The sequence below is a fragment of the Methylobacter sp. BBA5.1 genome, assembly GCF_000746145.1.
Taxonomy (GTDB): Bacteria; Pseudomonadota; Gammaproteobacteria; order Methylococcales; family Methylomonadaceae; genus Methylobacter; species Methylobacter marinus.
Genome location: NZ_JQKS01000008.1, coordinates 115,343 through 167,154, shown reverse-complemented (window position 1 = coordinate 167,154; position 51,812 = coordinate 115,343). Strand labels below are relative to the sequence as shown.

At 54.9% G+C, this 51,812-nt stretch carries 39 protein-coding genes and 1 tRNA gene (1 of these 40 cut by a window edge); 25 read left to right on the top strand and 15 right to left on the bottom strand.

Annotated elements, in window-relative coordinates:
• Positions 1-213: 213 nt before the first annotated feature.
• Together EK22_RS07535 and EK22_RS07530 are read right to left on the bottom strand one after the other, a co-directional pair.
• On the bottom strand, positions 214-543 hold the full coding sequence (locus EK22_RS07535; protein ID WP_020160463.1) for a hypothetical protein: 330 nt from the start codon (positions 541-543) through the stop codon (positions 214-216).
• Positions 544-778: 235 nt separating this feature from the next.
• Positions 779-1,588: a L,D-transpeptidase family protein gene (locus EK22_RS07530; RefSeq protein ID WP_235209245.1), complete on the bottom strand. Its 810-nt coding sequence runs from the start codon at positions 1,586-1,588 to the stop codon at positions 779-781.
• A 233-nt stretch (positions 1,589-1,821) separates the two neighbouring features.
• Between EK22_RS07530 and EK22_RS07525 the strand changes: the two genes are divergently transcribed.
• From EK22_RS07525 to EK22_RS07515, 3 genes are all read left to right on the top strand, one after another.
• The gene (locus EK22_RS07525) at positions 1,822-2,265 is read left to right on the top strand and encodes a CopD family protein (protein ID WP_020160465.1); all 444 of its coding nucleotides are present in this window, start codon (positions 1,822-1,824) and stop codon (positions 2,263-2,265) included.
• Positions 2,266-2,328: 63 nt separating this feature from the next.
• Positions 2,329-2,535 carry a DUF3565 domain-containing protein gene (locus EK22_RS07520; protein ID WP_020160466.1) on the top strand — a complete coding sequence of 69 codons (207 nt, stop codon included), beginning with the start codon at positions 2,329-2,331 and terminating at the stop codon, positions 2,533-2,535.
• Between the two features lie 344 nt (positions 2,536-2,879).
• A complete protein-coding gene (locus tag EK22_RS07515) occupies positions 2,880-7,172 on the top strand; it encodes an NACHT domain-containing protein (protein ID WP_036249482.1) in 4,293 nt (1,430 codons plus the stop codon).
• A gap of 277 nt (positions 7,173-7,449) precedes the next feature.
• On the opposite strand, the gene EK22_RS07510 is transcribed toward EK22_RS07515, so the two are convergent.
• Complete coding sequence (locus EK22_RS07510; protein WP_235209244.1) at positions 7,450-7,962, bottom strand: class I SAM-dependent methyltransferase; 513 nt, start codon at positions 7,960-7,962, stop codon at positions 7,450-7,452.
• On the opposite strand from EK22_RS07510, the gene EK22_RS25545 reads away from it, so the two are divergent.
• A complete protein-coding gene (locus tag EK22_RS25545) occupies positions 7,961-8,032 on the top strand; it encodes a DUF6868 family protein (RefSeq protein ID WP_332248889.1) in 72 nt (23 codons plus the stop codon). The two genes, EK22_RS07510 and EK22_RS25545, sit on opposite strands and share 2 nt — an antisense overlap.
• Positions 8,033-8,191: 159 nt before the next feature.
• On the opposite strand, the gene EK22_RS07505 is transcribed toward EK22_RS25545, so the two are convergent.
• Together EK22_RS07505 and EK22_RS07500 are read right to left on the bottom strand one after the other, a co-directional pair.
• The gene (locus EK22_RS07505; protein ID WP_036249477.1) at positions 8,192-9,925 is read right to left on the bottom strand and encodes a bifunctional protein-serine/threonine kinase/phosphatase; all 1,734 of its coding nucleotides are present in this window, start codon (positions 9,923-9,925) and stop codon (positions 8,192-8,194) included.
• 14 nt (positions 9,926-9,939) lie between these two features.
• Positions 9,940-11,418, bottom strand: coding sequence for a NarK family nitrate/nitrite MFS transporter (locus EK22_RS07500; RefSeq protein ID WP_036249474.1), 1,479 nt, complete (start codon positions 11,416-11,418; stop codon positions 9,940-9,942).
• Positions 11,419-11,507: 89 nt separating this feature from the next.
• Here EK22_RS07500 and EK22_RS07495 point away from each other — a divergent pair, with 89 nt between their 5' ends.
• Positions 11,508-11,756 carry a hypothetical protein gene (locus EK22_RS07495; protein ID WP_020160473.1) on the top strand — a complete coding sequence of 83 codons (249 nt, stop codon included), beginning with the start codon at positions 11,508-11,510 and terminating at the stop codon, positions 11,754-11,756.
• A 125-nt stretch (positions 11,757-11,881) separates the two neighbouring features.
• On the opposite strand, the gene EK22_RS07490 is transcribed toward EK22_RS07495, so the two are convergent.
• A complete protein-coding gene (locus EK22_RS07490) occupies positions 11,882-13,237 on the bottom strand; it encodes a L,D-transpeptidase family protein (protein WP_051961757.1) in 1,356 nt (451 codons plus the stop codon).
• A gap of 304 nt (positions 13,238-13,541) precedes the next feature.
• Positions 13,542-14,009: a KGG domain-containing protein gene (locus tag EK22_RS07485; protein ID WP_036249471.1), complete on the bottom strand. Its 468-nt coding sequence runs from the start codon at positions 14,007-14,009 to the stop codon at positions 13,542-13,544.
• Between the two features lie 248 nt (positions 14,010-14,257).
• Between EK22_RS07485 and EK22_RS07480 the strand changes: the two genes are divergently transcribed.
• From EK22_RS07480 to EK22_RS07465, 4 genes are all read left to right on the top strand, one after another.
• Entirely contained in the window at positions 14,258-14,653 is a 396-nt protein-coding gene (locus tag EK22_RS07480; protein WP_200882570.1) for a VOC family protein, read from the top strand.
• A gap of 398 nt (positions 14,654-15,051) precedes the next feature.
• Positions 15,052-16,815 (top strand): ABC-ATPase domain-containing protein, encoded by a 1,764-nt coding sequence (locus EK22_RS07475; RefSeq protein ID WP_036249469.1) that lies wholly within the window; start codon positions 15,052-15,054, stop codon positions 16,813-16,815.
• A 173-nt stretch (positions 16,816-16,988) separates the two neighbouring features.
• Entirely contained in the window at positions 16,989-17,864 is an 876-nt protein-coding gene (mepA, locus tag EK22_RS07470) for a penicillin-insensitive murein endopeptidase (RefSeq protein ID WP_051961755.1), read from the top strand.
• 236 nt (positions 17,865-18,100) lie between these two features.
• Entirely contained in the window at positions 18,101-18,778 is a 678-nt protein-coding gene (locus EK22_RS07465; RefSeq protein WP_051961753.1) for a hypothetical protein, read from the top strand.
• A 460-nt stretch (positions 18,779-19,238) separates the two neighbouring features.
• Here the strand turns inward: EK22_RS07465 and EK22_RS07460 are convergent, their stop codons facing one another.
• The 4 genes from EK22_RS07460 to EK22_RS07445 are packed head-to-tail and all read right to left on the bottom strand — an operon-like array spanning position 19,239 to position 25,610.
• Positions 19,239-20,363 carry an ABC transporter permease gene (locus EK22_RS07460; protein ID WP_036249463.1) on the bottom strand — a complete coding sequence of 375 codons (1,125 nt, stop codon included), beginning with the start codon at positions 20,361-20,363 and terminating at the stop codon, positions 19,239-19,241.
• A gap of 2 nt (positions 20,364-20,365) precedes the next feature.
• A complete protein-coding gene (rbbA, locus tag EK22_RS07455; RefSeq protein WP_036249460.1) occupies positions 20,366-23,125 on the bottom strand; it encodes a ribosome-associated ATPase/putative transporter RbbA in 2,760 nt (919 codons plus the stop codon).
• Positions 23,122-24,192, bottom strand: coding sequence for an HlyD family secretion protein (locus tag EK22_RS07450; protein ID WP_020160483.1), 1,071 nt, complete (start codon positions 24,190-24,192; stop codon positions 23,122-23,124). Before EK22_RS07450 ends, rbbA begins: the two co-directional genes overlap by 4 nt.
• Complete coding sequence (locus EK22_RS07445) at positions 24,189-25,610, bottom strand: efflux transporter outer membrane subunit (protein ID WP_020160484.1); 1,422 nt, start codon at positions 25,608-25,610, stop codon at positions 24,189-24,191. Before EK22_RS07445 ends, EK22_RS07450 begins: the two co-directional genes overlap by 4 nt.
• Before the next feature lie 726 nt (positions 25,611-26,336).
• Between EK22_RS07445 and EK22_RS07440 the strand changes: the two genes are divergently transcribed.
• From EK22_RS07440 to EK22_RS07430, 3 genes are all read left to right on the top strand, one after another.
• Positions 26,337-27,077, top strand: coding sequence for an NAD-dependent epimerase/dehydratase family protein (locus EK22_RS07440; protein WP_036249458.1), 741 nt, complete (start codon positions 26,337-26,339; stop codon positions 27,075-27,077).
• Between the two features lie 122 nt (positions 27,078-27,199).
• Positions 27,200-27,931 (top strand): hypothetical protein, encoded by a 732-nt coding sequence (locus EK22_RS07435; RefSeq protein ID WP_036249456.1) that lies wholly within the window; start codon positions 27,200-27,202, stop codon positions 27,929-27,931.
• Positions 27,932-27,988: 57 nt separating this feature from the next.
• A complete protein-coding gene (locus EK22_RS07430; RefSeq protein ID WP_036249454.1) occupies positions 27,989-29,896 on the top strand; it encodes an MBL fold metallo-hydrolase in 1,908 nt (635 codons plus the stop codon).
• Between the two features lie 335 nt (positions 29,897-30,231).
• On the opposite strand, the gene EK22_RS07425 is transcribed toward EK22_RS07430, so the two are convergent.
• Positions 30,232-30,651: an archease gene (locus tag EK22_RS07425; RefSeq protein WP_036249451.1), complete on the bottom strand. Its 420-nt coding sequence runs from the start codon at positions 30,649-30,651 to the stop codon at positions 30,232-30,234.
• A 566-nt stretch (positions 30,652-31,217) separates the two neighbouring features.
• On the opposite strand from EK22_RS07425, the gene EK22_RS07420 reads away from it, so the two are divergent.
• The 4 genes from EK22_RS07420 to EK22_RS07400 all read left to right on the top strand — a co-directional run bounded on the left by EK22_RS07420 (position 31,218) and on the right by EK22_RS07400 (position 36,285).
• On the top strand, positions 31,218-31,679 hold the full coding sequence (locus tag EK22_RS07420; protein WP_152565025.1) for a hypothetical protein: 462 nt from the start codon (positions 31,218-31,220) through the stop codon (positions 31,677-31,679).
• 424 nt (positions 31,680-32,103) lie between these two features.
• A complete protein-coding gene (locus EK22_RS23060) occupies positions 32,104-32,670 on the top strand; it encodes an ankyrin repeat domain-containing protein (RefSeq protein WP_051961751.1) in 567 nt (188 codons plus the stop codon).
• A gap of 447 nt (positions 32,671-33,117) precedes the next feature.
• Entirely contained in the window at positions 33,118-34,797 is a 1,680-nt protein-coding gene (locus EK22_RS07405; protein WP_036249445.1) for a hypothetical protein, read from the top strand.
• Positions 34,798-34,806: 9 nt separating this feature from the next.
• Positions 34,807-36,285, top strand: coding sequence for a hypothetical protein (locus tag EK22_RS07400; protein ID WP_051961749.1), 1,479 nt, complete (start codon positions 34,807-34,809; stop codon positions 36,283-36,285).
• A gap of 643 nt (positions 36,286-36,928) precedes the next feature.
• On the opposite strand, the gene EK22_RS07395 is transcribed toward EK22_RS07400, so the two are convergent.
• Complete coding sequence (locus EK22_RS07395) at positions 36,929-37,306, bottom strand: hypothetical protein (RefSeq protein WP_235209243.1); 378 nt, start codon at positions 37,304-37,306, stop codon at positions 36,929-36,931.
• Positions 37,307-37,605: 299 nt separating this feature from the next.
• Between EK22_RS07395 and EK22_RS07390 the strand changes: the two genes are divergently transcribed.
• The 9 genes from EK22_RS07390 (at position 37,606) to EK22_RS07350 (ending at position 46,727) form a co-directional block, all read left to right on the top strand.
• Positions 37,606-38,628, top strand: coding sequence for a class I fructose-bisphosphate aldolase (locus EK22_RS07390; RefSeq protein WP_036249439.1), 1,023 nt, complete (start codon positions 37,606-37,608; stop codon positions 38,626-38,628).
• Positions 38,629-38,750: 122 nt separating this feature from the next.
• Positions 38,751-39,920: an acetate/propionate family kinase gene (locus EK22_RS07385; protein ID WP_036249437.1), complete on the top strand. Its 1,170-nt coding sequence runs from the start codon at positions 38,751-38,753 to the stop codon at positions 39,918-39,920.
• On the top strand, positions 39,913-42,297 hold the full coding sequence (locus EK22_RS07380; RefSeq protein WP_036249435.1) for a phosphoketolase family protein: 2,385 nt from the start codon (positions 39,913-39,915) through the stop codon (positions 42,295-42,297). The genes EK22_RS07385 and EK22_RS07380 overlap by 8 nt, the downstream gene beginning before the upstream one ends.
• 315 nt (positions 42,298-42,612) lie before the next feature.
• Entirely contained in the window at positions 42,613-42,972 is a 360-nt protein-coding gene (locus EK22_RS07375) for a hypothetical protein (protein ID WP_036249433.1), read from the top strand.
• Positions 42,973-42,981: 9 nt separating this feature from the next.
• Entirely contained in the window at positions 42,982-43,797 is an 816-nt protein-coding gene (locus EK22_RS07370; RefSeq protein ID WP_036249430.1) for a M90 family metallopeptidase, read from the top strand.
• Positions 43,794-45,260: a TrkH family potassium uptake protein gene (locus EK22_RS07365; protein ID WP_051961747.1), complete on the top strand. Its 1,467-nt coding sequence runs from the start codon at positions 43,794-43,796 to the stop codon at positions 45,258-45,260. The genes EK22_RS07370 and EK22_RS07365 overlap by 4 nt, the downstream gene beginning before the upstream one ends.
• A complete protein-coding gene (locus tag EK22_RS07360; RefSeq protein ID WP_036249427.1) occupies positions 45,257-45,913 on the top strand; it encodes a potassium channel family protein in 657 nt (218 codons plus the stop codon). The genes EK22_RS07365 and EK22_RS07360 overlap by 4 nt, the downstream gene beginning before the upstream one ends.
• 63 nt (positions 45,914-45,976) lie before the next feature.
• Positions 45,977-46,552 (top strand): HdeD family acid-resistance protein, encoded by a 576-nt coding sequence (locus tag EK22_RS07355; RefSeq protein ID WP_036249424.1) that lies wholly within the window; start codon positions 45,977-45,979, stop codon positions 46,550-46,552.
• 99 nt (positions 46,553-46,651) lie between these two features.
• Positions 46,652-46,727: transfer RNA gene (locus EK22_RS07350), tRNA-Lys, on the top strand.
• Between the two features lie 404 nt (positions 46,728-47,131).
• Here EK22_RS07350 and EK22_RS07345 read toward each other — a convergent pair.
• Both EK22_RS07345 and rlmN read right to left on the bottom strand, forming a co-directional pair.
• Entirely contained in the window at positions 47,132-51,211 is a 4,080-nt protein-coding gene (locus tag EK22_RS07345) for an NACHT domain-containing protein (protein WP_036249422.1), read from the bottom strand.
• 416 nt (positions 51,212-51,627) lie between these two features.
• Positions 51,628-51,812: the 3' portion of a dual-specificity RNA methyltransferase RlmN gene (gene rlmN / locus EK22_RS07340; protein ID WP_036249420.1), read on the bottom strand. The gene runs 853 nt beyond the window's last position; 185 of the gene's 1,038 nt are visible here — the last part of the coding sequence; its start codon lies off the right edge, out of view; it ends in the stop codon at positions 51,628-51,630.

Here is a 51,812-nt window from a genome sequence, read left to right as displayed (position 1 = left end):
ACCAAGCCTTCCAAATCATTACGTTCTTCTTTACTTAGCCGGACTATATATTTCTTTGCTGCCAATTTCTCGGTTCCATTAACGGGGAAAGCAACAGATGTGGGGGCAATATCCGACATATCAAGTATGACTAAGTACTAGGCTCATTACTGTCAAGTCGAAGGGCGTCATGAACCTAATGGTTATTTAGCGGATTAGATGATTCGTTAATTCTTATTTTTTGTAAAACTTGGCGGTATAGCAAGACATAAGCGCGCCCCTGACCAATTTGGCATCACTTTGTTGATACAGTTTACTGTCCTTGTCACTCATCGTAGTCATCAGTTTTTGGGTTTCATTGGAAATATCACTGTTGCTGAAAACCGAATCGGCCACGCAATTACAGTAGGATTTAGCCTGTTCCGCCGGGCGCGTGGAACTCTGCTGTTTTGTGCAGCTATCGAGGAAAGCCGACTTGATCTTGTCTTCATCACTTTTCCCGTTACTGCACGCGGTTAGGACGATGCATAAAGACGCTATAACCATCAAAAATGTATTATTCATTTCATTCCTTAATTATCGATTATCAATATGGAAGGGGCATTATATTCGCTTATTAGCTGATATTACGCACGGGCGGTATTTATCCGGATTGCCGCGGCGAGTGAACCGTTCGTCGGGGTGCTTTAGGAGTGGAAGAGACAGACGCTGTAGGGGCGACTCGACAATCAGTTTCAAATCCGGGCGGCACTTGTGGGAGCGATGCCTACATCGCGACTTGCGACGCCAAGCCAGGCGATCATAGCCCCGCGGCAGCCACCGGCTTCGACCCGGGCGACAAGGCCTTTATTTCGCGGGAGATCCGCGAATAAAGCTCCGAGGTCCATGCCGGGAGCCCTTCGATGTCAGCTTTCAGAGGGAAAGTTCTGGGATCGTGCGGGGCAATCACAACTTTCACATTTTCGGCGCCCACGTGTGCGGTCAGGACGAAAAGCTCTTCTATCGTTTCATCGTCCATGGCCAGGCAGCCGAGGGATTTGGCCTTGCCATGGATAAAAATATCCGTCCCCGGATCGGCGCGCCCCTCCCGCCACGCATGGAAGAGATCGAATTCGTTGGGGTAATTTAATTTCATCGACAAGTGGAAATGGCTGTTCGGATTCAGTCCCGCGATCCGGTAAACGCCTTCCGGTACCTGCATGTCGCCTTCACGCAATTTGGGGCCGGACACGCCGCTGGCGGCACGGATGCGATAATCGCGGATGAAGCGGAACTCGCCGCTGTCCCTGGCCCAGAGCTCCAGCTTCATTTCCTGTTTCAAGGCGACGAAGGTGACTTCCCGGGGAGGATAACTCACCTTCGCCTTGTCGAAATAGGATTTGACTTTGCTCGTTGCGTAGGGTCCATACATTTGCAGGACATCCTCCACGGTCCGCTCACCGGGCAGCTTGATAGGCGGGATGCCATGGGTTTTCCGCGCGCCTGCCTGGACCTGCGGTTTGACGGCCATGGCGCTGGCGGGAGGGGCGGAAGGCTTGTGGCCGGAGCAGGCGCCGAGGGCTCCTGCCACGGTCAGGCCGGCGATGATTTTGGCGGTTGATTTCATCATAAGAGCTGGAAATGAAGTGGCGATCGGCATAGTGTAGACAACCCTCAATCTGTCCGCAAGCTCAGGATTTACCCGTCGAAGCGGGAGTAAAACAGCCGGCCTTGCAAGGCATCCTGGCGGCATGTGCAAAGCATCCGTTTAGAAAATTTGGCGGTGAGTTCCGTTCTTGACAGCTAAACTGGAAAAGACGTATGTTGGACCGGTTTAAATAACTGATTTGTTAGGCCGCACACATGTACAGCTACGTATTCTTGGGTCACGTCCTGGCCGCGACCGTATGGACCGGCGGGCATTTAGTGCTGGCTTCTACCGTTCTTCCTCGCGCGCTGGCAGCGCAAGATCCCAGGATATTGATCGAGTTCGAATCAGGGTTCGAACGCATCGGCATGCCAGCCTTGGCCATTCAAGTGGTCTCCGGTCTTTGGATGGCTCACCTGTTGGCGCCCGACTTCTCCACCTGGCTTTCCGCGAACACGCTTCAGGGCAAGCTCATCATGCTTAAGCTCATATTGCTGGCAGTTACCGTCCTCACCGCGCTAGAAGCACGGTTTCGCCTCATTCCGAACCTCAGCGCGTCAACCCTTCCCGCAATGGCGCGCAGAATCGTTCTGGTCACCATTGCCTCAGTGGCGTTCGTCATTGTTGGAGTTTCATTTCGAGGGGGACTCCTCGCATGATTCATGCCCATAGCGCGAGTTTAAACCTCGAGAACAGACTGGCGAAGGGAACATTGGGCGCTTATGAAGCGTAGCATCGTCGGCTTCCACCAGGACGCGGAAAATCACTGGGTGGCTGAGCTTGAGTGCGGGCACTTTCAGCACACACGCCACGATCCGCCCTGGGTTAATCGCCCTTGGGTCATTACGCCGGAAGGCCGTGCGTCAGTCATTGGCGATAAGCTTCAGTGCAAGAAGTGCGATGCCGGAGCGCCGCCGGATCATCAATAGTTCGTCATACTTCGGCTGTCGGTCCTGTCGTTGCAGGGCCCGACAATTCACTACAGGTGCGACGGCTTTGACTGGGCGCGAATTGAACTCATACGTTGAGCGTCCGCAAGTGCCATTAAGTTAAATGTGCCGAAAGATAGCCTCTTTGGCAACGGCGAAAATGGCACTGCTTGATTGTCTTGGTTCGACCCGTTGCTGCCTAACACTTCAGTTGTTTGAGTAGCTGGAACTTGATCAATACCGGACAATTACCAAAATCGGTAATACTATGAAACGTAGTTGTTTGATGGATTTCATCTTCTAACTATATTCCCGTTTATTCCAAGAACACGAAATTGAATTAGATGGTAAAGCACATTTCATTACAGCGACAATTTACCTCAATCCCCAAGACTCAAGATGAGGCGGAAAAGGATGAACTTCTCTCATTTTTGGGTCATGTCAAACCAAAAACCTGGGATGACTTAGACCAGGAATTTCGCTGTGTCATTCTAGCGGCAGCGGGTGCGGGCAAGACTGAAGAATTACGCTATCGGGCAAGCATACTTTCAGATCAGGGTAAACCATCCTTCTTTATCAGAATCGAAGATATTGAAGCCGATTTCTATGAGGCGTTTGAGATAGGAGAGGAAGCGCAATTCCAGACATGGTTGAAATCGACTGAGGAAGCTTGGTTTTTCCTCGACTCAGTCGATGAAGCAAGGTTGGAAAATCTGAGGATTTTTGAAAAAGCATTACGCCGTTTTGCCAAAGACATTAAAAAAGGAGCACACAGAGCGCATATCTACCTTTCCAGTCGGCCCTATGCTTGGCGTCCTTCGGAAGATCGTAGGCTTTTGGATGAAATTCTGTTTATTCCTGCACCGCAGGATAATCATGACGATGGGGATCGACAATCTGAGCCCTTAAGTGCGCTCACTATCTACACCATGCTCCCTTTGGATAGTGAAAGGATCCAGCGCTTTTGCGAGGCTCGTGGAGCGTGCGACATTGATCGTCTTTTGTTGGAAATTGAACGAGGCAATCTTTGGAGCCTGGCGGAACGCCCCTTTGATCTCGAAGGTATCCTGTTTAAATGGGCGGAAGACAAAGCCCTCGGTGGTCGTTTGGAGCTGCTCCTCCATAACATTGACCAGCGGCTATGCGACAACCATAACAGTGATCGGGCGCAACGCCAGCCTCTGAATCTCAGACGGGCTAAGGAAGGTGCGCGTCGATTGGCGGCTGCTGTTGTGCTAAGCGGTCAGGCTGGCCTGAATGTCCCCGATGCAACATCGGTCAAACCTGGTATTGAGGCCGAATCTGTTCTTGCGGATTGGGATCCTTCCGATGTGCGTGCACTGCTGGAGCGAGGGATTTTTAACGACATCATTTATGGAGCCGTGCGATTTCGACACCGAGAAGTACGAGAGCTTCTAGCCGCCGAGTGGTTTGACACGCTGTTGAAGAACGGTAACAGTCGTTATTCGATCGAATCTTTATTTTTTCGTGAGCAATACGGGGAAAAAATCATTGCGCCAAGGCTTAGACCTATTTTGCCCTGGCTGATTCTGCTTGACGATGGGATTCGTCGTAAAGCATTGCAAATACTTCCTGAAATTACGGTAGAAGGCGGCGATCCATCCAAACTGCCTTTGATTGAACGGCAGAAGATTTTGAACGAAATTGTCCGCAGAATTGCTGCTGAGCAAGATGATCGTTCTGCACGAGATAACAGCGCCATCGCTCGCATTGCGAATCCGGACCTTTCCGCAGATGCATTGGGGCTTATTCGCGAATACCAAAACAATGATGAGGCCATTTTCTTTCTCGGCAGACTGGTTTGGCAAGGTGGCATGGAAAACTGCGTAGTCCCGCTGATAGCTATAGTGTTAGATAGTTCGCGTGAAATTTATGCCCGTATAGCGTCAGCACGCGCAATAATGACCTGTGGAGCGGCTGAGCAAAAGCAAAATTTGTGGCAGCTGCTAAACGAAGCTGATGCTCTTATTCCGCATGATTTACTCACTGAGGTTGTTGATGGTGCGGAATCTAACCAACTCAGCGTCAGACAACTTCTGATTTCATTGGAGAAGCTTCAGCCTAGCAAACTGCATAAGGTTACTGGTCTTGAGGATTCACTACACGAATTTGTCTCACGGTTGCCGGTTAATGGAGACCAGCAGGCTATTACCCAGCTTATCGATGGGTTACATCGCTACCTAGTAATGCCTCCTTTTGTCGAGCGTGGAGAATGCCGTGTTTCCGAGAACCACGCATGGCTACTCAGTCTTGCGACTCATGCTGTCGAAAGATTAGTTGAAGTTCGTAGTGTTGTGGCTTTTGGGGCGGCGGGCTTGTCTGTTATGTTGATGGTTCCTGCTCTACGTTTCTGGAGACAAGGTGATGTCCGCGAGCATAAAGGAAACTTGCAAGCGCTCGTTCCTAATTGGCCTGAACTTAACGACGCTCTCTATTGGGCAAGCATTGAGCAGGCACGACTCCATAAGGCTGCTAAATCAAGCGAACCGTTAACCGATGATTGGTCAGTGGCCTGGCTTGGCCATTTTTGGAAGTTCGATACTACGAGCTTACCAAGAATACTGGACTTCATGCGTTCTCGTACACTTCAGGATGATCGGTTAATCGCACTCAGCACAGCATTTCGGGTTTATCTTCAAGCAGTCAAGCCAGCACACATACTGGTAAGTTTGCAAGACGCTGTGGCCGATGAGCCTGTCTTGCAAAATCAGTTGGATATTCTGCTTCACCCGCCGGCGTCAAAACTGGAGAAGCAATTCGAAGAAGAAAATGCAAGGTATCAGCGAGAATGCGAGGCAAGGAGCGCCCAACAAAAACAGAATCGCGACCGGTGGATAGCGGAATTACGTGCAAATCCTGGCCGAATTTGTAATCCTGAAAATCTAAAGCCGGGGGAATTGACTGGGGATCATGTTTGGTTGCTCCGAGAAATACGTGGCGAAGGTTTAATGATTAGCCGTTCCGACGGGGTCGATTGGCAAGCACTGATCCCAGTTTTCGGCGAAGCCGTCGCTGAAGCGTACCGCGAAGCGGCTATCAAACATTGGCGGCACTATGTGCCAACTCTGCGCTCTGAGGTAGAAAGAGATAACTCCATACCGTATGCGTTGATATTCGCTATGGCGGGGCTTGAAATAGAAGCTGCCGAGATAGCTGATTTCCCACGACAGCTAAGCGAGCCAGAGGTGCGTCATGCTTTACGCTACATCACTTGGGAGTTAAACGGATTTCCCAGTTGGTTTGAGCGAATGCACTTGGCTTTTCCGGAATTAGCCGAAGAGGCGGTAAGAAAAGAGTTGCTGTGGGAACTTAAAAATACGGGTTCGGATCAGCCTATGCACTACATTTTGCAAAATCTCGTCTACCACGCGCCGTGGCTTTATCGCTCGCTCGCGCCCGCAATATTGGATTGGACAGCGGCCAACCCGGGACGAATCAATGCAAACCAACACTATTGCCTTCAGATATTAGCTAAAGGTGGAACCTCACCAGACCAATTAGTTGAGTTGGCTAGCCGAGAGTTAGTAAAGGCTAAGGATCTGGGCAGTAAAGCCCGCTGGCATGCTCTTCGCGTCGATTGTGATCCGGACAATAGCTTACCTGAAGTCGAACGATGGTTGGTAGACCTCTCAAAGGACGAAGCGAAGCTGGCAGCCCAGATATTCATAACCGCACTCATGGGCGGTAGCCATGCGAGAGATCGTGGTCCTTACCTTGGTTGCTTCCACACAGCGGAACATCTGAAATCACTATACGTTCTGATGCACCGATACATTCAAACAAAAGAGGATATCGACCGTGCGAACGGAAGTGTGTATTCTCCGGAACTCCGCGATGATGCTCAGGATGCACGCAATAGGCTGTTTAATCTAATAACAGAAGTTCCGGGAAAAGCGAGCTATACCGCCATCAAACAGCTGATCGAAGAACACCCTGATCCAGATTATCGTCCTTGGATGGCAAAACGGGCCTATCAGCGAGCTGAGGAAGATGGCGATTTAGAACCTTGGACAACAGAGCAGATATATGCTTTCGATCAGTCACAAACAATTACGCCCGTAACCCATCGCCAGCTCTTCGATTTGGCTGTGCAACGCCTGCATAACCTAAAGAACTGGCTCGAACGTGGAAACGACAGTGCTTGGAAGACTTGGCAGCGTGCCGCTGAAGAAACAGAAATTCGTACGTTGATTGCCGGTTGGCTTAATCAGCAGTGCCAAAACCAATACGTGACGGCTCAGGAACCTGAGCTGGCAAATAGCCAACGCATGGATATCTGGTTGGATAACACAAATGTACGCTCACCCGTGCCTATAGAACTCAAATTGCTCGACAAGGTATGGAGTGGTCCCAAACTTTGCGAGCGATTGCGTAACCAATTAGTGGGCGATTACTTACGCGAGGAAAGCGCAGGGTGTGGCGTGATGTTATTAGTCTCTCAAAAACTTGGGCTAGAAAAAAACTGGATGGTTAATGGCCGGAGTGTTAATTTGAATGGACTAGCCGATGCCCTTAAAAATTATTGGCAAGGTATTGCGGGGCAATATCCTGGTGTTGAGGCTATAGAGGTAGTTGTTATTGATCTGACTCAAAGAGAGCGGGTCAGTGATTCCTGAGTTGAAACGTATTTTTTCAATTAACTCAGAGGGAAAAGTAAGAGCTGACGTTTTAACATAAAATTTTATTTTGGCTAATCGGTGGAGTTGTGAAGGGAAAAAACTGGTGCATATCGGACATTCATGAATGGATCTTGATGGTCCTAAATTGGCACATAGCTGACCTTCTCCTGAGCAGCGCGAGATATACCCCGCACCAGATGATTCAACTGAACTGGAAGTTCAATCAAACGTTCGAGTCGGGTTGAATAACCCGCCTCGCTGAGGATCAATCCGCTCAACTCCGCGCCAGACCCGCATTTTGATCGATTATATACATGAACCGGACCAGCGTCTCGCACTCGGCATGGTCCTTGAACCAGCCGTTCTCGGCCATGCGGGCCTCGCACAGGAAGGCGTTGCCTTCGGCCTCGAAATCGGATTGCAGCGTTCGCGAGAACTCGTAGTTCTTTACCCAGTGATTGCGGATGTTGGCCGTGAAGTCGTGCTGAACATAACGGAACGACAGGGACTGCAACGCCTCGTTCATGCGCGTATGGCCGGCCAGCAGGATGGTGTCGGAATCGCCCTCTTCCTTGGCCTGGAACGCCGCGATGATCATGCGGCCGCCGGGCCGCAGCTTGGTGTTGAGCTTGGCCAGCGTCTTGTTGTAGCCGCCCATGAAGTAAATCGAATCGATGGCCAGAATGACATCGTAGCCGTCGCCGGGCAGCTCGTCCCGAATCCGATCGGCACACTGGAAATTCAGCCTGGCGGCCTTATCCCGGGTTCTGTCTTGCGCCTGGGGCATGGCGGTTTATAAAATCGCCATCCTGGTTTTCAATCTCGTTCCCTATGTTGCATTGCATATCGTCGGATAAGCCCGCGGCTCAAGCGGGACGGCTTTACAAGCCCGCCCTTTCCATGAATGGCGCCGCCGGCTCGGGCTTAGTGTGTGGATGCGTACAGCTGCTGATTTTTCATGGCGACGCATGATTGAAGGTAATGTTTCCGACTAATGAATAAACGCTCTAATACCGTTAACCCGCCAGTAAATACAACAAAGTCAGATTGGCAAACAGCAACAGCGCCGCCAGACCTTTCCAGAACGAGACCGGATTGCGCTGCATGAGCGGCAGCCGCTCTTCCGGCTTCAGGAATTTCGGGTTGGGCAGGGACAGGTCGAACAGGAATTCCGACAGGTCGTCATAGCGCATTTGCGGGTTGATGGCCGTGGCTTTTTTCAGGGCGCCGTCTATCCAGGCCGGCACCATAATGTTGTGGTAAATGCTGGGCACATAGTCCAGTTTCGCCAGGCTCGGCGGGTCCGGGTGTTCCGGCATGTCCGGGCCGTAGGGCAGGGCGCCGTTCAGCATTTCATAGGCGATGACGCCCAGCGAGTATAAATCGGACTTGACGCTGCCGCGCAGGCCCAGGTGGTATTCGGGCGCGGTGTAATTCAGAGTGCCCAGCACATCGGCAGGATCGGCATGTTCCAGCGGCGTCATTTCCTCGATGCCGGCGATTTTGACGGAGCCGAAGTCGATAATCCTGGCGGTGCCGTTTTTATCGAACATGATGTTTTCGGGTTTCAGGTCCTGGTGCAGCATTTCCATGCGGTGAAAGGCGCGCAGCCCTTTGGCGATCTGTTCTATGATAGTGCGCGTCTCCTTGATGTCGGCTTTCGGATGGGCATCCATCCACTGCCTGAGCGTCGGACCTTCGAGGTATTCGGTCACATAGTAAATGCCGCTTTTTTCGCGGTCGCTGCCGAGGGTTTTCAGGACATGGTCGTTATTGATCCGTTTGCCCGCCCATTCCTCGTGCAGAAAGTGTTCTATGTAGCGGGTGTCGTCGTCATAAAGAATGGACGGGGTTTTGAGCACGACCCGCGTGCCGGTTTTCATATCCAGAGCCCGATAAACCTGCGTGCGCTTGCTGGCATGCAACTCCTCTTCAATCCGGTAGCCGTCCAGTACCATGCCGGGCCGTAGCGGCGGCGGGAAGGGCAGGTTGGTGTGGCGGCGCAAAATTTCATCCTCCCGCGCCGGCGGCAGATCCTCGATCCTGACCAGTTGGCAGGTCAGGTTGTCGGTGCTTTTATTGTCGGCGCTCAGCTGGATGATTTTTTCCGCCGCCAAGGTTAAATCGCTATTTTCCAGCAACAGTTTTTTCAGCGCTTTTTCGTTGATGAAGTCATGCACGCCGTCCGTGGTCATCAGGAACAGGTCGTCTTTTTCCAGCGGCAGCGCCTGATAATCGACCTCCAGCCGGGGCTCTATGCCCATCGCCCGGTTCAGGTAGTTTTTTTCCTTGCCGACCCAGACGCGGTGGTCGCGGGTGAGTTGTTCAAGATTGCCATTGCGCAGGCGATAGATTCTGGAATCGCCGATATGAAAGATATGCGCAGTCGTCGATTTGAAGATGCAGATGCTGAGCGTGCTGACCAGTCCCTTGACGGAGTCGTAGCGGGCCTGCCCCTGACTGTACAGCCAGGAATTGGTGGCGGAGAGGATTTTTTTGCCGGCGTGGATGACGGACCAGGAATCGGGCGTGCTGTAATAATCCTCCAGAAAACTGACGACGCAGCAATGGCTGGCCTGCTTGCCGGCATCGCTGCTGCTCATGCCGTCGGCGATGGCTACGGCGATGCCTTTATAGGTCAGTTGGGGCTCTTCCGGCACCAGGGCGCCGTAGAAGTCTTCATTATCGGCTTTGATGCCTTTGTCGCTGGCATGACCCAGACTGATCCTGAGCTTCGTTGCTGCTAACATAACCGACATCCTGCTTAACTGACTTCGATAATAGCGACGGTGCCGTCTTCCTCAACCTCGACCATATGGCCTTGCGGTTCATCTATGAACTGCACGGCGACCAGGATCAGCAGCGCGCCGCCGGCGATCACCATGAAAAACACGGCGGGCGAGACAAAAGACAGAATGGTCAGGAACAAGACAGCCCCGACATTGCCATAGGCGCCGACCATGCCGGCAATTTGCCCGGTCAGACGGCGCTTGATCAGCGGCACCATGCCGAATACGGCGCCTTCGCCGGCCTGCACGAAGAAGGAACAGGCCATGGTCAGCATGACGGCCACGGTGATGGACCATTCCGAGGTGATTTGCGACATCAAAAGATAACCCACCGACAGGCCGGAAATAAACAGCGTTAAAGACAGTTTGCGGCCAAACTTGTCGCTGATCCAGCCGCCGCCGGGGCGGGCTACCAGGTTCATAAAGGCAAAGCCCGATGCCAGCAGGCCGGCTTGCACCGTCGTTACGCCTTGCGATTCGTGGAAGGTGTTGAAGAAAAACATCGGCAGCATCGATACGACGGCCAGTTCGGAACCGAAGGTAATCAGATAGGCCAGGTCAAGAATGGCGACCTGTTTGAACTTGTATTTATGAATCTCTTCGATCGGCTGCTGCAGGTGCCCTTCATTGACATGGACGATTTGATAGACATTGTAGATAAACAGCAGCCAGATGCCGGCATAAATGCCCAACGTCGCGGACTGCGACAACAGGCCCACGCCGGCCGGCGACAGTTTCCAGGTCAGCAGCGTCAGGGTGGCGTACAGGGGGATGTTCATGACGATATAGAAGAACAAATCCCAAATGCAGGTGACTTCCATGGCGCCGGCCCTTTTAGGCTTGAAATAAGTGGAGCCCTTCGGCGTGTCCGAGGCCGAGAAAAAGTAGATGCCGGCATAAAGCAGCGAGAGCACGCCGGTACTGGCGATCGCGTAGCGCCAGCCCTCGGCGCCGCCGTAAAGCAAGGCGAGCGTCGGCAGCGCCATGGCGGCAGCGGCGGAGCCGAAATTGCCCCAGCCGCCGTATATGCCTTCGGCAATGCCCACCTGCCGGGCCGGAAACCACTCGCCGACCATGCGGATGCCGATGACGAAGCCGGCGCCGATAAAGCCCAGCAGAAAGCGCGCCAGCGCCAATTGTTCAAAGCTGGTGGCAAAGGCGAACAGAAAGCAGGGCGCGCTGCCGATCGCCAGCAGTGCCGAATAAGTCCGCCGGGGACCGAACTTGTCGACCAGAATGCCGATGACGATGCGCGCCGGAATCGTCAACGCCACATTCAAAATCAGGATGGTTTTAATATCCGTCTGGCTCATGTCCAGCGATTCGGCGACAGCCAGCATTAACGGCGCGTGATTAAACCAGACCACGAAGCTGATAAAAAAGGCCAGCCATGACAGATGAAGGATTTTGATCTTGCCCGAGAAAGAAAATAGATTTAGATTTTGTGAAGTCATAATGGGTCTTCCGTTAAGAATTTCTTCACGAAAGAGCACGTTGCGTGCCAAGCGCGCGGAACGGCGCCCGCTCTGGGCTCAGGTATTTTTTGGGGAAAAACGAATGGCGGAAAAGTGGCGGGCAGGCACCAAAAACAGGCGTGCCGCCTGTTTTTGGTGCGTACCAGGCGGTGAATGCCAAGCCGGTTTTTTCACCGGCAAACGCCGTAATAACACAAGGTGCGCAGCGTGTGCCTTTTCAAATCTGTGATGAATCGGCGGATTTTGCAAGATATGCGATGCCGGCTGACAGCCGGGCGGGGCATGCTGCCGCGTTCTGGACGCTTGGTATCGATTGAATAAATTCGCCTGCCCCGGCGGTCATTGCGGAATTGTTGGGGACGGGATTGTAAATCCCGTCCCGTCTGAGCATGAAGAGCCGTATTATCCGCGCAGTGCGAAGGACATGGCCTTCAGATACCGGTCAGTTTAGTGCGCCCGGTTTCAAAGGCTTGGCATCCAGCTCGAAATCCATATGGATGCGCTGGGCTACCGTTTTGACTTCCTTCTTATTCTTGAAAGGGCCGGCGATAACCTGATAAGCCCCGTCTTTCTCGATCTTACGCGCCGGTATCGGAGGTCCCTGGTGCGACAGCATCACGGCCAGCTGCTGGGCATCATTTTCATTATCGAACGTGCCCGCCAACACAGCCCAGTCGCTTTCTTTCAAATCAGCGACCACGGGCTGGCCATACAGCTGATCGGGGTGCTCCAACTGCACGGCCGCCGTCGACAGCTCCGTTATACCGGGGCTGCCCGCCAGTATCGGCGTGGGAACGCCATCCGCGCGTTCAACAATGCGGTCGACTTTCTCCCAGTCGATGGTCACGTTTTGCGCTGTGCTGATTTTCTTCAAATCCTTGAGCAGTTTCTTTTTCAGCTTGGGTTTTTGCCTGGCCCATTTTTTCAGCGGTTCATGCACTTCAAGATAAAGCATGTCCTGGTCCCAGGCCGTCAGATAAGGCTGATGAACAATGCGCACGGGCATTCCTACCTTGCTTTTATTGAATAGCACCTCGATATCCTCGGGATAAAGCTGCACGCAGCCGTGGCTGATCTGCATGCCGATCCCGTAAGGCTTGTTGGTGCCATGAATCAGATAACCGGGAAAGCCCAGTGGCATGGCGTAGCTGCCGAGCGGATTATCGGGCCCCGCGCGCACGACTTTCGGCAGCGGGTCGCCTTTTTGCGCATGTTCGCGCAGTATCGATGCCGGTACGGTCCAGGTCGGATTGGCGCGCTTGGCGACGACGCGGGTCGATCCCATCGGCGTGCTCCAGCCCTGGCGGCCGATGCCGACCGGATAAGTGAACAGGGTGTCCGGTTGGTCGGGCGGATAATAAAACAGCCGCATATTGGCCAGATTCAGCACGATGCCCTTGCGGGGCGCCTCCGGGAGAATAAAGCGTAAAGGCAACAGGACCCGACTGTCCGGCCGGGGCGTCCAGGGATCGATTTGGGTATTGGCTATCGTAATATCGTTGTAGCCCAGGCCATAGTGCCGGGCGATATCGGGCAGGGTGTCATTCTCGCGGGTATCGATGGTCGCCAGCATGCCGACGATGTTCTGGCCATCGGTCAGCTGAAAATCGTGGGAAGCAATATGCTGCTGTTTGGGCGATGACAGGGAAAGTTCTTCCATGGCTCCTGAGAACGGCATGTTCTGACAACCGGCCAGAACACTGCTGAGCAGTACACAGGCGGACAAGGACAAAGGACGTATGGCGGTTTTTCCTGAAGCGGGCGGGCGGATTTGGATTTTTTCTTCTAAGGTCAACATCTATGTAAAAAAATTATTGATTATAGTTGTAGATACCCGAGGCGGCCGAAAATATCGCGCGTAGGCAAGTGAAACGTTAGCCTAACCGCTCTAAATTAAGAAAAGATTAAGTTTTGCTTAATCCGATAACCAGCGGTTTGTAAAAGCCGGAATGAGAAATTGTCTGATGGTTCGGATGGCCATCAAACAAGACGGCCCGAAAATGCCGGGCGGCAAAACAAGTGCCGAATCGGGCGCCGCCGGAAAGTCATATCGGCCCTCTGTCGCATGGTTTGCCGACAAAGGGCCATTGTTCTTATATGATCTAGTGCTTCTGTTTACCGCCGCCGTGGCTGTGTTGACCGCCTTTACGGCCTATCTCGGCCATATGCTCACTGCTTTGGCTGGAAGCACTTTTACCCTTACCGCCTTCTTCCTCGCTGCTGCTGGCGCGGCTGCTTTTACCGCCCTTGCGGCCGGCTTCCCTGGCTTCTTCCGAAGTAAACTCGTGAGCCGTGCCTTTCTGATGAGCGGCTTTGCCGCCTTTACGGCCGGCTTCCCTGGCTTCTTCCGAAGTAAATTCGTGAGCAGTACCTCTCTCGTGTGCGACCTGGCCGCCCTTGCGGCCGGCTTCCCGAGCTTCTTCCGGAGTGAATTCATGGGCCGTGCCTTTCTGATGCGCGGCATGGCCGCCCTTGCTGGCAATCTCGCGTTGCTTCTCCGCATCCATGGAGGCGAAGCCACGGCCCGACTTGGAGCCTTGCCCCGAACTGGTACCTCTTTGCTGAGTCATGATTGTGTCTCCTCAAACATAAGATTTTGATTATTGGTTACGTCCTCTTGGGAACTAACCAGATGCCCTTCTTTTTCTATAAAAAAAGAGTGGTTAAAATATACCAGCCGTCGTTAAAAGTTCTGTACGCTAGCGTACATCAGCTACGTGCACCGAAAGGCAGAATAGAAAATGGCAGGCGGATACTTCCGGATAAGCGTTTTGGCCCATATCGCCGCCATAAAAAAAACTAATGTGCAGAGGAGGGGATGACATTGTCTGATCGCATTCAATTGAAAATTCACCACGTCAGTATTATCGTGGCCGATACAACAAGAGCGCTGGGGTTTTATAGCGGCCTGTTGGGACTGAAAACCTGTGAACGCCCCAATCTGCCGTTTCCGGGCGCCTGGCTGCAACTCGGCGAGCAACAGGTCCATCTGCTCGAATTGCCTAATCCCGACAGTCATGAAAACCGCCCCGAACACGGCGGACGGGATCGACATACGGCTTTTCTGGTCAATGATCTGGATGCCGTCCAGCAGCTGCTGGAAGCGCGGGATATTACCTATACGCTAAGCAAATCGGGGCGCAGGGCTTTATTCTGCCGTGATCCTGATGGTAATGCCGTAGAGTTGATTCAGGACCTGAGCGTTATCAGTTAACGCGAGGCCGGGGAAAATTGCTTCTCCAGCTTGCCAACTGAAGCAGCGTAATACCACTTAGGATTTGTCCGTAAATTATTTCCCGGTTTGCGCGCGAGTGGATGTAGGGGCGAATTTATTCGCCCAGGGCGACTGAAGTCGCCCCCACAAAAGGTATTTATTCATCAAAATTCAGAGAAGTTATTAATTGCCGCATCCTTAGTAACGGGCATGGAATAAATCAGGGAATTGCAGGTGCGAATTCATTTATGCCCTATGGGTACTGGTGCCCTTCAGGGTATTCGCACTGTGCGGATACCCTGAAGGGCACCAGTAAATCCGCACCGACACCGGAAATGCATCAGCGCACTGGAGTAAGTTATTTCATCCGCGTTCCTTAATGGCGCAAGGGCGGGCTTATGAACCGGTTAAATCAGTTAATTTCAGCGCTTGCCGATCGGCCTTATCATCAGGTACAGGCATTGCAAGGCGCTTATGATTATCCCGGCTTCAAGCTCGGACTGATCAGGATGCAGCGCAGTCCCGGCGCTCATCCCGCCTCGATCGCTTCGGTTACCGTTCGCCGGCGTGACAGCGCCATCCCCGCAAATTACCTTCAGGCCGGGGACGGCAAGCTGGCGGTCGCCGATTTTCTGATCCGCCGCTTTCGCCAACACATCGACCGGTTTGCGCTGCAAAATCGCGGCAAGGAAGGCAGCGGTTCGTTCGATACCATCGAGTTAAGCCAGAAAATGCTGGCAAGGGACAGCGTGTTGATCGATCAGGCCGCCATCGAATTGCGCTTCATGATCAGTTTGCCCGCCAAGGGGCCGGGCGGCGGCGTTTTCGACGCCGAACAGGCGCGGATCATGTTTGATCGGGAATTGCCGGCCATCGTCGATGCCACGTTTTTTTACGCCAGGTACGACCAGCCCGCCAGAATCCTGCTAGACCGGTTTGTCGATGTGGCGACAATGCGCACCGTGATCAGCCGGTTTATGCGCAAGCATCGGCTGGTCGCTTTTATCGCCGACGGCGCCCGGCTGCCGCGCCGCAGCGGCATCGACGACAGGCCGGCCGCGGACGAGACCGTCATCGCCTTTCAGGTACCTGATGCCCTGCGGGTTGAAATCCCGCTGCCGGACGGCCGCCAGCTGAGCGGCATGGGCATCCGGGAAGGCGTCACCTGCATTACCGGCGGCGGCTATCACGGCAAATCGACCCTGATGCAGGCGCTTTTGGCCGGCGTCTACGCGCATGTGCCGGACGACGGCCGCGAATGGGTCGTGACGCGCGAGGATGCCTTCTTCATCCGGGCCGAGGATGGGCGCAGCATCAAGGACGTGGACATCAGCCCGTTTATCGGCGACTTGCCGAACGGTCTGAAGACCGATCATTTTTCCTCGGACAATGCCAGCGGCAGCACGTCGCAGGCGGCCGCCATCGTCGAGGCCGTCGAAACCGGGTCGAGACTGCTGCTGTTCGATGAGGATACCTGTGCGACTAATTTTCTGGTGCGCGATGCGCTGATCGAGCAGGTGCTTGATCCTTCGCTGGAGCCGATCCGGCCGCTTTATGCCACGGTACGGACGTTGTGGAAAAAACAGCGGGTATCGATGATTTTCGTGATCGGCGGCCTGGGGCATTTTCTGCTGAAAGCCGACACCTGCCTGCTGATGGCGCATTACCGTTGCCATGACATCACCGCTAATGTCCGCGCCAGGCTCGGCGCGATCGTCGATGACGATGCGCCGGTTGAAGGTGGGCCGCCAGCGCGCCGGCTGGCCGCCGGCAATTTTGATCCGGCGTATGAAAACAAGCGCCTGAAAAAGACCCTGGCCAAACGCATCAAGCCTTTGCGCCATGCCCCGAGACAACTGGAATACGGCATGGACCTGGTTAATCTGGAGGCCGTCGCGCAGATCGCGGAAGCGCCGCAGGTATTGGCCCTGGGCTATTGCCTGCTGGCGCTGCGCCATAAAATCACGCAGTCCGCCGGCCGGCCCGAAACCATCCGCTTCTGGATAGACCGGCTTTACGATGACATCGCCGAGCACGGCCTGTCGGTGCTGGCGCCCGATTATCCCGGAACCCTGTCCATGCCGCGCAAACACGAACTGGCCGCCGCCATCAACCGAATCAGGTCGTTGCGGATTGTCGATCCCTGCGATGGCATGATCTGAACACGGTTTGCTTTAACCTGAATATTTCACCACGAAGCGGGCAGGCTGGGTTGGCGCTTTGCGGAAACCCGGCAAAAAGGAGCTTACCCTACGATGGGGAAAACGGGATAAAAGGCTGACTATGTGTTGCATCGGGTTATAATTTTCAATTTGATCTGATAAGGGGTAAGGGCGTGTTCAGGAGTCGGTTTTCACTGAAGCAATATGGTTTTTTTTTCTTGGCGTTGAGTATTTTTTCCGGTAGCGCCTTCTCGCAATCGGCCGCCAAGGCCTGGTCCCGGATCTCCACGCCCGCAGTCACGGACGGCGCGGCGCAGAGTATCGGCACCTATACCGCCGGGTGCCTGAGGGGAGGCGTGGCGCTGCCTCAGGACGGTACCGGCTACCAGACCATGCGTCTGTCGCGCAAACGTGTCTACGGTCATCCCGACCTGATTCATTTCCTCGAAAAACTCGGGCGGACATCCGTCGCCGAGGGGTGGGGCGTTCTACTGGTCGGCGATCTCGGGCAGCCGCGCGGCGGGCCGACGCTGTCCGGACATCGTAGCCATCAGACCGGGCTCGACGTGGATATCTGGTACTTGCTGTCCCAGGAAGCGGCGGCAAGAAGTCTGACTTTCGATGAGCGCGAAACCTGGGGCGCGCCTTCCGTGCTGGCCGTCAAATCGGATGCCGTGGACGCCAGCCACTGGTCGCCGGCCAATGAAAAAATTCTCGAAGCCGCCGCGCGCATGCCGGAGGTCGAGCGCATTTTCGTCAATGCCGGCGTCAAGCGCCAGCTGTGCGCCAGCAGCGCAACGCGCGACTGGCTCAGGAAAATCCGGCCGTGGTGGGGCCATGACGATCACTTCCATGTACGCCTGAAATGCCCGGTCGGCGACAGCCAATGCCAAAGTCAGGAACCGGTTCCCGCAGGCGACGGCTGCGATGCCTCGCTGGAGTGGTGGTTCTCGGCCGAAGCCCGCGAACAGCTTCGCTCGGGCAAGGCCCGCAAGCCGGCTAAGGCGCCCGCGCTTCCCGAACAGTGTCAGGCGGTGTTAAAAGAATAAAGCGGCGGGAAGACGCCGCCGATCGCGGCCAGGGCTATGGACCACGGTTCGATCGAACAAGCGTTTTTAGGGTGGCGGCAGGCAGAAACGGGGGCTGATTTTTTGGCACTCGCCTGGCGCTCAGCCTCTGGTTGTCTATAATTAAAGCCATATTATTTTACCTTTGGCCTATAGTCAGGCCGCCAACTGTAGGTCAGTCGAACTGAGCGGCGGATCATTTTTAAAAGAAGAATAATATGGCAAATGTAGTAGTAGCAGAGAATCATCTTACATTCGGAGGCGTGGGTTATTTCAGAGGACACGCCGAGGAAGTGGAACTAGGCAGCATTGGCGAGAAGCGGACGCCTCTCACCAAGCAGAATTACCTGGAAGTCAAGGACCGGATTCCCGTTCCCAAGATTGATGTCGCCAAAGCCACGGCGGTTGACATCGATTTCAGCAAAACCTCAAAGAGCGCCTTCAACACCGTGGTTTCCGCCATTATCAAGGGCGTTCCGGTAAAATTATCCGGCGATGCGACGTTCGACAAACTGAGGTCGGGCTCTCTCAAGCTCGTGAAGTTCAGCGTTTTGAATAACGATATGAAAAAAGCGGCGAACAATTCACCGCAGAAGCTTCAAAGCCTGATCGAATGGGGCAATGATGCGCGAATTGCCCATCAGGTGTTTGTAGTGATGGAAGCGTCGCTGGCAAATCAGTTCGACAATAACATTAATGCGGATCTTTCGGTCGGCGCCAAAGGACTCGAGGCGACGGTAGGCGGCGGTAGCTCGACTTCCGGTACAACGTCAGTGCGTATTTCCAAGGGCACCTGCTTTGCCTACCTGCTGGCCAAGATCGATTGGGACGCGAAGCTGAAAAAAAACAGGACGAAAATCGTTGATCTGGATGACGATCAATGGAGCTTCGGTTAATTCACAATGCTTGTATCCTCGTCAGTGACTCTCGTCGCTTGAACCCGGGCTGTCAAAAGCCGCATCGTTTCCATGCGGCTTTTGACAGCTTGTTCCGCAATCTCAATCCATGCCCACTTTTTGCAACCGGAGTGCTATGGGTATTGGTGATCTCTGCGGTTTTAAGAAATTTCCGTGCTAGCACTTAGTCGGCCTTGTTCTGACGAGTAAAATTTGCAGAGTATTCATTTAGTGCGAATGAATTCGCACCTACAATTTTCCCTGGTTCCCACGGTCCTCCGTGGGAACCCATACCGGGTTTTGGGAGCGGCACGATCTATGGCTCGGTATGCGTTTCCATTTATGTCCTTCAGGGTGCGCGAGAGCGTGGGAACGAGGAAAATTTGCAGAGTATTCATTAGTGCGAATGAATTCGCACCTACAGTTTAACCGTCATAATTAAATTGGGTGACCGCTAAACTCAGGTCATCGAACCGATGGTTTTGCGGAAGCGCCCCAGCGCCAGCACGAAGAAGACGCCGCCGATCGCGAACAGGGCCAGAAACTGCGGCCAGACGATGCCGAAGCCGGCACCGCGGTAGAGAATGGCCTGGGCGAGCGAGACGAAATGCGTGGTCGGCGCGGCCAGCATGAGATTCTGCACCAGTTCGGGCATGCTCTCGCGCGGGGTCGTGCTGCCGGACAGCATCTGCAGCGGTAGCAGCACAATGATCATCAGCAGCCCCATCTGCGGCATCGAGCGCGCCACCGTGCCCATAAAAATACCCATCGATGTGGTGGCGAACAGGTGCAGCGACATGCCGGCGACAAACAGCCCGATCGAACCTTCGATCGGCACTTCGAGCAGGCCCTGCACGACGAAAATGATCGATCCCGTCGCCACGACCACCACGACCAGTCCCATGGCCCATACTTTGGCCATCATGATCTCGAACGGTGTCAGCGGCATCACCAGCAGATGCTCGATGGTGCCGTGCTCGCGCTCGCGGATCAGCGCCGCGCCGGTCAGTATGATGGACAGCATGGTGATGCTGTTGATGACCTCCATGATCGCGCCGAACCACATCGGGTCTAGATTGGGATTGAAGCGCGCCCGCACTTCGAGTTCGGCGGGCAGGGTGGTAACGGTGCGGTGGCCCTGCATGAAAGCCGTCACTTCGCCGTTGACGATGTTATGGATGTAGCTGTTGCCGATGAAAGCCTGCGACATGCGCGTGGCGTCGACATTGAGCTGCAGTGCCGGCTGGCGTCCGGCCAGCACGTCGCGCTGGAAATCGGGCGGAATATTGAGCACGAAAGTATAAAGGCCCAGGTCCATGACCGGATCGGTCATAGTCGGCTCGATGAGATCCGGCGGTAAAAAATAAGGCGGATAAAAGGCGTTGATGATGCGCGACGATAGCGGCGAGTGGTCTTCATCGACGACCGCGATGGGGGCCTTGTGCAGCGATTCGGGCATGCGCTTGGCGCTCAGGTAAACCTGGCCGGTGAAGGCGAACAGGATCAGCGCCAGCATCAGGGTGTCGCGCCCGAGACTGCGCAGTTCCTTGACGCCGAGATGAACGATGTTGAGCAGGGCGCGCATCGCTAGCGTTCCTGTTTCTTGAGCAGCGCGACGCTTGCGGCCAGAATCACCGGAATGGCGATGGCCAGCGGCAGCAGCGACGGCGCGAGATCGGCAAAGCCCAGCGCCTTCGAAAAGGTGCCCCGGCTGATGGTCAGAAAATGCGTGGTCGGGAAAATCTCGCCGACCAGGCGCGCGCCGCCTTCCAGGGACGAGACGGGATCGAGCATGCCGGATAACTGCGTGGATGGAATAAGCGTGGCGATCGAGGTAGCGAAAATCGCGGCGATCTGGCTGCGGGTAAAGGCCGAAATCAACAGGCCGAGGCCGGTGGCGGCGGTTACGTAGAGCAGCGCGGCAATGGTCAGCAGCAGAAAGTCACCTTTGTGCGGTACGTCGAAAACGGTCACGGCCAGCGCGCACAGCAAAAAGAAGTTGACCATTCCCATGGCGATGTAAGGCAGTTGTTTGCCGAGCAGGAATTCCAGCTTGGTGACCGGCGTGACGTACAGATTGAGGATGGAGCCGAGCTCTTTTTCACGTACCACGCTGAGGGCGCTGAGCATGGCCGGAATCAGCATCAGCAGCATCGGAATCACGGCGGGTATGATGGCGGGCAGACTTTTAACGTCGGGATTGTAGCGAAAGCGCGTCTCGATGGTCATCAATCCGGGCGGCAGACGCCCCGTATAACGGCGGCGCGCCTGCTCCATCAGCCAGCCCTGATGCATGGCCTGCACGTAGCCGAGCACGTTCTCCGCGCGGCTGGGCATCGCGCCGTCGATCCAGGCGCCTATTTTTACATTATTGCCGCGCTGCAGGTCGCGGGCGAAGTTGGGCGGAATCTCCAGTGCCAGGCTCAGCTCGCCGCTGCGCATGCGGCGGTCGAGCTCGTCGTAATCGGCGATCGGCGGCCGTTCGATAAAGTAGCGTGAACCGCTGAGGTCGAGTGCGTAATTCTGGCTGAGCAGAGTCCGGTCGCGGTCGAGTACGGCAAAATTCAGGTCCTCGACGTCCATGCTGATGCCGTAGCCCATGATGAACATCAGCAGCAATGTGCCGAACAGCGCAGTCAAGCCGCGCAGGGGATCGCGGCGCAGTTCCAGCGCTTCGCGAAAGGTGTAGCTGAACAGGCGCAGGAGGCTGAAGCGGGCGATAGGGCCCGGCGCCGGCGCGGCGGTTCGGGCAAGCGTACCGGCCGCCCGGGGCGGATGGTCTGCCGCGGGTTCGTCATCGAGACCGCTCGCTGCTTTCAGGTAGTCGATGAAGGCCGCTTCCAGCGTGTCATGTCCGCTACGTTCGGCCAGCGCGGCGGGGATGTCGCTGGCGAGTACCTTGCCCGCGTGCATCAGCGATATGCGGTCGCAGCGTTCGGCCTCGTTCATGAAGTGCGTGGAAATGAAGATCGTGACCCGGTCGCGGCGCGCGAGATCGATCATCAGCTCCCAGAAGCCGTCGCGCGCCACCGGGTCGACGCCGGAGGTCGGTTCGTCGAGAATCAGCAGGTCCGGCCGATGGATCACGGCCACGGCCAGCGACAGGCGCTGGCGCAGCCCTAAAGGAAGATCATCGGGCAAGGCATCCATGACCTGGCCGAGCAGAAAACGTTCGGCCATTTCGGCGACGCGGCCGGGAATTTCGGCTTCCGGCAGGTGGAACAGCCGCGCGTGCAGCTCCAGGTTTTGCCGCACGGTCAGCTCGGAATACAGCGAGAACGCCTGCGACATGTAACCGACGCGCTTGCGCGTGTCCAGATTGCCGGCGTCGACGACGCGGCCGAACAACCGCGCCTCGCCCTCGCTCGGCTGCAGCAGGCCGGTGAGCATTTTCATCGTGGTGGTCTTGCCGCAGCCGTTGGAGCCCAGAAAACCGAAGATCTCGCCGCGCTCGATGTGCAGGCTGACATGGTCGACGGCGACGAAATCGCCGAAGCGCATGGTCAGGTCATGCGCCTCGATGGCGATTTCCTGCGCGCCGCCGGTCGCGCGCGGCGGAATGACGATGTCCTTGTGGCTGCGGCGCTTAGCTTCCGGCAGCAGCCGGATGAAGGCCGCCTCCAGCGTCCCGGAGCCGGTGCGTGCGCGCAGGTCGGGCGCCGTGCCGGTGGCGAGGACTTTGCCCGCATCCATCGCCACCAGCCAGTCGAAGCGTTCCGCCTCGTCCATGTAGGCGGTCGAAACCAGCACGCTCATGCCGGCGCGGCGTGCGCGCAGGCGCTCGATCAGTTCCCAGAACTGGGCGCGCGACAGCGGGTCGACGCCCGTGGTCGGCTCGTCCAGCACCAGCAGGTCGGGGTCGTGGATCAGGGCGCAGCAAAGTCCCAGCTTTTGCTTCATGCCGCCCGAGAGCTTGCCGACAGGGCGGTCGCGGAACGGCGACAGGCCCGTGCTTGCCAGCAGTTCATCGATGCGCGCATGGCGCTCGGCCTGTTCATGCCCGAACAGGCGGCCGAAAAAATCGACGTTCTCGAATACCGACAGCGTAGAGTAAAGGTTCTTGCCCAGCCCCTGCGGCATATAGGCGATGCGCGGGCAGACGGCGCGGCGGTGCGCGGCGTCGGCGATGTCGCCGCCCAGCACGTCGATGCGGCCTTCCTGCATGGCCCGGGCGCCGGTCAGCAGCGACATCAGGCTGGACTTGCCGACGCCGTCGGGACCGATCAGGCCGACCATGCAATTGGCGGGAATGTCCAGGCTGAGGTCGTCGAGTGCGAGGTTGTCGCCGTAGCGCAGACTGACGCCCTGCACGCGGACGACGGGCGAGGCAAGGGCGTCGGTATTCATTGCGGCAGGCTGATCGCCAGTTCGGGAGGCCATTCGGCGTCTGGATCGATCTTGACATAGGCCATGCCGGGCAGGCCGGTCTTGACCTGCTCGAGGCGTCTTTTCAGCAGTTCGGGAGCGATCGCCGCGCGCACGCGGAACATCAGCTTCAGGCGCTCGACCTCGGTTTCCACCGTCTTCGGCGTGAACTGGGCGACGCTGGAGACGAAGCTGGCCCGGGCCGGGATCACAAAATTGGGCGCGGCGTCGAGCACGAGGCGGATCTCGCTGCCCAGCGCGACCCGGCCGGCGGCTTCGGTGGGCAGGAAGAAGGTCATGTAGACGTCGGACAGATCCACCATGTTCAGCACGCGGCCGCCGGCGCTCAGCACTTCGCCCGGTTCGGCGACGCGGTACTGTACGCGGCCGTCGCGCGGCGACTTCAGTTCGCTGTCGTCGATATCGGCCTGCAGGCGCGCGACCGTCGCCTTGGCCGCCTCGATCAGCGAATGCGATTCCACCACCTTCGATTTCGCTGCCTCGATGCCCGCTTTCGCTGCCGCGACCTGGGCCTGCGCGGCGCTGATGGCGGCCTGCACACCCAGTACCTGGGCGCGGTCGTCATCGAGTTGCTGCATCGGCGCGGCACCCTCGATGGCGAGATTCTCCGAGCGTCTCAGGCGCTTGCGCGCGGCATCGAGTTCGGCGCGGCGCTGGGCGACGACCGCCTGAGCGGCATGGTGTTCGCTTTCACGCTGGGCGACCACGGATTGCGCCGCCAGATAGGCGTTCTCGGCCTGGCGAACCTGGGCCTGCGCTTCGGCCTTCTGGGCGAGCAGCACTTGCGTGTCCATGCGCGCTAGCACTTGGCCTGCCTGCACGAAATCGCCTTCGCGCGCCATGATGTCGACGATGCGCCCCGGCGTTTTGGTGGCGATGTCGATCTCGGTGGCTTCGATGCGGCCATTGCTGGCGACGATGCCCTTGGGCAGGCTGGGCGGCCGCAGGAGCCACCACGCCAGTACCGCGGCGGCGACGGCGATGCCGACCAGGATGAAAGTGAGCGTTGATTTTTTCGGTTTGTTCATGGGTTCCTCAGGGATACTGGCGCTGCGGCATCCGCGCCGCCGCCCAATGCCTTATATACGGCAATCAAATTGGTGGACGCCTGCGCTTCGGAGCGGGCCAGTTCGATTTCGGCGACAAACAGGGCGCGCTGGGAATCGAGTACGTCCAGAAACGATATGACGCCTTCGTGATAGCGGAGTTGGGACAATCTGACGGATTCGCGCTGGTCCGCCACGGAACGGGTCAGCGTCTGCCGGCGGATTTCTTCATTGAGGTAGCGGGTCAGGGCGGTTTCCGTTTCGCGAAGGGCTTCGAGCACCGCCTTTTCATAGGCCAGGTAGGCTTCCCGCTGCTGCGCCTTGGCCAGATCGATGCCGGCCTGGATGCGGCCGAAATTGAGCAGTGGCTGCAACAGGTTGGCAGCGGTGCTGTAGGAAAAGGCCGCCGATTTGAACAAGCCTTCGATGTCCGTATTGCGCAGGCCCAGAAACGCCGACAGCGAGATTTTCGGAAACAGTTCCGCGATCGCGGCGCCCTGCAGGGCGGTCGCGGCGGCGAGCTGGCGTTCGGCGATGCGAAGGTCGGGGCGGTGGCGGATCGTCTCCGCCGGCGATGCCAGGAGTTCCTGGCCGGGCGCTATCGGAACCCCGTCCGGTTCGCCCAGGTCGGCCGCCAGCGTGCCGGGCTGCCGGCCTATCAGCACTTCCAGCTGCCTGAGCTCGGCAATGATGCCTGATTTCAGGGCCGGAATCTGGGCTCTCGTGTTCTCGGTCTGGGCGCGCGCCCGCACTGAGTCATGCCGCGTGCCGGCGCCCTCCCGGTATTGCATTTCGGTCAGGCGCTGGGTGTTTTGCTGCGCGTCCAGGTTGGCGCGGGTGATGCGCAATTGGTTTTGCAGACTGCGGTATTCGACATAGCTGCGCGCCAGTTCGGACGTCAGTATCACCAGCGCCTGGCCATAATCCGCCCTGGCGGCGTCCAGATCGGCGGAAGACGCTTCCAGCCGGCGTTGCAGGCGGCCGAACAGGTCGGCTTCCCACAGGGCGTCGAACCCCAGTTCAAACAGGTTGTAGCGGATGCCGGGCGCCAGTCCGGGCAACGGATTGTCATTGCGCTGGCCACCTACTTTCGCATCCACTCTGGGAAACAGTTCCGCGCGCGCGGCGCGGCGCTGAGCCCGGGCCTGCTCGATGCGGGTCATGGCTATCTTGAGATCCAGATTGTCCGACAAAGCCCGCTCCATGAGGCGGTCGAGCCGGGCATCGCCGAAGCTTTTCCACCAGTTTTTCAGCGTTTCCGGATCGATGGGTTTTAAACCTTGCGCCTTGTCTGCCAGCCAGTCGTTAGGCGCGGCGGGCACAGCCTCGCGGTAATCGGGGCCTACAGTGCAGCCGCACAGGCCAGCCAGCAAGCATAACCAGCCGAACCTAGGCATCATGGCTGTGAGCCTTGATGAGCAAGGGAACAGGAATAGTCTGTTGTTTTTTGTGGGGGATTGCGTCAGGCATCGTTCAAAACAACTTCCTTCATGTTGAATGTGGCGTCAAAGTTTAGACTAAACCCCGGCAATGGGTTAAGAAAATTATAAGGCTATCGGCTTTCCGGTAGCCAGGCGCATCTGAAGTCGTACTCGTGGCGGCTTGCCTGATAAGTTAGACAGTAATGGCACGAATAGCAATTCAATGCAAAACATGAACAATATACAGCGGTTAACCGTTCTTTCTTGCTTGCCGTTATGATATCGGTTTCAAGTGTTAAGGATTCGGCTAAAAATAACATCCCGATGTCGTTTTTATGACCCCCGTGGGAGCGATGCCCTCATCGCGACTAAAGATACCGCAAGTCGCGATGAGGGCATCGCTCCCACAGACTCCGTTTAAAATAAGACAGTTATTGGTTACCGAATCCTAAGTAACTGATGTTACGCAGGTGTAGGAGGCAAATTCACTGGTGTCCTTTAGGGTATTCGACCCGAGGGGCTGATGTTATCTGTAGGGTCGAATTCATTCGACCCGGGACACCCTCGCTATACAGGCAGTGCGAATACCCATAGGGCACTAGTGAATTCGCACCTACAGCGCATATAACAGCCGTGCCTTTAGCTATTTAAAAAAGTCATCGGGCAGATGCAATGCGCCGGAATCTCTTCAGGAGATAACATTAAATGGCAGACCCCAAATTATTAATCACGGGCCACAGCGGCCTGATCGGCCAGATCCTGTGGCGCGGTCTGGCGGACTCATTCGAGCTTTACGGCGTCGATATCTGTTTGAAGGAAAAAAACGGAAACGCATTCCGGGCTGATATTTCAAACGCCGAACAGGTCACTGCCGTATTCAAAAAAATCCCCGATCTTGCTTACGTGGTTCATCTGGCTGGCGATCCGCGTGCTGATGCCGACTGGCAGTCAGTGTTGATGAATAATATTGCCGGGACAAAGAATGTCTATGAGGCGGCAAGGGCCCATGGGGTCAAGCGGGTCGTATTCGCCAGTTCAAATCACGTCACCGGCGCTTACGAAGGTTTCCCTCCGAGCTTGCATACCCGGCAGAGCCCGGTCTTGATCACGACGCGGCATCCCATGCGTCCGGATGGCTACTATGGGATCGGCAAGGCCGCCGGGGAAGCGATCGCCAGGCTGTATTACGACTTGCACGGCCTTGAGTCAGTGTGCCTGCGCATTGGTTCGGTGCTGAGGGATGATGATCCGGCCGGGGACGCCCGCACCCAGAGCCTGTGGCTCAGCCATAGGGATCTTTTGCAACTGGTGAGGAAGAGTCTTTTAACTGAAGTCCGGTTTGCGATTTATTACGGGGTTTCGAACAACAGAAACCGCTTCCTGGATATTGCCGATGCCATGGCGGAGATCGGCTATCAGCCTGAAGATGACGCTTCAACCCGTTGATAAACGGAAAAAATTTCGGTCCAGATAGGGTGGGCCGGAACTGTTGCAAACGAGAGACAGTCCATGATTTTGCAAGATCCGGCCATGACGCGGATACGCGCTATCGTAATAAGGCAGGCTTTATGACGAAACTCTCCTTCATCGAAAGTGAAGCACGAAGAAATCTGGGGCGAATGCCGGCGCAGAAGCTTGAGGCTCTGCAACGGAACCTGATCGCGTTGTGCGAGAAGCATTGGTCGGCTATCCGCGGTTCCGAACCGGCCTCCGGCCTGGCCCGCGCCCTGTGGGCGGTCAATCCGCACTGTGCCGATCTGATTGTGGACCTGTACGGGGATTTTGATCCAGGATTTTCCGATACGGTCGGCCACCTTCAGCCGACCAAGGTATTGGCCGCCCTGGTGCTCGCCGAGATCGAGCGCGGCGACGCCGAAGGCGCCCGTCTGGCTCATGAAGCCATGATGCTGTTCGAGTCGCCGCAGGCGAGGGAGATCCATGTCGAATCCGTACGGTCCCGGTTGCGCGGAGCCCGGTCTGAACGCGAAAGCCGGCACAAGCACGAACACCATGACGCTTTCTTCAAAATCTTGTCGTTGCTTGCAAGGCAGACGGGCCGCTGTGACCTCCAGGCGATGGTCGTGGCGGTCGAATATCTGGCCGCGATTCAGGCGCACCCCGAGGCAATTGCGGGCGACCCGGAAGTGATGCGAATCCTCGAGTTTTTGCAGGACATGGGGCTGGATTTCCAGGGAATCGAAGAAGGGCGCATTCACTACACGGTGCGGGGCGTGCCGAAGAAACCCGTTTCCGGCAAACGACTGGAAGACATGCTGGCGCAGATCAGAGGCAGTCCGTGACTGTGCAAGTCAGGCAAGCCCTGACAGTCAGCCACCCTGATAATATTGGAGGAAAACATGCGGGAAAGAACGAATTGGAGAGGTTTTTTTCTTATACTGGTCAGCCTGCTTGCAAGCGGATGTGCGACTACCGCCACCGCGCCGTCTCAAACCTATCATCCCGAACTGGAATATCTGAAAGCGCTGCACCAGGCCGGGACTGTCACGGATCCCCAGCTCACCGCCTTCCTGATGCAGCAATTCATGAATGCCAATCAGTTTCAGGCCGGCATCGGATTTTTTGAAGACCTGCTGCAACAGCAAAGCGCGCGGCTAACCCCTGAGAAAAAGGCTTTGTACCTGAGTGCCCTGGGCGTTCTGCGCGCCTCCCGCGCCGATCGGGAGCCGCTGTTGAGCCGGGTGGCCTGGGTGAACGATACCATCGACAAGCTGGAAACCGCGCGCACGCTGACCCATAACGACAGCTTTTTGGTGCGCTGGATGACGGGCGTCGTCTATGCCCAGCTCCCGGACCGGTTCGACAAGACCGGTGCGGCTTTTGCCGATCTGCAATGGTGTGCGGACAACATCGACAAAGCGCCCCATTCCGGCTGGCTGAGGGAGATTTTCTACCAGTTGGCCGTTCTGTACGAGAAAACCGATGATCACGAACGCGCCCGGGAGTATCTGCAGGCCAGCGGTTATGACGGTTTCGATAAAGCCATCACGCTGACCACGCCCTATGCGGTCAATGCCGCCAAAGGCCATACTTTCTATCCCAGGCGATTGAGGGAGGTTGTGCCGGGAAAGGTCTATAACCTCTCGGGTTTCGAATTCACCGAGTATAACTTCATCGTCTCGAAGGACGGCAGGGAGCTGATCGCCATCGATGCCGGAACCCGGCCCGATTCGGCGCAGGCGGCTTATGAATTCCTGCGCAGCCGCGTTACCGGTCTCCCGCCGCTGACAACGGTCTTTGTGACCCACGCTCACTGGGATCATGTCGGCGGACACCGCTATTTCCGGCAGTTGGGGACGCCGGTCAGATTCTATGCCCGGGACAATTTCCGCAAAGAGCTGGACATCATCAGCAAAGGCAGCCAGGCATTTCCGTATGCTTACTTTTTCGGCACCGAGTTCAAGGCGGAATTCATCACCGATTTCCGGCCCGACGTCGTGGTGGACCGGCGCACCGAAGCGATCGTGGGCGGGACGCGTTTTGAACTCATTCCCGTTCCGGGCGGAGAGACGGTCGACGGTATGTTTATTCACGTGCCCGAGCATGACGTGCTTTTCGTGGGCGATTTCATCATGCCGTACATCGGCGCGCCGTTTTTTGAGGAAGGCAACCTGCCCGGGCTTTTCGATGCGGTCGATACCGTAGTATCTCTCAATCCCAGGCATTTGCTGCACGGACATGAACCGTTGACCCGCATTTTTAACTCCCCAACCTTGCTCGCCAGGCTCAAAACCAGCCTGCAATGGCTGCACCGGGAAACCATGCGGGATATCTGGAAATGGTCGGACCGCGCGGCGATTCATCACCGGAACCTGGTGCCGCCCTCCGTCTATCAGAATCCCGAGGTGCAACTGCCTTTTCTGATCATGCGCGAAAACGTGATCAACCGGCTCTACGATCAGAATATCGGTTACTGGCAGCCTGATCAGCAAGGCATGGATGCGCTGAGCCAGAAGGAATTCGGATCGTTATTGACGGATTATCTGGATCTGTCGGAACAGGATCTGGCTGACGCCATTGAAAAGATGCTGGAGAGCGGCGACCACGAACTTGCGGCGCGCACGACGGCCTGGGCATTGGCCCGGTATCCGTCCGACACGAAATTGCAGGCGCTTGAGGAAAACGTCTTCCTGAAACTGATGGAAAAATACCAGGAGTTCAATCCCTTCAAATTCATTATCTATTCCGAATCCATTCGCCGTGAAACGCCGCAATTGCGGCGGTTTCAGCCTGACGAAGGCCGGTAAGAACGCTTTCGGCGACGCGTTTTTTCATGCGCCAGGCATTCTGTCCTGAAGCAATTTCCGCAATTCAAGCGCATTGCGGATCGCGGCGCCTTGGGCGGTAGTGTCGAAACAGATATGTGCCTGCATGGGATGTGCCGACCAGAAGCAGACGCTCCAGGCGCTGCGGTGAAGCGCATCGCTCGCGAACGATGCGTCTTCCTTCGACTGCGCTCAGGACAGGCCTGGCGCCGGTACATCCTATGTTTAAACGGGAAGCGATTTACGACCAAAGCCTTAGCCGGAATTTCCGAGCGGATTTCATCGACTTTTATCGGCTGAGAAGTATCCATGAGTATCTAAACGTCGACGACGCATTGGGCAATCCATTGGCCGTCCGGTTGTTGATAAACATGCAGCTCGGTCAGCGTGGCGCCCTTGATTTCCACGGCGGGCTGGTGTCTTTGCCGGTCCACGGCTTCGCCGAAGGCCGTGGCCGCCAATTCCCCGTCATTGATGGACACCTGAAACCGGTTGAACAACAGGCCGCGAACAGCCATGGCGTAGACCAGTTCATTGATCCAGTCCATAAACAGGAAGTCGTTGTCTGTCCCTGTGCAGTGTATGGGGACCGCTTCGGAAGGCATTACCCCGACGGGGTCAGTGATCACGGCCGTCATAGCCAGGGCGGCCTGTTCAAATGCCTGTTCGAGCGTCGGCGCGATTCCGCGTATGCCCATATCGGCTTCGTGTGCAAAATGTTCCCAATGAGGCGCCATGGCTTCGCTTTCTTCAGTTTTCCGGGATAATCGCAAATATTACGATGAAAATAAACATCAGTATATACAGGAGCTTACCTAAGTAGTGATGCTGATTACCCTGACGGTTATTTAATCGTATATACATAACAAGCACTACAGTTCGGTGCATTAGAGCATGCGGATGCTTTAAACCCTGCAACCTTTTTATTTCCCGTAAAGCTTTATGCCACTGAACCCGTGCCGGTCAATGACCATGACTTTGAAGCCATGGTACTGTTCGAATCGCCGCTGGCGCGGCAGACCGGCAGGCGGCTTGTGATTGCGTAGGTCGGAACCGGCGTTGTGAAAACCGGTAGGCACGGCGTCGACAATCAGCCGGTTTCTGAAATGCAGCGCTTAAGTCTTATTTGTTGTCAGTGACTTGCATGAAGTTGTGCGTGCGCATGAATTCGCACCTACATAACAATCATTCTTACACTTGGGATGTTGGTTCCGTACATTCCTTAAGTAAACGTTGCGGTCGGACTGAATAGCCCGGGTTCTGACTGTCGTTTTTGATTCATGGCAATTACAGGAGATTACCGATGAAACATTCTCGCAATATGTACGTCTTGACGCTGACCCTCTTCCTGCTGGGTTCCTTCCCGGCAGCGGCTGCCGAACGCCCTTTCAGTTTGCACGGGGAGGGCAACGTGACCTTTACGGGGGGGAATCCTCCGACGGGCGGCGACATTACCGTCACGGGCACGGGAACCCATCTTGGCAACTGGGCCGGGGCCGGGACGATGATGTTCAGTCCGGGTCCTGAACCTCATCTCATACTGGCCAGTTCGCAACAGACTTTCATGGCCGCCAACGGTGATGAACTCTATGTCGAATTTGAAGACGCGGAACTGGATACCAGCACGGGTATCGCCACCGGCGTCTTCCTTTTTGTCGGCGGGACGGGCCGGTTCAAGACAGCCAGCGGCAGCGCCGATTTCGTCGTGATTCAGGACCCGTCCGGACCCTTTGAGTTGACCGCCACCGGCGTTATCGATTTCTAGCGACGGCAGCCGGGGTTTAAAGCGCGGTTGCTGGCCGGGGACAAGATCAAGGACAAATTCAAGTTGCCATCGGCTTCCCTGGCCGTGCCCGACAAAGCCTTCAACGGCAGTCAAACCGGTGCTGTCCGGCCCCAGCGTCAGCCGCCTTTAACCCCGGACCACAATTTTCCAGCGGTGACTATACTTAATCCCCGGAACTTTAAATCATTCGTCAGGCACCCAGCGGCATCCCGCTTTGGCGTTATCGAAGGGGGTTATTCCGGTTCCGCTCCCGAACACCGGTATCGCGTCCGCGGAGCTTCCAGTATCGGCGCCTCAGCGGAGGCGTTACCGGCTCTGTGAATGCCGGCAAAGAGCCGTTCCGAAACCAAAAGCCCATGCTCGCATATATTTATTTTGTTAAAAAAGGAAAAGGAAAAAAAACATGCAGTCAGTCAGTCCAAAATATATCGTTGCCCTTGCCGTCGCGGTCGCATTGTTTGCCGCCTTAAAACTGCTTAACCCTTATAGGGAATACAGCACGCGCCAGTATTGGGAGACCGCGACGCTGGCATCCGTGGACGAAATACCTGCAGAGGCTTTGAAAGAAGGCAATAAAAATGGCAGCGTATTGATGTGGGCGGCAATGAGCAACCCGGATACAGCCGTTATCAGGGCGTTAGTCGAGCGTGGCGCGGATGTGAACGAGGCCGATCCGCTGTTTTCAGGCACGCCTCTTACCGGGGCGGCCGGTTACAGCAAATACCCGGAAATAATAAAAGAACTGGTCGCGTTAGGCGCCGACATCAACAAAAGAGTGAACAATAAAGAAACCGCCCTGATGGTCACGGCGCAATACAATACCAATCCGGGCATCGTCGAGGAATTAGTATCGTTGGGCGCCGATATCAATAGCAAAAACGCCCAGGGCAAAACCGCCTTGGACCTGGCAAGGACCCATAAAAACCAGGTCGTTGAAGACGCACTGATCGCCCTGATGCGCGAAAACTGATTCCGGGACCTGCAAGTAATCGTGCCGGTTCGGGCAAAATCAAAATAGCCGATGCGCCTGAACCAATGCGGGCGTCAAGCTCACGGCCTGCTTGTCCGCCGCTGGCATATCGTTTTTGAGTATCGTTCTATTGATATTAAAGAGTTGGCTGTGATAGATACTTAAACTGGTTGTGAAAGATGAATTTAAGTTTCAATTAAGGGTTGGGCTAATTTGCGTCCCGGAATTGAAATCTTGCATGGGATGTGCCGCCCAAACGCAGGCGCTATCGGCGACGCAGCCAGCGCATCAAACGCAAACGAGGCACATCGTTCGCCGACACATCCAGTGTAATCAGGCAAATGACTTACGCTCAGAACCTGAACACTTCGCAAATCAGGAAAGGATATCTCATCGATAACAAGCGGGGCCTGCAAAGGCCAAGCTTCACTAAAGAGAGAGATCACCATGAACACACCCTTTCAGTTCTGGACGCCGGCAAAACAAATAGATTTTCCCAATCACTCGGGCATGCAGGCGGCCCTCGAAGCGCAGTGGAATATCAACCTGAACGGATTCACGCAACAGGGCATCACCGGCAACCCGTGGAACTCGACCAATGCAACGGGCATCAGCAATTACTTCAACCCGCTGGATACGGCCATCCCGCAGGGCGCAACGGTGGCGAATATCACCTGGAGCGCCTTTCCCGGCCGCATCGGTTTCTATTTCCCGCAACTTTCGGATCAGGAGCAGCTGGCCCTCGCCGATACCGGCTACCAGACCAATAAACAGAGCTTTCCGCCGATTACCAAAGATCCCTGCACCGGGCAGAGCGAAAATTTGCCCTATGGGCCTTACGGACCGCGCGGCTGGCAGGATGAATACTGCGAGTGGAGCGTTACCCGCAACGCCCAGGGCAAGATCATTCGCGTCGATTTCGTCTGCGAGAATCCGGAATACTGGAATTCCTTATGGATGATCGATCCGAACAGAGTGCTAGAGCTGTATCAAAGCACTCTCGGTAAGCCGCAAATCCGGATTGAGGACCTTTATCTCTATGACAAGGACAACAAAGTGGTCATCGATCCCTCGACCGGCCGGCCGGGCTACAATCCGCTCAACAAATGGAATTCGGGCACCGATTCGAGCGATGCGGCCGGCGGCGCGATGCACCTGACCAGCACCCCCAACACTTTGCAAACGGAGATCGGCCTGGCCTCCGCCGCGACGCTCCAGCGCAAAATCGGCAACAATGACCCTAACGCTCTGATTTGCTGCGCCCAGTACGGCCAGCCCCACAGAAACAGCGATCCCCACATCGGGCAGACGACGAACAAATTGGTGTCGTTCGGTAACGCCGTGACGCTGACCAATCCGCCGGGGCTTTATATTCAGATGCCGGACTTCAGCAGTTATCGAACGCCGGACGGTACCGACCCGGCCGCTTTCTGGACCATTATGCGCGGGACGAAAACCCTGAATGGGGAGAACGGCCAGTTGCCCGGCAATTTCATCCTGCACGCGACCTATGCGGTGCCGCCGGACAAAGGCTACACTGTGTCGGACATCACGATCAACAATCAGCCAATCCAGTGGGGCGGCCAGATCGCCCGCACGTTTCTGATGCAGATAGTGGCGACCGCCATCGATAAAGCCGCGCCGCCGGCGCTGGACTGCGTGGGCCCGACTTCCGGCAGCGATACGCTGGCGCAACCGCTGCAACTGTTCCATGCCGATATCTTCAAGGCCATGGCGTATCGCCCGGTCGCCAATCCCGTTAACCAGGCCATGACGCTCATCAGCAACAGCACCCTGATTGCGCCGTTGGTCAGGCAAGGCGCCTTAAAAGTGCCGATGGTGTTGACCGGCGCCACGGTACAGCCAGGTAACCGACTGCCGGCCGTCAGTATTACGGGCGACGGCGTGACAGCGACGGCCATCGGCAGTACTTCCTCGATCAACTACGCGGTGCCGGGCAACTCCTATCCGTCAGAGGCAACTGCCATGCTGCTCGAGGTCAGTGTGGCAAGCAATGCCACGCCCGGACTGCGCGGTCTGCATCTCACCAATTACGGCCAGCCCCAGGGCGCGGCCATGCCGGCGCTTATCAATGTCGTGGCGGCCGGCGCGATTCAGACACAATGAGGGCAAGCTATGATGTTTAGCGGAAAGAGAGTGTTATGCCGTAACGCGGGGAGGGCGGCTGCTGCCGGTCTGATTGCCGGTTTGACGGTGTGCCTGGAGGCCACTGCCTTGCCGGAGCAGCCAGGCGCCCGTTCCCCGGCGCTGGCGACTTTTAACTGCGGCCTGCTGAAGGTGCCGTTTGTTTCGTCCGTGCCGGGCGACGCGCCGATCCTGAGCAATCAGTTGGATGCCGACTGTTTCGCCTGGTGGCAATTGATTACCCTGAACTGGCCGACTGTGCAGGGGGCCGGGTTCGGCGATCCCGGCGACCTGAACCCGGTGCAATGGGAAACCTATATGCCCAGGGAACTGCTCTTTCAGCCGGGCGGCGCCAAGCCCCCGGCCTGGGGCACGCAGCCTGTGATTCCCCCGGATTGCCAAACACAGGCGGGGATCACGGCGGAGCAGGCCGGCTCGATGCGCCTGTTCCGTGCCACGTCGAAGTTCACCAGCAAGTTCGCCACCGAGTTCGATTTTCCGGACAGCATCGACGAAGCCTTTCCGACCCAGGCTCCCAGCTGGCTGGGCGCGCAAAACGGCACCAATGTCTGGTACGAAGTGCGCATCAATCAGGACGAATACAATTATGTGTACAGCAACCAGTTCTATAACGCTGACCGGCAGGCCGCCTGGGTGAACGACGGCAACGGGCAGCCTATTGTTCTGCCGAAAGGGTCCTTGCAGTCGGGCGGGCCGACCGGGGCTATCGAGCTCAAGGCGGCCTGGATGGAGGTGACTGATCCGTCCAATAGCAAATGGCAACGCTATAAGCTGACTCCCGCCGTGGTCGTCGATACGGCCAGCAATACCTGCCGCTCGACCACGGTGGCGCTGGTCGGTTTTCATATCCTTCACAAGACACAGAGTCAGCCGACCTGGATCTGGTCCACTTTCGAGCATGTCGATAATGTGCCGGGGTCCTCAAACTCGAGCGGGGCGTATAATTTCTATAACGCTAACTGCCAGACGCGGCAACTGTCGGTGTCGCCGAGCTGTTTGCCCAGCGGCAAAACCTCGCCGGTAACGGTAAGTTGCCAACCCAATCAGCCGCCGCCCTATTATCTGGGCCAGGGCTGCCCCGGTCCCGTGCCTGTCCAGGTGACGCGGGTCGTGCCGATCGATAGCGATGCCCGGAATGCCAATGCCATCGCTCAAAAAGCCATTGCCGGGGCCTTCCCGCAATCGGTCTGGCGCAATTATCAATTGGTCAACGTAATCTGGTCGACCTCGCCGATCCAGGACCCCGCAAAACCCGAGAAAGTGCCCCATCAGCTCGCCAGCATGTTGCCCACGGTGAAAGTCGCCAATGTGACGCTCGAGACCTATGCGCAGAACCTGACCTGCACGGATTGCCACCGCTTTGCCACCATCGCGCCGACGGCAGGAAATCCCAATCCGCCCTGGGACGCCGACTTCAGTTTTGAAATCGGTTCGGCAAGCCATCCGTGACGGCAGTCCGGAGGATGGCGCGTATCCTCCGGACATTTCGGTCAAGCCTCCGGCGTGAACGCCGTATCACGCTGCGCGCTTCTGTGAAATGTTCACTGATGTTACGCACGGACGGTTTCATCCCGTTTGCCGCGCCGAGCACCGGAGCTTTCGCCGAGAAGAGCCCGAAGGGGCGCGGCAGGGAAGCCGCGCGTTGCCAAAGGGACAGGAGTCCCTTTTGGCAACCCTCGGCGAATACCCACAAGGGGCACAAGAGCGAGGAGCACAGGAAGCGAGCGGCAACCGGGCGGCCTGCTGACTCGTGCCATCCAGGCACTCGCGCTGCGCGTGCTTCGCATCCAAATCTGTTCCAGACAGATTTGTCTTTGGTTACTTTCTTTTCGACTGCATGGATGCAGGAGGTAGAGCAATGCAGGAGCAATTGCCGAGGCCGCGCAAAAGAAAGTAACTCGCCTTCGGGTGCGATAAACCCGATTAAATTAAACCGTCGCGCTAGCGACACTTTATTAAATCAATTTAACTTCAACTGACCGCGTAACATTAGATGTTCAGATGGCAGGCACTGCCGGGATTAAGCCATTCTCGATGATGCCTTCGGCAAGCTCAGGCGAGTCTTGCCGAGGGTGTTTTACTCACTGGAAAGTCAGTCCTTTACGGGCGTTCCATATCCGGGATGAATCGACGATTCGTAGCTGAATATGGCCGGATTGTATGCCTTGTTCACATACTCGACATTCCACTCGGCCGTCTGTTCAGTGCCCGAATGCCGGTAACTGTGTATGGCCGGACCATAAGCGCGGCTGACATAGATCAGTTTCGGTTTGATAGAAAGTTCCCCGGCCAGCCTGCTCAGGTAGCTGTAGATATTGTGATTGATTGAACGGGATTGATAGATCAGCCGCGGACCGCTTTGGGTGTGGGAATCGACATTCGCGCCGGCCTTCATCGGCATAAGGCACGCCATGAAACCGGCGGCCGTAAACAAGAGCCCATGTACTGCTTTTAGTTTTAGTGTTTTCATTTCTACTCTCCTCACAGTGGAGATAATTAAGATCATTTGTCTGGGCGTTAGTTCGTGAATTCCGCCAGAAAAGCCAGGCGTGACGCGGCCTGTGGCGCATCCGTGAATGCTTCGTGAACGACCCTGAACCGCTTTCCCGCGCGTCGTGCCGCTTAGGCGCCCGCAGGCTGGTTAACGTCGGCTTTTCGCCCGGCAATGCCGCAAGACATTTTTTGAGCAATTGCCCGCTCCCTCGGGTCGTATATCAAAAGTATTCTGTTAGACTCTATGACTGCCGCATAAGCTACCGGAGATTGCACATGAGTATTCAAAGCGAATTACAAGCCACTATTGCCGATATGGTGGCCGAAGGAAAAGGCATACTGGCCGCCGATGAGAGCTTGCCGACCATCGCCAAGCGCTTCAAGGCGGTCAATGTGGAATCGACCGAGGAGAACCGCCGAGCCTACCGCGCGCTGTTGCTGACCACGCAGGGACTGGGTGAATTCATCAGCGGCGTGATCCTGTTTGAAGAAACGTTGGGCCAGAAAACCGCCGATGGAAAGCCGCTGCCGCAGGCGGCGGCCGAGCAGGGCATCGTGCCCGGCATCAAGGTCGACAAAGGCACGATTGCGTTGGCCAATGCGCCGGGCGATCTGATCACGCAAGGCCTGGACGGCCTGGCCGACCGGCTGACAGGCTACAAGGAGCAGGGCGCGCGCTTCGCCAAGTGGCGCGAGGTTTACAACGTCGCCGGCCACAATCCGACGGCGCTGGGCATCAAGGCCAATGCCGAGGTGCTGGCCCGTTACGCGGCCATCTGCCAGTCGCTGGGCATCGTGCCCATCGTGGAGCCGGAAGTGCTGCTGGACGGCGACCACACCATCGAACGCTGCTTTGAAGTCACCGAAGCCGTTCAGCACGCGGTTTTCCACGCCCTGTACCGGCATCGCGTGGCGCTGGAATACATCGTGCTGAAACCGAGCATGGTGCTGCCGGGCAAGGACGCGCCGAACAAGGCCGGTCCCGAGGAAATCGCCGAGCAAACGCTGAAGCAGCTGCGCCGGACCGTGCCGGCGGCCGTGCCCGGGATTAATTTTCTGTCCGGCGGCCAGACGCCCGAACAAGCGACAGCCAATCTGAACGCAATCAATACGCTGGCCGGCAATGCGCCCTGGCAGTTGAGCTTTTCCTACGCACGGGCCTTGCAGGAACCAGTATTGAAGACCTGGCAGGGCAAGGATGAAAATATACAGGCGGCGCAACAGGCGCTTTACAGGCGCGCGAAGCTGAACGGCGCGGCTCGTACCGGCAGCTACACGCCCGAAATGGAAAAGAATTAGCGGCTAACTGTAGGGGCGAATTTATTCGCCCTGGGCGGCTACCAAAAGTAGGCGCTCTAGGCGAAGCCGCTCACACAGCAGACAGCGCTTGTCCTCAAACTCAACAATAAAATGAGCACTTTATGCAGGAAGCCATAATAGTCATCAATGCCGGCTCATCGAGCATCAAGTTCGCGATTTTTGCCGCCGACGGCAGCCGGCATCCCGAGGCGCTATATCGAGGGCAGATTTCCGGCATCGGCAGCGAGGCGCAATTCAAGGTCCAGGGTACCAGCCGCGCGCTGCCGATACAGGATCATCAGGAGGCCTTGCGTGTGCTGCTGGACTGGCTGGACGAGCATGACAACGATTTGCAGGTGCTGGCGGTCGGGCATCGCATCGTGCATGGCGGCAGCGATTATATCCGCCCGGTGTTGATCGATGAGGCCGTGCTGGCCGATCTCGAAGCGCTGGTTCCGCTGGCGCCGCTGCATCAGCCGCATAACCTGAGCGCCGTCCGCGGCTTGCGGAGGCTGTATCCCGAGATGAGGCAGGTGGCCTGTTTCGACACGGCCTTCCACCATACCATTCCCGAAGTCGCCCACACCTTCGCGCTGCCGAAATCGCTGTACCGGGAAGGCGTGCGCCGTTACGGTTTTCATGGCTTGTCTTACGAATACATCATCGATGCCCTGCCGACGTATTTGGATGCCGAGGCCGACGGGCGCGTGGTGATCGCGCATTTGGGGCAGGGCGCCAGTCTGTGCGCGGTCAGGCAGCGGCAAAGCATCGCCACGACCATGACCTTCACGCCGCTGGACGGCCTGCCGATGGGCACGCGCTGCGGCTCCATCGATCCGGCGGTGGTGCTGTACCTGCTGCGGGAAAAACACATGACGGTCGATGCCGTTTCGGACCTGCTGCATTATCAGTCCGGCCTGGCCGGCCTGTCCGGCATCAGCGGCGACATGAAAACCCTGCTCGGCAGCGACCAGGCCGATGCCCGCAAGGCCATCGAGGTCTTCGTCTACCATATCCGCCGCGAACTGGGTTCCCTGGCCGCCGCGCTGGGGGGGCTGGATACGCTGGTTTTCACCGCCGGCATCGGCGAACGGGCGGCCGTGATCCGCGAAAAAATCTGCAGCGCCGCCGCCTGGCTCGGCATCGATATCGATCCGGAAGCCAATCGCGACAACGCGGCGCAAATCAGCAGCGCGAAAAGCCGTGTTTCGGTCTGGGTGATTCCAACTAACGAAGAACAGATCATCGCTTACCACACCTATACATTAACCATTGGAGATCATAATGACTAGCCATCAGGAACCATCGGCATTGCCTCTTTCCGAGCAAGAACTCGAGCGCATCAATGCTTATTGGCGCGCGTCAAACTATCTATCGGTAGGACAGATTTATCTGCTCGACAATCCGCTGCTCAAGGAGCCATTGCAGCTGAAACATGTGAAGCCAAGGTTGTTGGGGCACTGGGGCACCACGCCCGGCCTGAATTTCATTTATGTGCACTTCAATCGCGTGATCAAGGCGCGCGACCTCAACGTCATTTATATCGCGGGCCCCGGCCACGGCGGTCCGGGCCTAGTCGCCAACACCTATCTGGAAGGGACCTACAGCGAGTTCTATCCCAACGTCTCCAAAGACGCCGAAGGCATGCAGAACCTGTTCAAGCAGTTCTCGTTTCCGGGCGGCATTCCGAGCCATGTCGCACCGGAAACGCCGGGCTCCATCCATGAGGGCGGTGAACTCGGCTATGCGTTGTCCCACGCCTACGGGGCGGCGTTTGATAATCCCGACCTGCTGGTATGCTGCGTAATCGGCGACGGCGAGGCGGAAACCGGGCCGCTGGCGACCAGTTGGCACTCCAACAAGTTTTTGAATCCCGAGCGCGATGGCGCGGTATTGCCGATTCTGCATCTGAACGGTTACAAAATCGCCAATCCCAGCTTTCTGGCGCGCATCGATAATGACGAACTATGCGCCCTGTTCACCGGCTACGGCTACAAGCCCCATTTCGTCGAGGGCGACGAGCCGGAAATCATGCATCAGATGATGGCGGCCACGCTCGATGTCATGCTTGAGGAAATCGCCGCCATCCAGCGAGACGCGCGCACCAACGGCTACTCCGAGCGCCCGCGCTGGCCGATGCTGATTCTGAGAACCCCGAAAGGCTGGACCGGTCCGGAAGTGGTCGACGGCCTGCCGGTCGAGAATACGTGGCGTTCGCACCAGGTCCCGCTTTCCAAGCTCGGCGATAACCCCGAGCACTTGAAAATGCTGGAACAGTGGATGCTCAGCTATAAGCCGGAAGAGCTGTTCGATGAAAACGGCGCCCTGATTCAGGAACTGGCGGATCTGGCCCCGGCAGGCGAGCGGCGCATGGGCGCCAATCCGCATGCCAACGGCGGCCTGTTGCTGCGGGATTTGAGAATGCCGGATTTTCGCGACTATGCCGTGGAGGTGAAGAATCCTGGCACCGAATCGGCCGAATCGGTGCGCGTGATGGGCCGGTTTCTCAGGGACATCCTGGAGGACAACAAGGACCAGCGTAATTTCCGCATCATGGGCCCCGATGAGACCGCGTCAAACCGGCTCGGCGCGGTGTACGAGGCGACCGACAAAGCGTTCACTGGCGAGATTTACGATACTGACGAACATCTGTCGAAGGACGGCAGGATTATGGAAGTGCTCAGCGAGCATCAGTGCCAGGGCTGGCTGGAAGGCTATCTGCTGACCGGGCGTCATGGCCTGTTTTCCTGCTACGAGGCGTTCATCCATATCATCGATTCGATGTTCAACCAGCACGCCAAATGGCTCAAGGTCACCAAGGACATTCCATGGCGCCGCTCCATCGCCTCGCTGAACTATCTGCTGACCTCGCATGTCTGGCGCCAGGACCACAACGGCTTCAGCCATCAGGACCCCGGTTTTATCGACCATGTCGTCAACAAAAAGGCCGAGGTGATCCGCGTCTACCTGCCGCCCGACGCCAATACCCTGCTGTGGGTGACCGATCATTGCCTGCGCAGCCGCAACCGGGTCAACGTCATCGTGGCCGGCAAGCAGCCGCAACTGCAGTATCTGGATATGAGCGCGGCCATCAAGCATTGCACGGCCGGCATCGGCATCTGGGAATGGGCCAGCAACGACCGCAACGACGAGGCCGATGTCGTGATGGCCTGCGCCGGCGATATCCCGACGCTGGAAACGCTGGCCGCCGTCACGCTGCTGCGCGAGTTTTTCCCTGAACTGAAAATCCGCGTCGTCAATGTCGTCAACCTGATGCGACTGCAGCCGACCACGGAACATCCGCACGGCCTGTCGGACAAGGATTTCGATTCGTTGTTTACCGATAATAAGCCGATCATCTTCGCCTATCATGGCTATCCCTGGCTGATCCATCGCCTGACGTATCGCCGGACCAACCATGAAAACCTGCATGTGCGCGGCTACAAGGAAGAGGGCACGACCACGACGCCGTTCGATATGGTCGTGCTCAATGACCTGGACCGCTTCCATCTGGTCATCGACGTCATCGACCGGGTGCCGAAACTGCGCTATGTCGGCGCTCACGTCAAGCAGATCATGCGCGACAAGCTGATCGAACATAAGGAATACATCATCGAGCATGGCGAGGACATGCCGGAGATACGTGATTGGGCCTGGCCTGCCGGATGAATATGGGTATCGATAATGTGTAGGTCGGGTTAGCGTAGCGTAACCCGACGCACCGGAGTTGCAAATGTCGGGTTACGCTACGCTAACCCGACCTACTGATCATCAAGCTGTTGACCATCGGCGTGCTGATCGAACATAAGGAATACATCATCGAGCATGGCGAGGATATGCCGGAGATACGTGATTGGGCCTGGCCGGCCGGATGAATATGGGTACCGATAATGTGTAGGTCGGGTTAGCGTAGCGTAACCCGACGCACCGGAGTTGCAAATGTCGGGTTACGCTGCGCTAACCCGACCTACTAAACACCAACTTATGAACCGGAAAAAAAACACTCATCTGATTATCAAGCTGTTGGCCATCGGCGCGTTGATCGCCGTTTTAAGCTATATTCTGCATCCGGGTCTGGGCCAGTTCAGCCTGACGATCAACGGCGAGCCGGTGGCCGATCCCCTGGCCCGTCTGGCCGCGATTCCGACCCTGCTACTCATGCTGTTTTTTACCGTCCTGCTCGTGCTGCTGGTGCTTGTGGGCACCGGCATGATGCTGTTTCTGGGCATGTTGCTGTTTGTCGTGGCGGGTGTTTTCATCATGGCGCCTTATCTGTGGCCGGTACTGGTCATTATCTTCCTGGTTATCGCGCTCATGTCCCTGGGCCGTGATAAACAGGTCTGAGTTGTGCCGATGAATATTTTCAGGCGCGCATGGGTCCGGTATGTTCTGCGGCGCTATCCAATCGGTCATGATCTGTGGGAAAACGCAACCGACAGGCTACCTGTGCTGCGAGGACTGAGTTCCGTCGAAAAAGCGCATCTGCGCGAGTTGAGCACGTTATTTCGGTACGAAAAAAACATCATCGGTGCCCAGGGCTTCGAGGTGACCGAGACCATGCGCGTGCAGGTGGCCGCAACGGCCTGCTTGCCGGTCCTGTATCTGGGAGCAAGGCTGTTCTCGCCATGGCGCGAGGTGGTGATTTATGCCGGCGCTTTCCGGGTCAGTCGCGATGAAATCGATGGTATGGGCATCGTCCATCATCAGGACCGGGTGCTAAGCGGCGAGTCATGGGAACGCGGGCCGGTGATTCTGTCCTGGCAGGATATCGAGCAGGACAACCGGGCAGGGTATCAGGGCCACAACGTCATTATCCATGAAATCGCGCACAAACTGGATATGCTGGACGGCAGCGCCAACGGCATGCCGCCGCTGCACGCGGCCATGCCCGTGCCGCCCTGGACCGATGCGTTCAGCAGGGCCTATGACGAGTTGAATCGTCGTCTTGAGCATGATCACCCGGTTTGTGTCGATCCTTATGCGGCGACCAGCCCCGCCGAGTTTTTCGCTGTGTTCAGCGAATATTTCTTCTGCGCGCCCGACATTGTGCAGACGCATTTTTCCGATGTCTTCCGGCAGCTTCGGCTTTACTACCGGCAGGACCCGCTGAGCCGGTTGCGCGCCGATGAAACGGCCGCGCAACCGATGCAAGAGGCTGCGGTTCGATGAATGAACGCGCCTCGTTATTGATGTATGCCATCCGCGGCCCGGTCATTCTCAAATACGCGGCGCAACTGATACTAGTGCAGGCCGGTCTGGTGGCGGTGCCGGCCCTGGTGGCGCTGCTTTATCAGGAATACGGACTGTCATTGCGTTTCGCTATGGTCGCCGTTGCATTGGCCGCCCTGTCGCGGCCTTTCGTTCGTTGGCCGGCGCCGGCGCATATTCAGGTCAATGAAGCCCTGACGGTGACCGTGATTGCGTTTCTGGTGGGCGCCGTATCGCTGGTTTATCCGTTCATGGGCGCGGGTTTGCCGTTTCTGGATGCCTTGTTTGAAGCGGTCTCCGGCATTACGACGACCGGCTTGACCACCTTGTCCGAGGTTGAAGACAAGCCGAAAGGCTTTCTGTTTGCCCGCTCCTGGATGCAATGGTATGGCGGCCTCGGCTTCGTCGTGCTGGTCATTGCTCTGCTGATGGGGGTGCAGCCGGCCAATCGCCGCCTGCTCGGGCAAGAGCTTGAACGGGAAAATGCCATCATGGATATACACAGCCATGCCCGGCAGGTCACGCAGGTTTATCTGATTCTGACTTTGATACCGATGGCGCTGCTTTATTTGATGGGCGTGGATGGCCTGACAGCGGTTGTTCATGTCCTGAGCGCCGTTTCAACCGGCGGTTTCTCCAATTTTAACGACAGCCTGGCCGGATTGAACTCATTGCCGGCCGAGTTTGTTGTATCTCTGGTTGTTGTATCAGGCGCTATATCGCTACCCTTGTATTACCGTTTTTATCGGCACGGTTTGAGCCGGTCAATGGAACTCGATGAAACCTTGGGGCTGATGGCGTGCCTGTTCTTTGCCGGAGTGATGCTGATACTGAGCATGCACATCAAGGAAGGCATGGATTGGGATATCGCCGCCTTGCAAGGGGCGATGCTTGCGATGTCGGCGCAGACGACGACGGGCTTTAGCAGCTTGGACATCACCCGGCTGGATGCCGTCGCCAAAGTCGTGATGATCGTTGCCATGGCTACCGGCGGGGCCGTGGGCTCGACCGCGGGCGGGCTTAAAATTCTACGCGTCCTGATCCTGTTGAAACTGATGCATTACGCGGTGCAAAAGCCGGCGATGCCGGACCATAGCGTGCTCAAGCCGCGTCTGGCCGGGAAAACCATTGCCGCGGAGGAAATAAACGGCGTGCTGACCTTGCTGGGATGGGGGCTGGCGCTGATGGTCGGTTCCTGGCTGCCTTTTGTGGCGATGGGGTATCATCCATTAGATTCATTGTTTGAAGTGGTCTCGGCGCTTGCCACCACGGGGCTGTCGTCCGGCATCACGCGCGCCGATCTGCAGCCGGCGTTGAAACTGATACTGTGCTTTGATATGTTGGCGGGACGTCTTGAAATTGTCGCCTTGCTGGTGTTTTTATATCCGAAAACCTGGTTCGGAAGGAGAGTGAGGGAATTATGAGAGCCGTATTTCTGGGTGCCGGTTCTCTGGCGACCATGACTGCCAGAGTTTTAATGAACAGAGGGCACGAAGTCATCATTATCGAGCAGGACAAAGACCGGATCGATGCGCTGACGGACGAATTCGCCTGCGGCTTTATTCATGGCGACGGCAGCAAGCCCGCGATTTTAAGGGAAACAGATCCCAGGGACGTCAATTTCCTTTTCTGCCTGACAGGCAACGATCAGATCAACATCATCGCCAGCCTGGTGGGACGCTCCCTGGGCTTCAAGCGCGTCATCACCAAAATCGAAGATCCCGAATTCGTGCATATTTGCGTGGAACTGGGTTTGACAGATACCATCGTTCCCGACCAGACCATCGGCCGTTACCTGGCCGACATGATCGAAGGGCAGGATTTGCTGGAGTTGAGCGCGATGATCAAGGATGAGGCGCGGGTGTTCTCTTTCATCGTCCATCCGGCGATCGAGGACGCCATCGGCTCGCTGGAACTGCCCGACCAGTGCCGGATCATCTGCCTGTACCGGAATGGCAAATTCAAAATTCCCGAGGCGGACTTTGATTTCAAGGCCAACGACGAAGTCGTGGTGCTTACCCACAGCCGAAACCTGGGCTGGTTAAACGACCGGTTCGCCGCTCAGACGGAAGGATAGGGCATCCGCCGGCATGCAAAAGCCGCGGCGGCCGTGGAATTCAATAATATGAGGAGATGAACAATGACCGAAAAAATTGAAATCGAAATACGGGAGATGCAGCAGAGAATGCGGGAATTTCTCAGGCTGCATTGGAAATTCTTCCTGGCGGAGGGGGCATTTTTCGTCATTCTCGGCATCGCGGCCATCATCGTACCGCAGATTTTTACCATCGCGATCGCTTTATTCATCGGCTGGCTACTGCTGCTGGGCGGTATTGTTCAGATCGCCAGAGCCGTGCGTTTCATATCGATGCCGGGCTTTAACCTGTGGATTTTTATCGGCATTCTCCAGGTGATCATCGGTTATTTTCTGGTCGCGCAACCGGCGAAAGGGGTACTGACCCTGACCATGCTGATGACGCTGTTTTTTGCCATGGAAGGCATCGCAAAGATTTCCCTGGCCTTCATGATGCGCCCGCTGGAACATTGGGGCTGGGTATTGTTCAGCGGCTTTACCGCCCTGATGCTGGCCATCGTCGTCTGGGCCGGCTGGCCCGGAACGGCAGCATGGGTGCTCGGCCTGCTATTGGGCATCAACATGATCTTCCTCGGCGGCTCATTGGTCAAACTCAGCCTGCATCATGGCAGAAACGCTTGAGGCCTCGGCTTTATTAACAAATAAAAACACTTGCCGTGCATAGTTTATGTTGGATTTTAGCGGAAAATACTATAGAATGGCCGACCAAGTTTCCTACATGGGGTGTTAGCTCAGTTGGTAGAGCAGTGGACTCTTAATCCATGGGTCCAGGGTTCGAGTCCCTGACGCCCCACCATTAAATCAAAGGCCTTACGCGCAAGCGAAGGCCTTTTTTATTGCCTGAGGGACACTGGTGGGACATTTCAGAAAAAACACTGTAATAAAGCACAACACAAAAATAATTTCTAATCGAATTGGTTTTAACCATACGTGCATTGTTAATCTGTAAAAGCCTAGACTAAACTTGACAACTGCTAAAATGAGTCTCAATTGAGTCTGACATTGAATGACTCTCATCGACCCGTTGCGGTCATCCAGCATGGTCAAAAGCAGTTGCTAATGAATGACTGTTTTTATAGTAGGGCAAATTGTCTGTGTCTATATTTGAACTATTGTAACTTACTATTTAATATTCGGTGGTTAATTTCTAACAACCAGAAATCAGATTAATTATATTAGGGAGATTCAAATTAACTCTTTCTATACTGCATATGTTGGTATATTAAAGTTATATCCTAACCAACTTTCTAATACTCGCTTGCTATTGACTGGTGCAGTTGAGCGTTCTCGCCAATTTTCAATAAGCTCTATAATTGCATCATGCGCTCCTCCTCCATCAATACAACGGTTCATTAGGTATGTAACAAACGCAAGTGCATCTGGGTCAGTTTCAGACTTGCGGATTAATACTCCTCCAATAAGTGCATGTGCAAGCCATTCTTCATTTACTTCATTAGCTAGCTTTTCATAAAGTTTTTGTTCTTCATATAAATCTAGCTTTATTTCAGGCTCTCCAATTACAGATATATCTGTCTCTGAGAGAGACAACCAGTAGAGTGCCAATGCACCTGCTCTGACATCTTGTTTATAATTATTTTCTTCAGCAATATTCCTAAGAATGTCCAAGGATAAACAATATCCTTTCAATGTTTTATGGAGAGACTGCTCTCTTGAGGCGCTGGGTTGCCATCGAAATTTGAATTGTCGACTGACACAAAACCATTTGACCAATGCAGGCGCAATATCTGATAGTAAGTGTACATCTTCTGGAATATTTAGCTCAAAAGGCGATATTTTTTCATCATAATCAATCCAGAACGTATCCTGTTTTAAAGATGTACTTGACACCCTGTTTTTGAGCATTTTTAATAGTTCCGATTGTCTACCTTGAAGATTACCCCAATATAATATGTGTTGTCTTGTGTCGAGATGATTATTTTCAATTAAAGCCGAAAACACTGATATATCCAGCTCTGATATATAATTTGGCACATGTACAAACTGTTGGAATCTTTCTGGATTTATTGCGAAGTCTAAGGCAATTCTAGGAAGGTGGGCCGATAATAATCCCCATTGGTCAGTGGGAGATTTATTTTTATCTAAATCCTTCACATCTCTAATCCGCCGATATTGATGTCGATTTACTTGTTCAGCAGAGAGCGTATCAAGCCATTTGCTAGTAGTTGTGTCTATATTTCGCAAGTGTTCAATTGAGAATGGCGTTTCGGAGTATCGCCCTGGAATCGGGAGCAAGGCCAATAACGAATCCGGCAGGACTCCAAGTTTTTCACTGCCAATAGAATCAACAATTTTAACGAATTCATTTAAGGCCGAAGAACTTCTTTCTTTGGCAAGCCGAAGGCACGTAAAAATTAATTTGAATAATCCATCCGAGTGTTTTATGCAATTATTAAAATCAAGATTATTAAAATAATCTGGTAGCTTTCCATTTACCCAGTTTTCAGGGAACAGATAACCAGTTAAGAAACCACAATCAACTGTCTCAACTTCTTTTTCATCGATTTCTATTTCATCAATGTTTAAACATTTGAATAATGCTTTTGCACAGTCGCCGTTAACCCCGCTTGACTCACAGCTCGCGATAAATCTTTTATGATCATCACACAAAAATCTTAGAATAGTTCTAATACTTACCGTGCTGTAGTTTTTCCAGTTATTTGAATTAACAATATGTATTATAGAGCATAAAACCCATTGGCTCGTATTTTTAAAGGGAAAGGAACGATGGATTCTTGTTTTGCGCCGATATACCAAGAATCTATCTCTTTGTGATGCCCATAATGAATAAAGATATTCTTGTTGTGAAATGGATGTGCGTTGGAAAGCGATACCTAATGTTTTTGACTCTTCCGAATCATCAGGAAGCAGCCAACCCAACAGAAATAAAGCTCCTAAAGTTTCGCGTGGCATTGCAGTATTTATTGTGTCCAATAATGATTGAATTAGCCATTTTTTGGATTTTGTCAGATTAATATATCCGAGTTCAAATAGAGAGCTTAAATCTAAAACTCCACCTAGCGGATCAAATAATGGTTTGAGTTGTTGACGATCACGCTGATCTTGTTCCAAAACACCTTCAATCAGTACACGACTGGCAAGTAAAGTCGCTTTTGCCGTGCGGCGATAGTAGATTCTATTTAGGCTTCCTTCTTCGCCTTCATTAAGTCGACGAAGAGCTTGCACAGCAACAGCTACTTCGGCGGTACGACGATTCTCGATCAAAGCACTCAATAGAAAATGCATAACTTCTCGCCAATGAGCATCTCCGCTAATCGTCTCTATTCGGGTTTCAAGTTGATTTGTATCCACGCCGTCATAAAGAAATTCTGCTGCGAAAAATTCCTGTAGTTGCCGAATATCAAATCGAACTTGTTCGCCATTCTCTGGTGTATTTACCAATACTAGCCGTTCCGTTGTTGCCTCCATAACATCAGCGACTGTTTGCTCGATATCATGGTCATCCAATACTGTCACAACATCGTGTACTAAATTTCGAAACTCTGTCTTGCTCAGAGTGGTTTGGGCACCTTCACTACGTTCGGCCCTTGCATGTAACACAAATCCAAGCCGCATATGGACGGATTTCAATAAACGATCTTCTTCTCTCAATAACTTGGCAATGCGCGGATTTTGAAAGTTTTTCAGACTCTCTCGTTTCTTCATCACAAGATAAAAACTATTAAACAGTTGCCATCGCCTTTCTGGCGGGCGCCCTCCGTCACGCACGACTACTGCCATAATATGTGACTGTAACGGAGTGGTCATCAATTCCTTGACGTTCGGTGATTTGATTGCGGTTTCTAAAATTTCAATTGATTTTTCAGACTCCTCTTTAGAACGCCCAAACTTAAGCACTGGAGTTGCGCAACGCATAGCACTATCGGTATCAAGATGACTTAATTCCACAACTGGGCCATCTATACCGGAAAATTGACCCGAGTAACCTTGGGGACGTGAAGAACAAATAGCTAAAACATCGGCATTAATTTCTACTAAAATGTCATTTAGAAAATATAAAACCTCGTTGGCTACTTTATCTTTAAAATCGTTAGGAACCTCATCCAAGCCATCAAATACGACTATCCAAGATTGATTGGCTAGGGCATTTTTTAAAGTTTTTACTAGAACCTGCGCACCTATTTTCTTAGTAATTATCTCGGTAATGTAAACCAAAATATTATTTGGCTGCTCCGGTTTGCACTGCGAATACCAATGAGCGTACTCTTTTAGCTCTACTTGAATAGGGATACGAGGTGATGTTGGCCAGAAGCCATTTTGAGTTGCCGCATTATTGATCTCTTTTGCAACGTTTTTTATGTTCTCCAATACATGAGGAGCATCATTACCTAGGATCAATTTTGCCCTATGGATTTGACATAAATATTGCCCAACTGTCGATTTTCCTTGGCCTGGCCCTCCTTTAATTAGACTTACTCTGGCTCGCCTTAAATTTTTATTCCATTCGCAGTACGTTTCCGGAAACTCCGTAAGTAAGCTATATCTATGGCATTGCGCAGCTGCATAACATAATTCTGATAATAATCCGCTGCCCTGAGCTCCTGTTTGGGAGCTGAAAGGTAAATCAATAAATAAATCGTGTACGCCTGGTCTAACATCTGAAGACGACCCAGCCTGATCCAACTTAGTAAAGATATTGTCACTAAATTGATTCACAACAAAGTAACGAATTATTTCTTCGAGCGAAGCTCGACTTTCTGTTAATTGATCGTACAGGGCAGAAATAACATGGCCTGGAGTTAAAAAGTGGCCATAGTACTTGGCCACATCACCATGCAAGGCCAAAAGATCAAGAATCTTTCGCCCTCCCCAAACATGTACATTTACTTTTTTCCCGTTCGGGCTTTTTTTAAGCAGTTTTTTTATAGCATCAAAACTGCCAGTCTCCGGTTTCCCACTTGGATCGATATTTGTGGCGATAATCCAGTTGTCAGGCCAGATACGATCTGATTCGTCTTCATCAAATGCTTCAATCTCATTTTTTACCTGATCAATAATCCACTTTTGTGGGTTTGTACTTAGATGAGGCTTGTGAAACTTCGACTGGATATACCACACACCTTTCCAACGGTCAGTCTCGCTTGGATAGGGTGCCTCACCTTCAAAATAGCCATCTCGCCCCCCGTCGGCTCCGGGTCCAAAGCCTGTATTACCTAGTCCAAGCGTTTTGAGTGCTAAGAAATTAACGATATTTTCGAATGCCTCGGGGCCGAGTTTTGAAAGGTCGTAGGAATCAGTCATGATTGAACGGTTGATTATGTTAGATACCAAATTATACTATCTTACCAAAGAAATGGGCTGACATTGGAGATGCATCTTACAAAATAGAGGGTAAATAAACACCTGCTTTTCGAAATCGGTTATATCACCACAAAGCAGACATTCAAAACCGAATTGACCGCTTGGCGCCAATGACAGCTTTTGGCACACAAGCGACCGTCAAGATTGATCACAAATTGAGAGAAGTTGGCTCTTTTTGTTCGTCGGGTGGTTAACGCCTTTAGCAGTTAGTCGATAAACCACTTCTAAAAGGAGTAACCGATAAATCACCGGCTCATCCGGTGATTTATCGGCTAAATTTCAGGTTTTATATGTTTTTTCCATGAAAACATATTGTTGACTTGGTCCGGTCCCATTCACTAACACTTGATAGCTATTTAATTTTTAGAATTGAGTTGACCACATGCTGCTAATACATCATCGCCTTTAGCGCTTCTTATTAAAGTCGGGATTTTGAAAGTATCTAAAACTTCTTTAAACTTTTCAATTTTATCCAAATCCGGACTCTCGTAATGTGATCCTGGGAATGGGTTAAAAGGAATTAAATTTATATAGGCACTTT

Coding starts and splice junctions, on each gene's coding strand:
- EK22_RS07360 (WP_036249427.1), top strand. CDS start 45,257: ATGAGAGCCGTATTTCTGGGTGCCGGTTCTCTGGCGACCATGACTGCC.
- EK22_RS07465 (WP_051961753.1), top strand. CDS start 18,101: ATGGCAAATGTAGTAGTAGCAGAGAATCATCTTACATTCGGAGGCGTG.
- EK22_RS07355 (WP_036249424.1), top strand. CDS start 45,977: ATGACCGAAAAAATTGAAATCGAAATACGGGAGATGCAGCAGAGAATG.
- EK22_RS07345 (WP_036249422.1), bottom strand. CDS start 51,211: ATGACTGATTCCTACGACCTTTCAAAACTCGGCCCCGAGGCATTCGAA.
- EK22_RS07505 (WP_036249477.1), bottom strand. CDS start 9,925: ATGTTAGCAGCAACGAAGCTCAGGATCAGTCTGGGTCATGCCAGCGAC.
- EK22_RS07395 (WP_235209243.1), bottom strand. CDS start 37,306: ATGAAAACACTAAAACTAAAAGCAGTACATGGGCTCTTGTTTACGGCC.
- EK22_RS07530 (WP_235209245.1), bottom strand. CDS start 1,588: ATGATGAAATCAACCGCCAAAATCATCGCCGGCCTGACCGTGGCAGGA.
- EK22_RS07525 (WP_020160465.1), top strand. CDS start 1,822: ATGTACAGCTACGTATTCTTGGGTCACGTCCTGGCCGCGACCGTATGG.
- EK22_RS07440 (WP_036249458.1), top strand. CDS start 26,337: ATGGCAGACCCCAAATTATTAATCACGGGCCACAGCGGCCTGATCGGC.
- EK22_RS07405 (WP_036249445.1), top strand. CDS start 33,118: ATGAACACACCCTTTCAGTTCTGGACGCCGGCAAAACAAATAGATTTT.
- EK22_RS23060 (WP_051961751.1), top strand. CDS start 32,104: ATGCAGTCAGTCAGTCCAAAATATATCGTTGCCCTTGCCGTCGCGGTC.
- EK22_RS07365 (WP_051961747.1), top strand. CDS start 43,794: ATGAATGAACGCGCCTCGTTATTGATGTATGCCATCCGCGGCCCGGTC.
- EK22_RS07430 (WP_036249454.1), top strand. CDS start 27,989: ATGCGGGAAAGAACGAATTGGAGAGGTTTTTTTCTTATACTGGTCAGC.
- EK22_RS07380 (WP_036249435.1), top strand. CDS start 39,913: ATGACTAGCCATCAGGAACCATCGGCATTGCCTCTTTCCGAGCAAGAA.
- EK22_RS07480 (WP_200882570.1), top strand. CDS start 14,258: ATGACATTGTCTGATCGCATTCAATTGAAAATTCACCACGTCAGTATT.
- EK22_RS07520 (WP_020160466.1), top strand. CDS start 2,329: ATGAAGCGTAGCATCGTCGGCTTCCACCAGGACGCGGAAAATCACTGG.
- EK22_RS07390 (WP_036249439.1), top strand. CDS start 37,606: ATGAGTATTCAAAGCGAATTACAAGCCACTATTGCCGATATGGTGGCC.
- EK22_RS07435 (WP_036249456.1), top strand. CDS start 27,200: ATGACGAAACTCTCCTTCATCGAAAGTGAAGCACGAAGAAATCTGGGG.
- EK22_RS07510 (WP_235209244.1), bottom strand. CDS start 7,962: ATGCCCCAGGCGCAAGACAGAACCCGGGATAAGGCCGCCAGGCTGAAT.
- EK22_RS07420 (WP_152565025.1), top strand. CDS start 31,218: ATGAAACATTCTCGCAATATGTACGTCTTGACGCTGACCCTCTTCCTG.
- EK22_RS07400 (WP_051961749.1), top strand. CDS start 34,807: ATGATGTTTAGCGGAAAGAGAGTGTTATGCCGTAACGCGGGGAGGGCG.
- EK22_RS07500 (WP_036249474.1), bottom strand. CDS start 11,418: ATGACTTCACAAAATCTAAATCTATTTTCTTTCTCGGGCAAGATCAAA.
- EK22_RS07370 (WP_036249430.1), top strand. CDS start 42,982: ATGAATATTTTCAGGCGCGCATGGGTCCGGTATGTTCTGCGGCGCTAT.
- rbbA (WP_036249460.1), bottom strand. CDS start 23,125: ATGAATACCGACGCCCTTGCCTCGCCCGTCGTCCGCGTGCAGGGCGTC.
- EK22_RS07460 (WP_036249463.1), bottom strand. CDS start 20,363: ATGCGCGCCCTGCTCAACATCGTTCATCTCGGCGTCAAGGAACTGCGC.
- EK22_RS07425 (WP_036249451.1), bottom strand. CDS start 30,651: ATGGCGCCTCATTGGGAACATTTTGCACACGAAGCCGATATGGGCATA.
- EK22_RS07475 (WP_036249469.1), top strand. CDS start 15,052: ATGAACCGGTTAAATCAGTTAATTTCAGCGCTTGCCGATCGGCCTTAT.
- EK22_RS07450 (WP_020160483.1), bottom strand. CDS start 24,192: ATGAACAAACCGAAAAAATCAACGCTCACTTTCATCCTGGTCGGCATC.
- EK22_RS07535 (WP_020160463.1), bottom strand. CDS start 543: ATGAATAATACATTTTTGATGGTTATAGCGTCTTTATGCATCGTCCTA.
- EK22_RS07515 (WP_036249482.1), top strand. CDS start 2,880: ATGGTAAAGCACATTTCATTACAGCGACAATTTACCTCAATCCCCAAG.
- EK22_RS07445 (WP_020160484.1), bottom strand. CDS start 25,610: ATGATGCCTAGGTTCGGCTGGTTATGCTTGCTGGCTGGCCTGTGCGGC.
- EK22_RS07485 (WP_036249471.1), bottom strand. CDS start 14,009: ATGACTCAGCAAAGAGGTACCAGTTCGGGGCAAGGCTCCAAGTCGGGC.
- EK22_RS07385 (WP_036249437.1), top strand. CDS start 38,751: ATGCAGGAAGCCATAATAGTCATCAATGCCGGCTCATCGAGCATCAAG.
- EK22_RS07490 (WP_051961757.1), bottom strand. CDS start 13,237: ATGTTGACCTTAGAAGAAAAAATCCAAATCCGCCCGCCCGCTTCAGGA.
- EK22_RS07375 (WP_036249433.1), top strand. CDS start 42,613: ATGAACCGGAAAAAAAACACTCATCTGATTATCAAGCTGTTGGCCATC.